Origin of the sequence: Paenibacillus nicotianae (assembly GCF_042681745.1) — a bacterium.
In the GTDB taxonomy this organism is placed as follows: Bacteria; Bacillota; Bacilli; order Paenibacillales; family Paenibacillaceae; genus Saccharibacillus; species Saccharibacillus nicotianae.
In genome coordinates this window covers 2,664,614-2,722,284 of the sequence record NZ_JBHUGF010000010.1, presented here as the reverse complement: position 1 = coordinate 2,722,284, position 57,671 = coordinate 2,664,614, and the positions used below count along the sequence as shown (strand labels likewise).

53 protein-coding genes, 6 tRNA genes and 2 pseudogenes (2 of these 61 running past the window's edge) are annotated in these 57,671 nt (G+C 37.7%); 38 read left to right on the top strand and 23 right to left on the bottom strand.

Features of this window, described 5'->3' with window-relative positions; genetic code table 11:
• On the top strand, nucleotides 1-375 hold the 3' portion of the coding sequence (gene groL / locus ACFSGI_RS16230; RefSeq protein WP_204825240.1) for a chaperonin GroEL. It extends 1,266 nt beyond the left edge of the window; only the last 375 of its 1,641 coding nucleotides appear in the window; the start codon falls outside the window, past its left edge; its stop codon occupies nucleotides 373-375.
• A 160-nt stretch (nucleotides 376-535) separates the two neighbouring features.
• On the opposite strand, the gene nagA is transcribed toward groL, so the two are convergent.
• Both nagA and ACFSGI_RS16220 read right to left on the bottom strand, forming a co-directional pair.
• Complete coding sequence (gene nagA, locus ACFSGI_RS16225) at nucleotides 536-1,678, bottom strand: N-acetylglucosamine-6-phosphate deacetylase (RefSeq protein ID WP_204825239.1); 1,143 nt, start codon at nucleotides 1,676-1,678, stop codon at nucleotides 536-538.
• Nucleotides 1,679-1,704: 26 nt separating this feature from the next.
• Entirely contained in the window at nucleotides 1,705-2,490 is a 786-nt protein-coding gene (locus tag ACFSGI_RS16220) for a DeoR/GlpR family DNA-binding transcription regulator (protein ID WP_204825238.1), read from the bottom strand.
• 323 nt (nucleotides 2,491-2,813) lie between these two features.
• On the opposite strand from ACFSGI_RS16220, the gene cls reads away from it, so the two are divergent.
• Nucleotides 2,814-4,268, top strand: coding sequence for a cardiolipin synthase (gene cls, locus ACFSGI_RS16215; protein ID WP_204825237.1), 1,455 nt, complete (start codon nucleotides 2,814-2,816; stop codon nucleotides 4,266-4,268).
• A gap of 153 nt (nucleotides 4,269-4,421) precedes the next feature.
• Here the strand turns inward: cls and ACFSGI_RS16210 are convergent, their stop codons facing one another.
• From ACFSGI_RS16210 to ACFSGI_RS16200, 3 genes are all read right to left on the bottom strand, one after another.
• Nucleotides 4,422-5,087: a PsbP-related protein gene (locus tag ACFSGI_RS16210; protein ID WP_204825236.1), complete on the bottom strand. Its 666-nt coding sequence runs from the start codon at nucleotides 5,085-5,087 to the stop codon at nucleotides 4,422-4,424.
• A 206-nt stretch (nucleotides 5,088-5,293) separates the two neighbouring features.
• Nucleotides 5,294-5,614, bottom strand: coding sequence for a hypothetical protein (locus tag ACFSGI_RS16205; RefSeq protein WP_204825235.1), 321 nt, complete (start codon nucleotides 5,612-5,614; stop codon nucleotides 5,294-5,296).
• 71 nt (nucleotides 5,615-5,685) lie between these two features.
• A complete protein-coding gene (locus ACFSGI_RS16200) occupies nucleotides 5,686-6,096 on the bottom strand; it encodes an Lrp/AsnC family transcriptional regulator (RefSeq protein ID WP_204825234.1) in 411 nt (136 codons plus the stop codon).
• A gap of 117 nt (nucleotides 6,097-6,213) precedes the next feature.
• On the opposite strand from ACFSGI_RS16200, the gene ACFSGI_RS16195 reads away from it, so the two are divergent.
• Nucleotides 6,214-6,975: an MBL fold metallo-hydrolase gene (locus tag ACFSGI_RS16195; protein ID WP_204825233.1), complete on the top strand. Its 762-nt coding sequence runs from the start codon at nucleotides 6,214-6,216 to the stop codon at nucleotides 6,973-6,975.
• 219 nt (nucleotides 6,976-7,194) lie between these two features.
• Here ACFSGI_RS16195 and ACFSGI_RS16190 read toward each other — a convergent pair whose 3' ends face one another.
• Nucleotides 7,195-7,971, bottom strand: a complete 777-nt coding sequence (locus tag ACFSGI_RS16190) for a sporulation protein (protein ID WP_204825232.1) — start codon at nucleotides 7,969-7,971, stop codon at nucleotides 7,195-7,197.
• A 431-nt stretch (nucleotides 7,972-8,402) separates the two neighbouring features.
• Here ACFSGI_RS16190 and ACFSGI_RS16185 point away from each other — a divergent pair, with 431 nt between their 5' ends.
• The 3 genes from ACFSGI_RS16185 (at nucleotide 8,403) to ACFSGI_RS16175 (ending at nucleotide 10,943) form a co-directional block, all read left to right on the top strand.
• A complete protein-coding gene (locus tag ACFSGI_RS16185; protein ID WP_204825231.1) occupies nucleotides 8,403-10,091 on the top strand; it encodes a methyl-accepting chemotaxis protein in 1,689 nt (562 codons plus the stop codon).
• 192 nt (nucleotides 10,092-10,283) lie between these two features.
• A complete protein-coding gene (locus ACFSGI_RS16180) occupies nucleotides 10,284-10,730 on the top strand; it encodes a NucA/NucB deoxyribonuclease domain-containing protein (protein ID WP_204825230.1) in 447 nt (148 codons plus the stop codon).
• A gap of 54 nt (nucleotides 10,731-10,784) precedes the next feature.
• Nucleotides 10,785-10,943 carry a hypothetical protein gene (locus tag ACFSGI_RS16175; RefSeq protein WP_161594229.1) on the top strand — a complete coding sequence of 53 codons (159 nt, stop codon included), beginning with the start codon at nucleotides 10,785-10,787 and terminating at the stop codon, nucleotides 10,941-10,943.
• A 103-nt stretch (nucleotides 10,944-11,046) separates the two neighbouring features.
• Here ACFSGI_RS16175 and ACFSGI_RS16170 read toward each other — a convergent pair.
• The 3 genes and pseudogenes from ACFSGI_RS16170 to ACFSGI_RS16160 form a co-directional block, all read right to left on the bottom strand.
• Nucleotides 11,047-11,847: pseudogene (locus ACFSGI_RS16170) on the bottom strand (glycine betaine ABC transporter substrate-binding protein); the annotation flags it as partial.
• Between the two features lie 216 nt (nucleotides 11,848-12,063).
• A pseudogene (locus ACFSGI_RS16165) lies at nucleotides 12,064-12,879 on the bottom strand (ABC transporter permease); the annotation flags it as partial.
• Nucleotides 12,872-14,074 (bottom strand): quaternary amine ABC transporter ATP-binding protein, encoded by a 1,203-nt coding sequence (locus tag ACFSGI_RS16160; RefSeq protein ID WP_204825228.1) that lies wholly within the window; start codon nucleotides 14,072-14,074, stop codon nucleotides 12,872-12,874. The gene ACFSGI_RS16160 and the pseudogene ACFSGI_RS16165, both read right to left, overlap by 8 nt.
• Before the next feature lie 333 nt (nucleotides 14,075-14,407).
• On the opposite strand from ACFSGI_RS16160, the gene ACFSGI_RS16155 reads away from it, so the two are divergent.
• From ACFSGI_RS16155 to ACFSGI_RS16145, 3 genes are all read left to right on the top strand, one after another.
• Nucleotides 14,408-14,962, top strand: a complete 555-nt coding sequence (locus tag ACFSGI_RS16155; protein ID WP_204825227.1) for a GbsR/MarR family transcriptional regulator — start codon at nucleotides 14,408-14,410, stop codon at nucleotides 14,960-14,962.
• Nucleotides 14,963-15,315: 353 nt separating this feature from the next.
• Nucleotides 15,316-18,546, top strand: coding sequence for a S8 family serine peptidase (locus tag ACFSGI_RS16150; RefSeq protein WP_379283666.1), 3,231 nt, complete (start codon nucleotides 15,316-15,318; stop codon nucleotides 18,544-18,546).
• Nucleotides 18,547-18,935: 389 nt separating this feature from the next.
• Nucleotides 18,936-22,211, top strand: a complete 3,276-nt coding sequence (locus ACFSGI_RS16145) for a S8 family serine peptidase (protein WP_379283664.1) — start codon at nucleotides 18,936-18,938, stop codon at nucleotides 22,209-22,211.
• A 119-nt stretch (nucleotides 22,212-22,330) separates the two neighbouring features.
• Here ACFSGI_RS16145 and ACFSGI_RS16140 read toward each other — a convergent pair whose 3' ends face one another.
• The 3 genes from ACFSGI_RS16140 to ACFSGI_RS16130 all read right to left on the bottom strand — a co-directional run bounded on the left by ACFSGI_RS16140 (nucleotide 22,331) and on the right by ACFSGI_RS16130 (nucleotide 24,729).
• Complete coding sequence (locus ACFSGI_RS16140; protein ID WP_204825226.1) at nucleotides 22,331-22,861, bottom strand: hypothetical protein; 531 nt, start codon at nucleotides 22,859-22,861, stop codon at nucleotides 22,331-22,333.
• A gap of 79 nt (nucleotides 22,862-22,940) precedes the next feature.
• Entirely contained in the window at nucleotides 22,941-23,228 is a 288-nt protein-coding gene (locus tag ACFSGI_RS16135) for a hypothetical protein (protein ID WP_204825225.1), read from the bottom strand.
• Nucleotides 23,229-23,247: 19 nt separating this feature from the next.
• Nucleotides 23,248-24,729 (bottom strand): alpha-N-arabinofuranosidase, encoded by a 1,482-nt coding sequence (locus ACFSGI_RS16130; RefSeq protein ID WP_204825224.1) that lies wholly within the window; start codon nucleotides 24,727-24,729, stop codon nucleotides 23,248-23,250.
• A gap of 174 nt (nucleotides 24,730-24,903) precedes the next feature.
• Here ACFSGI_RS16130 and ACFSGI_RS16125 point away from each other — a divergent pair, with 174 nt between their 5' ends.
• On the top strand, nucleotides 24,904-25,857 hold the full coding sequence (locus ACFSGI_RS16125) for an ArsR/SmtB family transcription factor (RefSeq protein ID WP_204825223.1): 954 nt from the start codon (nucleotides 24,904-24,906) through the stop codon (nucleotides 25,855-25,857).
• Between the two features lie 100 nt (nucleotides 25,858-25,957).
• On the opposite strand, the gene ACFSGI_RS16120 is transcribed toward ACFSGI_RS16125, so the two are convergent.
• From ACFSGI_RS16120 to arfA, 4 genes are all read right to left on the bottom strand, one after another.
• Complete coding sequence (locus ACFSGI_RS16120; RefSeq protein ID WP_204825222.1) at nucleotides 25,958-26,800, bottom strand: carbohydrate ABC transporter permease; 843 nt, start codon at nucleotides 26,798-26,800, stop codon at nucleotides 25,958-25,960.
• A gap of 28 nt (nucleotides 26,801-26,828) precedes the next feature.
• Nucleotides 26,829-27,719, bottom strand: coding sequence for a carbohydrate ABC transporter permease (locus ACFSGI_RS16115; RefSeq protein ID WP_204825221.1), 891 nt, complete (start codon nucleotides 27,717-27,719; stop codon nucleotides 26,829-26,831).
• A gap of 117 nt (nucleotides 27,720-27,836) precedes the next feature.
• Nucleotides 27,837-29,180: an ABC transporter substrate-binding protein gene (locus ACFSGI_RS16110; RefSeq protein ID WP_204825220.1), complete on the bottom strand. Its 1,344-nt coding sequence runs from the start codon at nucleotides 29,178-29,180 to the stop codon at nucleotides 27,837-27,839.
• A 96-nt stretch (nucleotides 29,181-29,276) separates the two neighbouring features.
• The gene (gene arfA, locus ACFSGI_RS16105; protein WP_204825691.1) at nucleotides 29,277-30,764 is read right to left on the bottom strand and encodes an arabinosylfuranosidase ArfA; all 1,488 of its coding nucleotides are present in this window, start codon (nucleotides 30,762-30,764) and stop codon (nucleotides 29,277-29,279) included.
• Nucleotides 30,765-31,013: 249 nt separating this feature from the next.
• Here arfA and ACFSGI_RS16100 point away from each other — a divergent pair, with 249 nt between their 5' ends.
• The 9 genes from ACFSGI_RS16100 to ACFSGI_RS16060 all read left to right on the top strand — a co-directional run bounded on the left by ACFSGI_RS16100 (nucleotide 31,014) and on the right by ACFSGI_RS16060 (nucleotide 40,307).
• Nucleotides 31,014-31,595 (top strand): TetR/AcrR family transcriptional regulator, encoded by a 582-nt coding sequence (locus ACFSGI_RS16100; RefSeq protein WP_379283660.1) that lies wholly within the window; start codon nucleotides 31,014-31,016, stop codon nucleotides 31,593-31,595.
• Nucleotides 31,596-32,173: 578 nt separating this feature from the next.
• On the top strand, nucleotides 32,174-32,665 hold the full coding sequence (gene fur, locus ACFSGI_RS16095) for a ferric iron uptake transcriptional regulator (RefSeq protein ID WP_379283658.1): 492 nt from the start codon (nucleotides 32,174-32,176) through the stop codon (nucleotides 32,663-32,665).
• A gap of 182 nt (nucleotides 32,666-32,847) precedes the next feature.
• Nucleotides 32,848-34,104, top strand: coding sequence for an SPFH domain-containing protein (locus ACFSGI_RS16090; protein ID WP_204825219.1), 1,257 nt, complete (start codon nucleotides 32,848-32,850; stop codon nucleotides 34,102-34,104).
• Nucleotide 34,105: 1 nt separating this feature from the next.
• Nucleotides 34,106-34,861 (top strand): hypothetical protein, encoded by a 756-nt coding sequence (locus ACFSGI_RS16085; protein WP_204825218.1) that lies wholly within the window; start codon nucleotides 34,106-34,108, stop codon nucleotides 34,859-34,861.
• Nucleotides 34,862-34,928: 67 nt separating this feature from the next.
• Nucleotides 34,929-35,594: a hypothetical protein gene (locus tag ACFSGI_RS16080; RefSeq protein WP_204825217.1), complete on the top strand. Its 666-nt coding sequence runs from the start codon at nucleotides 34,929-34,931 to the stop codon at nucleotides 35,592-35,594.
• 247 nt (nucleotides 35,595-35,841) lie between these two features.
• Complete coding sequence (gene alr, locus ACFSGI_RS16075; RefSeq protein ID WP_379283655.1) at nucleotides 35,842-37,029, top strand: alanine racemase; 1,188 nt, start codon at nucleotides 35,842-35,844, stop codon at nucleotides 37,027-37,029.
• Between the two features lie 222 nt (nucleotides 37,030-37,251).
• Nucleotides 37,252-37,533 carry a CopG family ribbon-helix-helix protein gene (locus tag ACFSGI_RS16070; protein ID WP_069326107.1) on the top strand — a complete coding sequence of 94 codons (282 nt, stop codon included), beginning with the start codon at nucleotides 37,252-37,254 and terminating at the stop codon, nucleotides 37,531-37,533.
• A gap of 3 nt (nucleotides 37,534-37,536) precedes the next feature.
• A complete protein-coding gene (locus ACFSGI_RS16065) occupies nucleotides 37,537-37,887 on the top strand; it encodes a type II toxin-antitoxin system PemK/MazF family toxin (RefSeq protein ID WP_069326106.1) in 351 nt (116 codons plus the stop codon).
• A 194-nt stretch (nucleotides 37,888-38,081) separates the two neighbouring features.
• Nucleotides 38,082-40,307, top strand: coding sequence for a Tex family protein (locus ACFSGI_RS16060; RefSeq protein ID WP_204825216.1), 2,226 nt, complete (start codon nucleotides 38,082-38,084; stop codon nucleotides 40,305-40,307).
• Between the two features lie 247 nt (nucleotides 40,308-40,554).
• Here the strand turns inward: ACFSGI_RS16060 and ACFSGI_RS16055 are convergent, their stop codons facing one another.
• Nucleotides 40,555-40,920, bottom strand: a complete 366-nt coding sequence (locus ACFSGI_RS16055; RefSeq protein WP_204825215.1) for a hydrolase/acyltransferase — start codon at nucleotides 40,918-40,920, stop codon at nucleotides 40,555-40,557.
• 187 nt (nucleotides 40,921-41,107) lie between these two features.
• Between ACFSGI_RS16055 and ACFSGI_RS16050 the strand changes: the two genes are divergently transcribed.
• The 4 genes from ACFSGI_RS16050 to ACFSGI_RS16035 all read left to right on the top strand — a co-directional run bounded on the left by ACFSGI_RS16050 (nucleotide 41,108) and on the right by ACFSGI_RS16035 (nucleotide 41,964).
• Entirely contained in the window at nucleotides 41,108-41,593 is a 486-nt protein-coding gene (locus ACFSGI_RS16050; RefSeq protein WP_204825214.1) for a SprT family protein, read from the top strand.
• Between the two features lie 39 nt (nucleotides 41,594-41,632).
• Nucleotides 41,633-41,708 (top strand) — tRNA-Asn (locus ACFSGI_RS16045).
• Between the two features lies 1 nt (nucleotide 41,709).
• A tRNA-Ser gene (locus tag ACFSGI_RS16040) sits at nucleotides 41,710-41,801 on the top strand.
• Between the two features lie 7 nt (nucleotides 41,802-41,808).
• Nucleotides 41,809-41,964 (top strand): hypothetical protein, encoded by a 156-nt coding sequence (locus tag ACFSGI_RS16035; RefSeq protein WP_379283651.1) that lies wholly within the window; start codon nucleotides 41,809-41,811, stop codon nucleotides 41,962-41,964.
• Between the two features lie 56 nt (nucleotides 41,965-42,020).
• Here the strand turns inward: ACFSGI_RS16035 and ACFSGI_RS16030 are convergent, their stop codons facing one another.
• The 3 genes from ACFSGI_RS16030 to ACFSGI_RS16020 all read right to left on the bottom strand — a co-directional run bounded on the left by ACFSGI_RS16030 (nucleotide 42,021) and on the right by ACFSGI_RS16020 (nucleotide 45,476).
• Nucleotides 42,021-43,517: a cohesin domain-containing protein gene (locus ACFSGI_RS16030; RefSeq protein WP_204825213.1), complete on the bottom strand. Its 1,497-nt coding sequence runs from the start codon at nucleotides 43,515-43,517 to the stop codon at nucleotides 42,021-42,023.
• 301 nt (nucleotides 43,518-43,818) lie between these two features.
• Entirely contained in the window at nucleotides 43,819-44,694 is an 876-nt protein-coding gene (locus ACFSGI_RS16025; protein WP_204825212.1) for an HAD family hydrolase, read from the bottom strand.
• A complete protein-coding gene (locus tag ACFSGI_RS16020; protein WP_204825211.1) occupies nucleotides 44,691-45,476 on the bottom strand; it encodes a DeoR/GlpR family DNA-binding transcription regulator in 786 nt (261 codons plus the stop codon). The genes ACFSGI_RS16025 and ACFSGI_RS16020 overlap by 4 nt, the downstream gene beginning before the upstream one ends.
• Before the next feature lie 160 nt (nucleotides 45,477-45,636).
• On the opposite strand from ACFSGI_RS16020, the gene ACFSGI_RS16015 reads away from it, so the two are divergent.
• The 3 genes from ACFSGI_RS16015 (at nucleotide 45,637) to ACFSGI_RS16005 (ending at nucleotide 45,923) form a co-directional block, all read left to right on the top strand.
• Nucleotides 45,637-45,711 (top strand) — tRNA-Glu (locus ACFSGI_RS16015).
• Between the two features lie 16 nt (nucleotides 45,712-45,727).
• Nucleotides 45,728-45,803: transfer RNA gene (locus tag ACFSGI_RS16010), tRNA-Lys, on the top strand.
• A gap of 37 nt (nucleotides 45,804-45,840) precedes the next feature.
• Nucleotides 45,841-45,923: transfer RNA gene (locus tag ACFSGI_RS16005), tRNA-Leu, on the top strand.
• 218 nt (nucleotides 45,924-46,141) lie between these two features.
• On the opposite strand, the gene ACFSGI_RS16000 is transcribed toward ACFSGI_RS16005, so the two are convergent.
• The gene (locus ACFSGI_RS16000; protein ID WP_204825210.1) at nucleotides 46,142-46,348 is read right to left on the bottom strand and encodes a helix-turn-helix transcriptional regulator; all 207 of its coding nucleotides are present in this window, start codon (nucleotides 46,346-46,348) and stop codon (nucleotides 46,142-46,144) included.
• 215 nt (nucleotides 46,349-46,563) lie between these two features.
• Between ACFSGI_RS16000 and ACFSGI_RS15995 the strand changes: the two genes are divergently transcribed.
• Entirely contained in the window at nucleotides 46,564-46,926 is a 363-nt protein-coding gene (locus ACFSGI_RS15995; protein ID WP_204825209.1) for a helix-turn-helix domain-containing protein, read from the top strand.
• A 188-nt stretch (nucleotides 46,927-47,114) separates the two neighbouring features.
• Nucleotides 47,115-47,197, top strand: a tRNA-Leu gene (locus ACFSGI_RS15990).
• Between the two features lie 130 nt (nucleotides 47,198-47,327).
• Here the strand turns inward: ACFSGI_RS15990 and ACFSGI_RS15985 are convergent.
• Nucleotides 47,328-47,837: a glutathione peroxidase gene (locus tag ACFSGI_RS15985; RefSeq protein WP_204825208.1), complete on the bottom strand. Its 510-nt coding sequence runs from the start codon at nucleotides 47,835-47,837 to the stop codon at nucleotides 47,328-47,330.
• A 162-nt stretch (nucleotides 47,838-47,999) separates the two neighbouring features.
• On the opposite strand from ACFSGI_RS15985, the gene ACFSGI_RS15980 reads away from it, so the two are divergent.
• The 3 genes from ACFSGI_RS15980 (at nucleotide 48,000) to ACFSGI_RS15970 (ending at nucleotide 49,628) form a co-directional block, all read left to right on the top strand.
• Nucleotides 48,000-48,413: an organic hydroperoxide resistance protein gene (locus ACFSGI_RS15980; protein WP_204825207.1), complete on the top strand. Its 414-nt coding sequence runs from the start codon at nucleotides 48,000-48,002 to the stop codon at nucleotides 48,411-48,413.
• A gap of 344 nt (nucleotides 48,414-48,757) precedes the next feature.
• A complete protein-coding gene (locus ACFSGI_RS15975) occupies nucleotides 48,758-49,033 on the top strand; it encodes a hypothetical protein (protein ID WP_204825206.1) in 276 nt (91 codons plus the stop codon).
• Between the two features lie 97 nt (nucleotides 49,034-49,130).
• Nucleotides 49,131-49,628, top strand: a complete 498-nt coding sequence (locus ACFSGI_RS15970; RefSeq protein ID WP_204825205.1) for a thiol-disulfide oxidoreductase DCC family protein — start codon at nucleotides 49,131-49,133, stop codon at nucleotides 49,626-49,628.
• A 90-nt stretch (nucleotides 49,629-49,718) separates the two neighbouring features.
• Here ACFSGI_RS15970 and ACFSGI_RS15965 read toward each other — a convergent pair whose 3' ends face one another.
• Nucleotides 49,719-50,966 carry an outer membrane protein assembly factor BamB family protein gene (locus ACFSGI_RS15965; protein ID WP_204825204.1) on the bottom strand — a complete coding sequence of 416 codons (1,248 nt, stop codon included), beginning with the start codon at nucleotides 50,964-50,966 and terminating at the stop codon, nucleotides 49,719-49,721.
• A gap of 420 nt (nucleotides 50,967-51,386) precedes the next feature.
• On the opposite strand from ACFSGI_RS15965, the gene ACFSGI_RS15960 reads away from it, so the two are divergent.
• The 7 genes in view from ACFSGI_RS15960 to ACFSGI_RS15930 are tightly spaced (at most 47 nt apart) and all read left to right on the top strand, a layout consistent with a single transcriptional unit that may run on beyond the window.
• The gene (locus ACFSGI_RS15960) at nucleotides 51,387-52,526 is read left to right on the top strand and encodes a P-loop NTPase family protein (RefSeq protein WP_204825203.1); all 1,140 of its coding nucleotides are present in this window, start codon (nucleotides 51,387-51,389) and stop codon (nucleotides 52,524-52,526) included.
• Nucleotides 52,523-53,791 carry a CpaF family protein gene (locus ACFSGI_RS15955; RefSeq protein WP_204825202.1) on the top strand — a complete coding sequence of 423 codons (1,269 nt, stop codon included), beginning with the start codon at nucleotides 52,523-52,525 and terminating at the stop codon, nucleotides 53,789-53,791. Before ACFSGI_RS15960 ends, ACFSGI_RS15955 begins: the two co-directional genes overlap by 4 nt.
• A 47-nt stretch (nucleotides 53,792-53,838) precedes the next feature.
• Nucleotides 53,839-54,711: a type II secretion system F family protein gene (locus tag ACFSGI_RS15950; protein WP_204825201.1), complete on the top strand. Its 873-nt coding sequence runs from the start codon at nucleotides 53,839-53,841 to the stop codon at nucleotides 54,709-54,711.
• A 46-nt stretch (nucleotides 54,712-54,757) separates the two neighbouring features.
• Complete coding sequence (locus tag ACFSGI_RS15945; RefSeq protein WP_379283988.1) at nucleotides 54,758-55,633, top strand: type II secretion system F family protein; 876 nt, start codon at nucleotides 54,758-54,760, stop codon at nucleotides 55,631-55,633.
• A 12-nt stretch (nucleotides 55,634-55,645) separates the two neighbouring features.
• A complete protein-coding gene (locus ACFSGI_RS15940) occupies nucleotides 55,646-55,843 on the top strand; it encodes a Flp1 family type IVb pilin (RefSeq protein ID WP_083243428.1) in 198 nt (65 codons plus the stop codon).
• 1 nt (nucleotide 55,844) lies between these two features.
• Nucleotides 55,845-56,516, top strand: a complete 672-nt coding sequence (locus tag ACFSGI_RS15935; RefSeq protein ID WP_204825199.1) for a TadE/TadG family type IV pilus assembly protein — start codon at nucleotides 55,845-55,847, stop codon at nucleotides 56,514-56,516.
• 19 nt (nucleotides 56,517-56,535) lie between these two features.
• Nucleotides 56,536-57,671: the beginning of a TadE/TadG family type IV pilus assembly protein gene (locus tag ACFSGI_RS15930; RefSeq protein ID WP_204825198.1), read on the top strand. The gene runs 1,147 nt beyond the window's last position; 1,136 of the gene's 2,283 nt are visible here — the first part of the coding sequence; it begins with the start codon at nucleotides 56,536-56,538; its stop codon lies off the right edge, out of view.

Here is a 57,671-nt window from a genome sequence, read left to right as displayed (position 1 = left end):
GCAGTATCTGCTGTACAAGTTACAGGTGATGAGCAAACAGGCGTAAACATCGTACTACGTGCTCTTGAAGAGCCTATCCGCACAATCGCTGCGAACGCTGGACAAGAAGGTTCTGTTATCGTTGAGCGTCTGAAAAAAGAAGTAGTGGGTATTGGTTACAATGCAGCTACAGGCGAATGGGTAAACATGTTCGAAGCGGGTATCGTTGACCCTGCTAAAGTAACTCGTTCTGCACTACAAAATGCAGCTTCTGTAGCAGCTATGTTCTTAACAACAGAAGCAGTTATCGCTGACAAACCAGAACCTGCGGGTGCTGGTGGCGCTCCTGATATGAGTGGCATGGGCGGTATGGGAGGAATGGGTGGTATGATGTAATAAGATTCTTTTGAATCTTTTACATGATCCAACTATTTTTTCAAAAAAAGAGGTTGTCCACAGGTTCTAACACCTGGGGGCAACCTCTTTTGCTATTTTTAAATATACTTCTAGTGGATTATCATACGTTCTGTAGGACTTATAGTAAAGAAGTGTAATACTATTCTAATATTTGACCATCTATCATAGTCCATTGCACTTGAAAAGCATCATCCACTAGCACTAAGTCTGCATCCATGCCTACTGCAATTGCTCCTTTTTGCTGTAGATCCAGAATACGTGCTGGCGTAGTCGAAGCCATTTGCACAGCATCTGTTAAAGAAATCCCTGTTTCAACAGTATATTGGAGAGCTTCATTCATTGTAACTGTACTTGAGGCTAGTGTTCCATCATGTAATCTAGCCACACCATTGGTTACCGTTACATGGTGACCTCCAAAAATATAATTTCCGTCTCCCATACCCATAGCCTGCAAAGCATCTGTAATCAAAACCATACCTTCAGCACCTTTTGAACGATGCATTAATCGAATAATAGCAGGATGCAAATGAATATGGTCTACAATAGCTTGAAGGCTGACATGCTCTTCTTCAAAAGCTGCAACAACAATTCCTGGATCACGATGATGGATCGGTCGCATCCCGTTAAAGCAGTGTGTGACATGACTTGCGCCAGCTTCAAAGGCTTTTTTGGCTTCTTCATAAGTCGCATCCGAATGAGCAATAGATATAATAACACCTTGTTCTTTGAGAAATGAAATTAATTCCATCCCTCCTGGTAACTCTGGAGCAATCGTCACCATTTTAATAAGAGAACCGGCTTCTTTAAAGATCATCTTCATTTCTTCTATATCAGGATGACGTAAATACTTCTCATTTTGCATACCTTTACGTATTGGATTCAAATAAGGTCCTTCTAAGTGAATCCCGGCGATTTTGGCACCTACTTCATGACCGACGACACGTTTCACACTGTCGATCATCGCTAAAAGATCTTCAATCGTAGAACTGACAGAAGTAGCTAGAAAAGAGGTACACCCTGTAGAAGCACACGTACGAGACACTTCTTGTATACTTTCTTCACGACCATCCATCATATCAAAACCATTTGCTCCATGAATATGAACATCAATCATGCCAGGTATTAAACGATGTCCTTTACAATCGATTTGTTGATATTGTTTATGTGTAGAAATAGGGATTGTATCCATCTTTATGATTTTTCCATTTTCGATCCCTACATGAACAAAGGGTAGAATTTTATTTGGTAGTACCAGTTCTACATTTTGCAAAATAGTATACATAGATATCCTCATCCTCATGATATGACTTAGTCGTTATAGTTCGTCCCATGTTCATCATCTTGGTAAGTAATGACCGTAATATTGTTCTGACTAAGTATTTCTTTTAATGGATTAGGAACAGGCTGATTAGTAACTAAAATATCTACATAATCAAAATCCAATCGATAAAAAGATTTACTTGTAAATTTAGTATGATCTGCTACCACAATCACTTGATCTGACCTTCTAGCCATTTCTTGCTTCACCCGGGCATCTTCTTCATAAGAGTAATAGATACCGTCTGAACCGATAGCTACAGCTCCAATAAAGGCTTTATCTGCACGAATCTGACTCAGTTTATCGAGAATAGAAGGACCAAACAAAGATCGGTTTTTTACATTCAAATAGCCGCCAAGCAAATAAATTTGCATATCTTCTCTGTCTGATAAAATACCTACATTATCAATAGAATGGGTAATCACTGTAAGACGTTGAGCTTTAATTTGTTCTGCGACAAATTGTACAGTAGTAGATACATCCAAAATAACAGTCTCATGATCTTGAATAAGTTGAGCACCAAGCATTCCAATTGTTCTTTTAGGTTCGGCTTCATCAATAAGACGATCTTGATAAGACAGTATTTCTTTTTTTAATTGAGGTAACGAGACTCCGCCATGAGTACGGATAACGACTCCTTCTTGTACTAACCTAACAATATCTCTACGGGCTGTATCTTTGGATATTTCAAATTCACTACATATGTCAGCTACGCTCATAGATTGATGCTGTTTTAAATATTCTAATATTTTCAATAATCGCTCTTCTTGATACATATAAATCACCTCTTGTAAGTAATATTATGATTTTATATAATTATATTCAAGTAATATTTTTATTTTTTTAATGATTTATGAGTTTTTTTGAATTGGAAAGTAAAATAAAAGCATTTTGTAAAGTAATATAAAATGCAAAAAGTATGGGGAAAATGAAATATCCATTGGTGATTCATAACTTGAAGCTTTAAACTAACGATATTAGCACTTCGTATTAATAAAAATACGTGTCATTTAGTTAATAGATGAAGTAAAATGTATATTTTAAATCATCAAATATTTGTGAGAGTGCTCATAATCACTTCAATAGAAAGGATGTACATATGGAATATGGGAATATAGTGACACTGATCGTTTCAATCGTTACCGTTATTAATATTGCGTTGTCGATCGGATTTCTGTTTTTTGAAAAAAGGGATGCAGGCTATACCTGGGCATGGTTGATGATTCTCTTTTTTATTCCGATTGTTGGTTTTCTGGTGTATATCTTTCTCGGGCGTAATCTTAAAAAGAAAAATTTCTACGGGCTTTCTGCGGAAGAACGAGGATTTGTACAAGCAGAAGTCGATAAGCAGTTACTTACACTACAAGATAAGCAGTCTCAGGAATTTCCGATATCCCCTAAATATGATGAATTAGTCACACTGAATCTTAGATCAACCAATGCTTTATTATCGAATGATAATGAAATTGTTATTTTTGACGATGGGCATGCGAAGTTCGATGCTTTACTCCAAGATATTCAAGAAGCTACACGAGAAATCAATATTCAGTATTATATTATTCAACCCGATGTACTTGGCAAAAGATTAAGAGACGTTTTAACTCAAAAAGCCAGAGAAGGCGTGACAGTAAGATTACTTTATGATGAGGTAGGTTCTAAAAAAATCTCAGGTTCTTTTTTTAAAGAGTTACGACTTGCTGGTGGAGAAGTAGAAGTGTTTTTCCCGTCCTTTTTCAAATTAATTAACTTCCGCATTAACAACAGAAATCATCGCAAACTTTGTATTATTGATGGAAACATTGCTTATATTGGTGGGTTTAATGTCGGCGATGAATATCTTGGATTAAATCAAAAGTTTGGTTATTGGAGAGATACTCATTTTAGAATAGAAGGCGATTCGGTCAATCATATTCAAGGCAGATTTATTCTGGATTGGCATCAAGCTCGCAAAGAACAAAAAGAAGATTATCATGAATTTGAGTACCATTCTGAAAAGCATTATGGTAACAGTATGATCCAGATCGTGTCCAGTGGCCCTAACTCGGAGACAGAGCATCTCAAAAATATGTATATTAAGATGATTTTATCGGCTAAAAAGAATGTCTATATTCAGACCCCTTATTTTATACCGGATGCTAGCTTTATGGATGCGTGTAAGATTGCTCTTATTTCAGGAATTGATCTGCAAATTATGATCCCCAATAAACCAGATCATCCGTTTGTCTATTGGGCAACTTGGGCACATGTAGGGACATTACTGGATTATGGAGCCAAAGTTCTTTTGTATGAAAAAGGATTTTTGCATGCAAAAACGATTGTGGTGGATGAAGAAGTAGCTTCTGTAGGAACGATGAATATAGATTCGCGAAGCTTTAGACTGAACTTTGAGATTAATGCAATTGTGTACGATGAGCAGATTGCCAAGCAACTGCATGATCTATTTGATCAAGACAGTCTAGTCAGCAGTGAGCTAACACCTGAACGCTATAATAATCGATCATGGATCATTAAGTTTAAAGAAGGCATTTCCAGATTGCTTTCACCTATTCTTTGATCTCAGAAGAGTATGTTTTTAAAATGAGAGATTTAATATGTATTTACAAAGATGATATGTATCATTTTTTAATCTGTATTAGATTGTATCCAAAATAAAAACAAAAAGACGATCTGCACAATGTATGCAAATCGTCTTTTTGTTATATTTGTCTTAAGAGTTATCAGCAATTTTAAATGCTTTGATCATTTGTTCTGCTTGTTCTTTACCACCATTTTTATACGTATCTTTAGACATAGAGATAGATAACGTATACAGCGTTCCTTGATCTGCAACGATAGCTTGAACAAGAGCAATATCAACTTTTGCTTGAGCTTGTGTGTATTGACCTACAATCACAGCTTGATTTTGAGATGCATCTTGGTCATTACTAAGTAATTTAAAGTTAGCCATATTGGTTGTATCTTGCTCATAATAAGCTAATGTAGTGTCAACAACTTGTTTGATCGTTGCATTAGGATCAACTGCATTAACAGTCACATTCACATTATCTGCAAATTGAACTTTAGGTGCTGGATCATTGAAAGCGACTTTGATAGAAGGTTGGTTGAATGCTGTCGTATCATATTCTACCCATGAAGCAGGATAATCGATACTGAAGTTTTCACCTTCATAGGTTTTCATTTCAACAGCATCAGCTGTTTGTACATCTGTGTTCTCTGTAACTGTTTCTTCTGTTGCTGTAGTAGGTGCAGTTGTTGTAGATTCATTTGTTGCTACTGTTTTACTTTCGGCTGCTGGAGTAGCTTCTTTGTTAGCAGAACCACAAGCTGTTAAAGCTACAGATAGTAAAATGACTGGTACGATTTTTTTGTACATTTGAATAATAACCCCTTGTATGTGTATTGTCTCATCGGCTGAGAATATGACTTGTGCCTTATGTCGGAAAACAAATATAAGTATGTATCTATAAAATATACATAACTATATCTTTATCGGTAAATTAAGGAATAATATGAAGAGTCATTCTATTTTTATTAGATATGACAAAAAAAGCGCACTCCGGTTAATGGAGTGCACTTGTATCATACAGAACGTATTGTTTCTATCAATTTAGAACAGTTAGATGGAAGGGCAATCTCAGGAATCGTTGCAACATACGTAAGAGCAATATTATTGAGTTCAAAAAGTAATCGAGCCGTCTCATTTAAATAATAGATATATTTATAAGGCCAATCGTCATTTTCATCGTCATTGGTCGAGCAGTATAGCAAGATTTTGTCTTGCGTAGTCGCTAGATGACCTGTTTCTAACAACTCAAGTTGTTCTTTTTGGATCAACTGATTCAACGTCTCTTGAATATAACTAGAATATTTTTCTTCTCTAACCATATAAAATTTAGACATAATATCAGCTCCTTTCATATCTATAAACATTCTAACATAGGTCTATAGATTGTTTTACATACGAGAGCTCTTTATTTATTGATAATAATAGATAATTTATAATTTACATGCTCATTTAATTTGACAAGAAATTCATCCAGCTTCTCATTAGAAGGGAATTTACATTCAAGAATATAGCAACTATCTCCACTGATTTTATAGTTGTGAATCACGTAAGGTTCCTGTGTTTTTAGAAAAGAAAGGTAAGGCTGATGATGGGTATTTTTCGTAAAGATATTGATCAATGCGTGAACAAAATACCCCATCTTGATTTGGTTAATATTGATCGTATATCCTTCAATAATTCCACTGGCTTCCAGTTTTTCTACTCGTGCTGAAGCGGCAGGCCCAGTTAAATGTATTTTTTCTCCTAACTCTTTCATAGAGATCCTGCTGTTCTTAGAAAGCTCTTCTAAGATTTGCTGATCTGTATTATCCAACATTCTTTCAAATCCTTTCATTAATAAAGTTAAACGGTCAAAACACTTTAGGTAAGCCATGTATTTGCAATGTTTCAATAGTATACACTGTATGTAAATCAAACAAAAGGAGTTACATATATGAATATACAGCAAATCCGAAACGCGACTTTGATCATCCATTATGCAGGGAAAAAGTTTTTGATCGATCCATTTTTAGCGGAAAAAGGTACGTATCCTCCTTTTGCAAATTCAGCAAGACAAGACCAAAATAATCCGTTAGAAAGCTTGCCTATTCCTATAAATGAAATCATCGAGCATATTGATGCGGTGATTGTTACACATTTGCATTTGGATCATTGGGATAAGGTAGCCAAAGAAGTCTTGCCCAAAGACGTAAAACTATTCACTCAAAACGAAAAAGATGCCAAAGAAGTACAAAGTGCTGGCTTTCAACATGTAGAAATTTTGCAGGAAGATACCGTATTTGAAGGGATTCAATTGATCAAAACAAACGGAGAGCATGGTAGAGGAAATATGGTGAACCTGATGGGACATGTATCTGGAGTAGTCTTTAAGCATCCAGATGAGAAAACGTTATATGTAGCTGGTGATACGGTGTGGTATCAAAGCGTCGAAGAGACTATTCATACTTACAACCCAGAAGTGATTGTAGTGAATGCAGGAGCTAATCAACTTCTAGAAGGGGGGCCGATCATTATGGACAAAGAAGATGTGTATAAAGTTCATCAAGCTAGACCGACTGCGACACTTATTGCTGTTCATATGGAATCAGCCAACCACTGGGGATTGTCCAAAGCAGAACTGAAAAGATTTGTAGCTGAAAAGCATTTCTCTGCTCAACTATTGATACCGGATAATGGAGAGTCATATACATTTTAAGATAAGAAAGGATAAGCAATAGAAGAATTTGTATGATGAACGAGTAGAGCCAAAATGCTAGACCAAAAAGTATATCCTTCTTTCTTAAATCAAGCTTCAAATCAACTCTGCTCCAACAAATAAAATCCATACAATCAAAAAAAGGACGATCTACATCTATTTGTGTAGACCGTCCTTTTTGAGTCTTAGTATTGGATAAATGATCTGTAATTATGTGTATTAACGACTTTGTTGAATAATCAGGTTTTCTAATTTGTCAGCAATATATTCTGCACCACGATTTAAGTCACTATTACGAAGTTCTAACCATGCATGACGCTCGTCCATATCAAAGGCTTGAGCAAATAGTCCACCCAGTCCACGTCCACGACGATCCACTTCAACCAGTACTTGTAGTCCATGAGGTTCTAAGCGCATCACTAACTCTAATTCAGTAATCCGATTGCTAAATTCACGTCCTGGTGTAAATTCAAATTCTTGTACAAAAGGCACGCCATAACGAGAACGGGATAGATACTCAACCGATGAACTATGGAAATGGAATCCTAGCAATTCTGTAGCATGGAATACAGTTTCCATATAAGGATGGAGATGAACCGTAATATAATCGTGATCGGTCGGATCAAGGCTCATACCAATATCCAGTCCGGTGTGTAACCATACTTTTTGACGGTCAAACGTAATCGGAGTCTGAGACGGTAAAATAAAGGAGAATGGAATTTCTAACTTCTGTCCTTTTTTCACAACCATTTCATCAGAAACTTTGTATTGAGCCATAGCATATTGAACATGTTCTTTTTTCTCATCATGTTCACGAATATACTCGGTCATCACTTTGATATAGATATTACCGACTTCTTGATCGACATTACCGCCCTGAATATGAACCACTCCGTTAATATCTTCATTAGGATAATACTCTGTACGCTCTAAAATAGTATCGATTTTGGCTGCGCCTACTCCTACACGAGCAAGCATTTTGTTAAAGAATGACATTGGACATTTCCCCTTTTGAATAATAAGTTGCTAATTCAGATATGAACATATACGGCAGATGGATCTATACGTTTCTTATTTTTTTATAAAATGTCAGGATCTTTCCATTTTATAAAGTAATGTTCGACAAATATAAATAAGCTGTAGTGTTTCATACATGATGAATATAGGTATTAAGATGTAGGAATAAAGTTTAATAATCAAATAAAAAAAGGAGGAAAAGTTGTATATATTATTTTTAAATGCTTACAAATGTAATATCATATGAATATTATTTTATATAAATAAAATAAATGTCGATTTTTATCGAAAATAGGTCTAAGTGCTTATGTTACATATGGTAATTAAACCGATAATAATATTATTAAGATTTCCTGAATTTGTAATTTTAAATTGTGAGCAATAGATATGAGAGCAGAGGGATATAGAAAATGAATATTAAACAGAAATTATCAGGTGTTTTTGCTATTATGATACTTATCGTTTTGCTTGTAGGAACTATTGGAGGATATGAAGTTCATACAGCAAGTAAAAATTATCAAAATTTGCTGAATGGCAGAGTTCAAACAATATTAGCGATTAAAGATCTTCGCTATTTGGCAGGCGATCAGACGAAGTATTTAAGAGGATACTTACTTACAGGAGATACGAACCAACTAGACATGTTCAAGCAAAATAAAGAAAAGTTAATTGCAGATATTGCTACCTTACAACAAAAGCTAGCAGACGATTCTACAACTTTAAAAATGCTACAAGAGTTATCTGATTTACAAACTCAATACGGTGTGATTACAGATCAACTGATTATTTATAAAGAGCAAAACAATGTAGCTGCGTATACAAAAATGGTACAAGAACAATGTGTTCCGATGGCATTATCTTTGGCAGATAAAGCGCAACAAATGGAAGAATATCATGCTAATCTGTTACAACAAGCACAAGCTGAAACGAATAGTAGCGCAAATGTAACGTTATATACATTGATGATTGTAAGTGTTATTGCAGTTATTGCAGGTATTGTGATCGCATACTTTGTGATTCGTATGTTCTCTAAACCTATTGCTCTTGTAGCTGACGGGGCTAAAGAAATTGCTAAAGGTAATTTAACAATTGATGATCTTCATATTTCTAGCAAAGATGAATTGGGTCAAATGGCTAATTCATTTAATGAGATGAAAAACAATCTACGTGGTCTAATGCAAGTTATTGGCTCAAGTGCAGAGCAGATGGCTGCGGCTTCAGAAGAGTTAACAGCTACATCTGAAGAATCTGTAAAAACAGCAGATGAAGCTACAACTACTGTAACAGGAATTTCTTCTTCAGCAGGGCTACAATTACAACAAGTGATGGATAACCAACAACTTTTAGAAAAAAATACAGACAATATTTATCGTATCGCTGAATCTGTAGCATTAGTTGCTGATTCTTCTTCAAAAGCATTAAATGATGTAGAGCAAGGTGGAAGTAATGTAGAGCAGACTGTACTACAAATGAAAAATGTAGATCAGACTGTACAAGCAACAGCTACAGCACTTTACGAATTAGCAGAACAATCGAAAGAGATTGCTACGATTGTACAAGTGATTCGCGATATCGCTGGACAGACTAACTTACTTTCTCTTAATGCTTCTATCGAAGCTGCTCGTGCAGGTGAGCATGGTCTTGGATTCGCTGTTGTAGCCAGTGAAGTGAAAAAGTTATCTGAATATTCTAATGACTCGGCTAGACAGATCAATGACAAGATCGAAGATATTATTCAAAGAACTTCTCATGCTGTAAATAAAATGGAAGAAGGCGCTAAAGAAGTACAAAGTGGCACCAAAGCAGTACAACAAATGGGTACTATTTTCCAAAATGTACAAAATGCTATCCAGCTCGTTACTGAACAGGTAAAAGAAGTATCTGCGGCATCAAATCAAATTTCATCAAGTTCGTCTAAAATTCTGGATTCTGAGCGTCAAATTGCAGGTCTATCCCAACAGATCACATCAGACTCTAAAGAAGCAACTCAAGCTTCTACTATTCAATTAGAATCTATGCGTGAAATCTCAAATGCTGCTGAATCATTAAGCCATTTATCGATGGATTTGCAAAGTGAAGTTGCAAAGTTCCGCGTATAAGATTAGATTGGATAGATAAATAGAGTACACAAAATAGAACAAAATTCTTCTGTATAGAAGATGAACTAATGATAGAGAGTTCGTCTTTTGGATAGAAGAATTTTGTGCTTTTTGCTATAATGAAACGTCTGTTCTTATTTTGTAAGATAAAAGGTTATAATAAGGAGATCAGAACAACAGGAGGAACAATTCATGTCTTCTAAAAAAATATGGGGATTTGTGGTTACTGCTATTCTAGCAGGGGTTATTTATCTAGTGAATGGACATGTTGATCTAGGCGGGATATTGAATCCTAATCAAGCGTCAAATGGACAAGCTGATTATACTCTTGTCGTGCCTGCTGATCGTTATCCTAAGACTGCTGCTCATATCAAAGATGCTATAGCAGAAGGACACTCTGCGATCTGTACGATAGATCGTGGGGGTGCCAAAGCCAATCGTCAACTATCTTTGCGAGGAGTAGCCACCAAAAAAGGCTATGATCGAGATGAGTGGCCTATGGCAATGTGTCAGGAAGGTGGAGAAGGGGCAGATATTCGTTATATCAAACCTTCTGATAATCGAGGGGCAGGTTCATGGATAGGTAACCAATTAGACAATTATTCGGATGGCACAAGGGTATTATTTGAGGTAAAATAAGATAAGGATTGATTAAAAATTCGTTATTGAAAATTTATAAAGGAGGAATACCTGATGGGAACTTCTATTTTGCCGGCTGTGTTGCCTTTATTTATGGAGTTTAATGCGCACACACCTTACATTTTATTGTATGCAGTAATGATAGTAGTAGCATGTATTGCTTTTGGATTGTGGGTTAAAAAACTTAACGATACCAAAGATGATCCAGAATAAGCTTGAACAGATTATTGACTACTATAGTTATGCATAAAAAAAAGCTATCTTTGAAATCATAAACGATTTCAGAGATAGCTTTTTTTGTATAGATATTAGATGATTATTTTGCTGCTTGAGGTTGCAAATCTTCGATCGAATCGATATTCACATATTTCGGAACAACAAGACCTACTTTGACACCGGTCATGTTAGGGCCGAGATCATCCAGTTTGGTTTTGTATTTTTCCCAATAATCAGCATGTGTTAATGGTAACCATGCAGCTACAGTAGCATCTGCATCCCCATTAGCAACACCGGTGAACATAGGACCTGCTTCTACTTGTAGAGCAGTAACTTTGTAACCTAATTTATTTTCTAAAATGTATTTCATGAGATTAGTACTTGCGATTTCAGAATCCCACGCCACATAGCTTAGTGTTAATGTACTACCGTTTGCTTTTTTCAAGCCTTTCGTCCATTCATCGACACGATCAGCATGAGCTTCAACCCAATCTTTAGCAGCTACAGCAGGATCAGTACCATCTTGAATCGCTACCATCATTTCGCCCATTTCATCAGAACTCCATTCGAAACGGTCTAAAAATTCGTAAGCGGTTGGATCATCTTTTTGTAATCCTTTACGAGCTAGTGTATGAATCTCTTCAGCATCTCCGTATGATTTCTTCGGATCATCTAAATATTTAAGATCATATTTACTGAACATCCAGTGTGGTGTCCAACCTGTAATAATAATAGGCTCTTCATTTTTGATTGCTTTATCCAGTGTAGCTGTCATGGCTGCACTAGAACCTTCAACCAATGTCCAGTCTGTTAATTTGTAATCTTCAATCGCTTTGTGTGTAGCTTTCATTATGCCTGCGCCTGCATCGATACCGATAATCTGGTACCCGACTTGATCGCCAATAGCATCGGAGCTATTGGTTGTTTTGCTGCCCGGGAACGATGGAAATGGTTGACGGTTCGGGTTACAGGCAGAAATGATCATAATCAATATAATACAGGAGAAAAGCAGCAAGTTTTTATGCTTTTTCATGCGTATAATTCGCCCCTTTTAGTTATATTTTCAAATATTGCTGTTGTAGTTAGTGAGTTACTATTAAGCGCGTTGTTTGCGACCACTTTTGAATAAGCTTTGAGATAGACGGTCAAGTACGATTGCAAGTACAACAACAGCTAGACCTGCTTCAAATCCTTCACCAATTTTAAGTTGTCCAACAGCGCGGTATACAACAGCACCGATACCTTGAGCACCGATCATAGATGCAATAACAACCATCGATAGAGATAACATAATTGTTTGGTTAATACCTGCCATAATTGTTGGTAATGCTAATGGCAATTGAACTTTAAATAATTTCTGTCCACCGGTTGACCCAAATGCATCAGCGGCTTCTACTAATTCTTCTGAAACTTGTTTGATTCCCAAGTGTGTAAGACGAATCGTTGGTGGAATAGCGAAAATAACAGATGCAACAACACCAGGTACAACACCTAGACTGAAGAATGTAACAGCCGGTAGTAAGTATACGAATGCTGGCATAGTCTGCATAAAATCAAGTAAAGGTGTAATAATCTGTGCAGCTAATTTGCTAGAACCACACATAATACCAAGTGGAACACCGATAATGATTGAGATTAGAGCAGAAGTGATTACAAGACCTAATGTATTCATTGTTTCTGTCCAATATCCCAAGTTATAGATCAATAAAAATCCTAGTGCTGAGAATATAGCGAGCGACCATCTATTCGCGATATAACCGAGTATACCGACAATGATGACGAATAAGAACGGGTGTGGCAACATAAAGAAATACGTAAAAATATCGACAACATAACTAATGATGTTAGATACGCCTTTAAAAAATCCTGCCCAGTGCAGGCTCAGCCAATCCACTAACGTTTGAATCCATTGTGCTAAAGGAATCTTAGGCATACTCATTCACCTCTCCATTATCTACTTCGCCGGCAAGTGCACCCAGTAATGCTCCACGAATCAATACACCTGTTAAGCGATCACGTTCATCTACAACAGCAACAGGCAATTTCGCTGTGCTGACTAATTCAAATAATTCATTTAACATACGTTCTGGTTCGACTTGAGGCACATCGCGAATTAAGATGTCTTCAAGTTTTTGTTGAGTTTTCATAGCTGTTACAGCATCTTCTGCGGTAATAATACCGAGTAGTTTTTTAGAACGATCGATTACAAATAAGTTAGATACACCACGTTCACGCATCAATTCAAGCGCTACACGAGGGCCACGATCAAGTGTAATCGTTTCTGGTCTGCGCATAACATGAGAAGCTGTTAATACTTTAGATAAATCAACATCTTCGACAAAGCGTGCCACATACGAGTTAGCAGGCTGAATCATAATTTCTTCCGGTGTACCGATTTGAACAACTGCTCCATCTTTCATAAGAGCAATCCGATCACCGATACGAAGAGCTTCATCTAGATCATGCGTAATAAAGATGATTGTTTTTTTCATTTTATCTTGCAATTCAAGCAATTCATCTTGCATATCACGACGAATCAGTGGATCTAGTGCACTAAAGGCTTCATCCATCAAAAGAACTTCAGGATCATTAGCTAGAGCGCGTGCTAGACCTACACGTTGTTGCATACCACCACTTAGCTCATCAGGCATTTTGTTTTCCCAGCCTTTAAGTCCAACCAACTCAAGAGAAGTCTCTGCTTTGGTACGGCGTTCAGACTTAGCCACTTTTTGAATTTCAAGTCCATACTCCACATTTTCGAGAACACTACGATGAGGGAATAAAGCGAATTTTTGAAATACCATACTGATTGTTTTGCGACGTACATTGCGAAGTTGTTCTTTATTCATTTTGCGAAGGTCTTTACCATTCACAAGAATTTCACCGGATGTTGGTTCGATTAGACGATTGAACATACGAACCAATGTAGATTTACCACTACCGGACAATCCCATGATTACGAAAATCTCGCCTTCTTCGATTTCCATATTTACGCGATTGACACCAACAGTAATCTGTTTTTCTTTCGCCATTTTTTCTTTCGTCCAGCCTTGATCTAATAATTTAGCGTTTTGTTCTGCATTAGGACCGAACAATTTACTTACATTTTTGATTTCTAAAATAGACACTATTTGTCACCCCTTTTATATAGTAGAAAGATAAAGATGAAAAACATTATATTTACAGAAAATAAATGATTATTTTCATCATTTGCAAACCAACGAGCTTAATTGTAACAAATATAAGTTTGCAAATCAACCGTAAAACCCGTATATTTAGTATGTACAGAAAAAACTGTACAGAAAGTTTATAAGGAATACTTTAATATTCTCTTATATACTCACCGATGCTATTCATTTTGAAACTTTACTTTTAACAATAACTTTTTTAAAATGATGTAAGAAACTTAATATTCAGATCATAAAGAACAAACTGTATATATAGAATAGGAGTGTGCAAGCATGAGCTTGGACCAATTAGATGAGTCACAACAAGAAGCAGTAGAGAAAGTAAGAAAGCGAGTAATTGAAGTAATAGGACGCAATATGGATTTATATGGAGTTACATTATCTACAGGACATTTATATGGCATGCTCTTTTTTGCAGACAAGCCTATGACTCTAGATGATATGGGAAAAGAAATGGCAATGAGCAAAACAAGTATGAGTACAGGTATCCGTAATTTGTTAGATTTGCGTATGGTCAATAAAGTATGGGAAAAAGGATCGCGCAAAGACTTATATGAAGTAGAATATGATTGGTACCAGACATTTACTGATTTTTTCGCTATCAAATGGCGTCAATCAGTTGAAAGTAATATTTTAGTATTACGCAAATCGATCAAAGAAATCGATAAATTGATAGTAGATCTGGATAGTGAGTCACCTGCTACACAAGTATTGATCAAAGATAAAGAAAAAATGGAAGAAGCCGTACGCTATTATATGTGGTTAGATCGCTTAATCGATCTTATGGAAGAAGGACAGATTTTCGATTTTGTACCTAAAGAAGAATAGAATAATACATGATAACAACAATAGAATAGCACTCTATAAAAAAACCACTTTCACCTATAGGTCAGGTAAAGGTGGTTTTTGGTTTCAATACAAGGAATAACTATAGTATTTCTCCACAATATAATGATTAAAAAACATCAAAACTATCCTTGGCAAAACATCATCATTATTTATATATTAGGTCTGGTCGAGTATTGCTTCAAATGGTAATATAGCTTTGTATTACAAAATTGGCATAATCAACAGCCGATTCATCTCTATTTTTTAAGTTATTATTGGGTATTGTTTATTTATGTCAAACGATTGTAAGACCAAATTATGTGAACGTTAGTCACTGAAAAGAGGGATATCATTTGAATAAAGTCAAAGCTATGCGTACCTGTTCTATGATTACAATAACAGCATTACTTACGGTAAGTACTTTGCTATCACCAACTCGTTCCTTTGCGGCTGAACTAGGCACGATCAATTCTCCGTATCAGTTAACATCAACAGCGAATACAACCTTATTACATTCATCTGCTAATACGGCTCCAATTATTTCATCCCATATCAATGTGAAATCCAGTCAAATGATTAGAGTGATTGTACAGCTGAATAATGAACCTGTTGCTGTAGATCAGTATGAAGCTGATAAAGGAGTACAAAGTTTAACCACACAATCGGTAGAAGATACACAAGTCATAGCATCTACCGCTACAACGATAGATTCACAGCAGTCTCATTTTACATCTGCTGCTCAAGCTAAAGGAATAAAGATGACTGTCAATTATCGCTATAACACTGTACTGAACGGGATGGAGATTTCTATACCTGCCAATCAGATTCCAACGTTGGCTACAATTCCGGGTATCAAATCGATTTACGAAAATAATAATTATTATACAATTCCTGTGCAGGAACCAGCTACACTCACTGCAACAAGTGCTACATATGATGCTTCACCACTCAATCTAATCGGCGCTCCGATAGCCTGGCAAAAAGGGTTAACCGGCAAAGGAGTCAAAGTCGGTGTAATCGATACAGGTATAGATTATGAACATCCTGATTTGAAAGGCGCTTATAAGGGAGGATACGATTCTGTACATCATGATAATGATCCTTATGAAGATCCTCCATTATCTGTGAAAGATGATCCTCAAGGATTAGGATTTGCCGGCACATCGCATGGTACACATGTATCCGGGACAATCGTAGGTCAAGCAGCGAACCAGACAAGCGAAATTACGCAAAAAGGAGTCGCTTATGATGCAGAACTTCATGTCTATAAAGTATTAGGACGTGATTCGCAGACAGGACGTTCTACAGGGACAACAGCGCAAATTATTGATGGGATTGAACATGCTGTCAAAGATGGTATGGATGTTATTAATTTATCGTTAGGTACAGATGCAGACAAAGATGTTAACTCGCCAGATGTGATTGCGATTAATAATGCGGTATTAAGCGGTGTCGTGGTTGTGGTTGCTAACGGGAATGCGGCCGCTCCAGGTTCGTATTATTATTCGTTAGGTTCTCCAGCTAGTTCACCACTAGCGATTTCTGTAGGAGCTTCAACTGTTCCTGGCACTCAATATCAAGCGACTGTCACAGCTTCCGTCTATAGTGCTGATACAGTTAGTAAAGATACGTATGCTCAAAGTTATCCGTTAAATGCTATCGCATGGCGCACCAAACAAGACAATTTTGCTCAATATTTAGGAGATACTTTGTATCAAGGGGTATATGTTGGCTTAGGATTGGATAATGATTATAAAGGTAAAGATGTACAAAATAAAGTGGTATTGATCTCGCGTGGAGGTTCTAAATTTACAAACAAAATCACACTTGCCAAATCTAAAGGAGCCAAAGCAGTTATTATTTTTAACGGAGATGCGCAAGCCAATGATTCAACTGTAGCTGACTTATCCGAACATATTGCAGGGCGAGATGGAAATGTCGGAAGCGCAGCTTATATTGGCGATGGTTATCCGTATATTCCAAGTTTTGATATGGCGGGTGAAGCGGGGCGTGCATTAGCAAGAAAAGTTGTACAATCTCCTGCTACACCATTAACATTTACATTCGGCAATCAGTATCCCAAAACATCTTCGATAGGAGATACGATAGCTGATTTTAGTTCTCGTGGACCCAATCAGGATGGATCACTTGGAATTAAGCCCGATTTGGTGGCACCCGGTACCAATATTGAATCAACATTTCCAGCGTATGGCAAATGGATTAAAGATGCTTCGTACAAAGAAGCTTATTTACGACAAAATGGAACCAGTATGGCGAGTCCTCATGTAGCGGGGTTAGCTGTTTTGCTAAAACAAGAGCATCCTGACTGGACTCCTTTTGATATTCGAGCAGTGTTAGCTAATACCGCGAAGCCGCTCAAAGATGAAAAAGGTACATTATATGATGTCTATTCTCAAGGAAGTGGACGTGTTGATGTAGTAGATGCTGTCTATTCTCCTGCTGTTCTGGAAACGGTAGAACCGATTACTATTTTGGATAAACAATTGAAAAAGAAAACAGTGACTAACTACGGTTCGTCTGCTGCTTTTGGCGTGATCGCGGCAGGTGGAGTAGAACAATCCAAAACATTACAGCTCAAAAACACATCGACAACGAGTGTTCAATATCAAGCTAGTGTACACATGAATCCAAGTGTTACTTCAGATCCTTATCAGCCTGTAGCAACACCAGATGTAAGTCATATTGCAGCAAGGTTAAAAGGAGTCAATCCAGACGGTACTATTTTAGTCAGCGGCAAATCGACCAAAGAGTTTGCTTTGGCAGTTCAACCGGATACTACTGCTGTAACAGGAGATTACGAAGGAGAAGTGGTGTTAACTGCTAACGAGTATCCTACACTACATTTACCATTTGTACTGCATGTAGGAGCTAGTCTTCCAGATGCTGGATTAGGGATACAAGAAGTGACGCTAAGTGATCGCAATATTCGTTTAAATGGCAAGCAAGACAGTATCGATATCGGTTATCATTTGACAGCTACAGATTCCAATGTGATGGAATTGAATGTATACGATATGAACGATGTAGCTCAAGGAACACTAGCGCAGGTCGTTCAACCTGTGACAGAGGAAGGATATCCATTATTCAAGCCAGGGTATTATAACTTTAATCATATCGATAATGTAGTCATGGTCGCTGATAATAATGGAACTTCTTTAAAAACACTTTCACCCGGACAGTACAAATTACAATTAGCGGTATATCATGTAAGTCCACAAGGCGTTACAGATCCTAACTCTGTTTATCCTGCATACTCATCGTATATCATTACAGGTACAGAAAAAGATCGGATTCATACTGCTGAAAAGCCGTTCCATTATATTTTGGATGGACAACAGGTTATAGGTAAGCCTGTGATTGCACTGAATGATACAGATCGGCTCACATACAAAATATTATCTACAAGCGATGCCAAATACGTAGACAACAACGGAATACTTTTAAAATATCCAACGTCTGGTTCACGTATCGTCAAATTGAATATCCAGATTCGTTCAGTAGCCGATCCTACAATTCAAACAACAGTCAAAGCGTTAGTCAAAATCAAAGCAGCTAAAAAATAATTCAAAAATAGCATAATGCTAAATATAAAAAGAACCTTTTCTAATAGACACACCAAACCTGCGGGTAAAATTGTGTTATTGGAAAGGTTCTTTTTTATTCCATTTAATGTAATATATATTAAAAAATTGGTTAAAGATTGATAAAAAATCATTATTTCATTATAACTAACGCAAATTTTGTCTATAGATGGATAAAATATCTAGCCACTGGTTAATTCAGGTGGTAATATAACTTTATGTTACAAAATATTCCTCACATTCTTCGTAAAGGAGGTTATTATAGCTTACACATAAAGTCATATATTAACGATTTAATTCTGGGGCTACGTTTTAGTTCGGTAACAAATCATTACACAGACTATCTAACTTAACGAAATGAGGGAAATCATTTGACGAAGTTACACGTTATCCGTAAATTTTCTGTTGTCTCCATGGCAGCAGTTCTTGCTGTAGGTACTTTATTATCGCCGACTGCTTCTTTCGCAGCTGAAGCAGGCACAGGTACAGCATCCTCTCCTTATGAAATAGGACGTAATCTACCAAGTGTTTTACTAAATCAGACTTCTAACGAAGCACCGATTATTTCTCCTAAATTAAATGTAACTTCTAGCAAAGTAGTTCGCGTGATTGTGCAATTATCGAATCAGCCAGTGGCTGTAGGTCAATATGCTGCTGAAGCAGGCGTACGTAGCTTTGCAACTGAATCAACAGAAAAAGCGATTGATTCTCAACAAGCGACTATCGTGAATGCAGCTAAAGAAAAAGGCATTTTGTTAAAAGTAAACTATCGTTACAATACGGTTCTTAACGGTATGGAAGTTTCTATCCCGGCGAATCAAATTCCCAAATTAGCGGAATTGCCAGGTGTGAAATCTATTTATGAGAATAGTGTGTACTACACCATTCCCGTACAAGACCCTCCTTCGCTTACAGCAACAACTGCTACATATGATGCTTCACCTTTGAACTTAATTGGTGCACCTGTAGCTTGGCAAAAAGGTTTGACAGGTAAAGGTGTTAAAGTGGGTGTAATTGATACAGGTGTCGATTATGAGCATCCAGACTTAAAAGGCGCTTATAAAGGCGGATACGATTCTTTTGAAAAAGATAACGATCCTTATGAAGAGCCACCGATCGCTATTGAGGACGATCCATATGGTACAGGATTTGCCGGTACATCGCATGGTACTCACGTATCGGGAACAATTGTAGGTCGTGCCGCTAACAAAACAAGCGATATTGTACAAAAAGGGATCGCTTATGATGCAGACCTTTATGTCTACAAAGTATTAGGACGTAATGCAGAAACAGGACGTTCTTCTGGTTCTTCGGCACAGGTTATTGATGGGATCGAACGTGCAGTCAAAGACGGTATGGACGTTATCAACTTGTCTCTAGGTTCTGATGCTGAAAAAGATGTCAACTCACCTGACGTTATCGCAATCAACAATGCTGTACTTAGCGGTGTAGTTGCTGTTATTGCGAATGGTAATGCAGCCAAACAAGGATATTACTACTATTCTATGGGTTCACCTGCATCGTCTCAGTTGGCAATTTCTGTAGGAGCTTCTACTATCCCGACCAAACAGTTTACTTCGACAGTAACAGCTTCTGTATACAAAAATGAAGCTGAAGATACAGCAGAAGCAGTCAGTGCTGCGGCAGTTAATTATCACAATGCAGATGACATCACAACAGTAACCGCAGATGCTTACGGTCAATCATATGGATTGAACTTGATGGCTTGGCGTACAGGAAATGAAGATTTCCAAAGAGTACTGGGTACTTCTCCATTAGACGGTGTCTATGTAGGATTAGGTCTTGTTGGTGATTATGTAGGTAAAGATGTAAAAGATAAAGTGGTTTTGATCTCGCGTGGTAGTGCTACATTCGTAGACAAAATCAAAGTAGCTAAAGAAAATGGAGCCAAAGCCGCGATCATTTTCAACGGTAATGTCAAAGCATCTAATCCATTGCAAGCAGATTTGTCTGAAAGTGTAAGTGGACGTGACGGACAAATCGGTTCTAGTGCTTTCTTGGGTGATGGTTTTGAATACATCCCGACATTTGATATGGCTGGTAAAGAAGGACGTGCTCTTGCAAGAGAAGCATTGAAATCTTCTGCTGATGCACTAACATTCAAATTCGGAAGTAGTTATCCGAAAACAGAAAAACGTGGCGATACAATGGCTGACTTCAGTTCACGCGGCCCGAACCAAGATGGATTGTTAGGGATCAAGCCAGATCTTGTAGCTCCAGGTGTAAGTATTGAATCAACAATTCCTGCGTATGGTAAATTTATCAAAGATGCTTCGTATGCAGAAGCGTATACGCGTCAAAACGGAACAAGTATGGCAAGCCCGCATATCGCAGGTCTAGCTGTATTGCTCAAACAAGAACATCCTGATTGGACACCATTTGATATTCGCGCAGCATTGGTGAATACAGCAGATGTGATCAAAGATGAAAATGATCAACAATATGATGTCTATTCTCAAGGTGCTGGACGTGCAAATGTAGCTTCAGCAGTCTACTCTCCAGCTTTGTTGGAAACTGTAGAACCTATCGTGATTCTAGATAAAAACTTGAATAAGAAAACAGTCACTAACTATGGTTCTTCTGCTGCATTTGGCGTATTAAAACCAGGTAGTGCAGAACAAACGAAAAAACTGCAATTGAAAAACACTTCTTCATTATCAGTGTCTTACAAAGCAAGTATCAAATTGCATCCTGATGTAACTTCTGATCCTTACAACCCGACTTCAACACCGGATGTAAGTAATATCAGTGCTACACTTAAAGGATTGGATGCTAATGGTTCTATCTTGCTAGGCGGCAATTCAACAAAAGAATTCTCATTAGCTGTGAAACCTAATGCTTCTGCGGCAACAGGTGCTTATGAAGGCGAAGTGGTGTTAACAGCGAACGGATATCCGACATTGCATTTACCATTTGTACTTCATGTAGGTACTGAATTACCGGATACAGGCTTGGGTATTCAAGAAGTAACAGTAAGCAATACTAATATTCGTTTGGATGGCAAGCAGGATGTAGCAGATGTTGGTTTCCATTTAACATCTAAAGATTCTAATGTTATCGAGTTGAACGTATATGGTCTGGATGATGAGCTTAGAGGAACAGCAGCTCAATATGTTCAGTCTCCAACCGAAGAAGGTTATCCTTTATTTACTCCAGGATACTACCAGTTCAATGATATCGATAATGTAATTATGGCTTCTGAAAATGGTAAAGTATCTCTTAAAGCACTAGAGCCAGGCACATACAAATTGCAATTGGCTGCTTACAATGTATCTCCAACAGGTGCAGTAGATGACAGTTCTATTCATACTTCTTCTGCTCAATACCGTATTGTAGGTACAGAGAAAACGCGTATTGCAACAGCGAAAAAACCGTTTAACTATATCATTGATGGTAACAATGTCCTTGGACAATCTGTATTTACATTACCAACAGATAATCGTTTAGATTACAAAGTATTGTCTAGCGATGATCCGAAATATGTAAATAACAATGGTGTATTAATCAAATATCCAGCTTCTGGATCACGTATGGTGAAATTGAAAGTTCAAATCACTTCAGTGACTGATCCAACAGCAACAGTAACTGTAAATGCATTGGTTAAAATTACTGCTCCTAAAAAGTAATATAGAAGTAGTGTATGCACGCTAATAAGTATGATGTAACAAAAAGACGCTCTAGCTAATAGCTGAGCGTCTTTTTTTGATCTGAAATGGATAGTAAGCAAGTATTCAGCATAGTCGCTCTATGATGAAGCAGATACACCTAGCTGACGGTACAATGATTGTTGTTGCTGTAAAGCTTCTTGATATTTAGGATGATCTTCTTGTTCAAGCATAAATAATAGATCATCATGGAAATCTTGAATCATATATCCTTCTGGCAAATCTTCGAACAAACTATGGAAATCAACGACAGGCAGATTCAATTGTCCTTGAGCTGCTTGTTCCATCCAGTGAATCCAATCTCCCAATCTCAGAACATTAGTCATCCACAGGTCTTCCTGTAAGCTGATACAGTCTTGCAATACTTCATATACATCGGGTTCTGCAAACCGGCGAGAAGCTTGCACAGATAGCTCATATAATGATTGAGCAGCCGCATAAGCTTCTACACCTAAAGAATGTTCTAGATGATTGAAATAATCTTCAACTTTGATCTCATGACCATCATCATACAGTAAAGGCACAACTGCCCATTGGTGCAAAATATCTGTTAGTGTATCGTCATTGATAATACCTTCAACATATAATTGTTCAATTTGGTGTGTTGTCATATCCAGACCTCCAAGAATTCAGTACGGGTTATGATTTGATTATGTAATCATTCCCGTTTGCATTATACCTTAGAATGTCTTACAACACATCTTCTTTTTCCCATTGTGATCCATAAGGAGAAGGGCAATAGGAGGCAGCTAATCGTGTACGGATATGAATAAGACAGCCACAATGTTTGCAGGTGGTTCCGTATTGTAAAGAAGTGCAAGACAGGCAAGCATTCATACGTGCTTGTTGTACAGGCTCAGGTGTTAACTCATGTGGCTGTTTGTGTTGGATCGCGATAGCGACTAAGCGTTCAATCTTTTCGTCAGACAGTTGAGGGCTACGGTTACAACCTTTGCATCCATGAGTGATTGCTGGCATCAGCAGACCGTCCTCTCTGTTAGATCAATGTAATCGCTGCGACAGAAGCCGCTGGAAGTTCAAAAGTTAACGTGCCGTCTTTGGCAAAAGAAACATCCAAAGCTACCGGTACGATCTGTTCTGGCTGTTCAAATGTATTATGTGTATTGAGAGCAGAAGCTGTTAATACTTTGCCTTGAATATCAGCAGGGGTAAAGCCTTCAATGTTGCAAGAGAACGATTCGCTTTCATTATGGCTCAAGTTACAGATTGTCAGATGAACCCGATTCAGATAGTCTTTTGAAGCCGCTGCACTGATTTTATCAATCGATTGAGCACCCATTGTATATTTAGGGCTAGTATATTGTAAGTCTATTCTTTCACTATCCTGATGTACCTGATACATATTGAATACATGGTATGTTGGCGTTAGTATCAATTGATCGCCTTCTGTCAAAATCATCGCTTGTAGCACATTGACCATTTGCGCAATATTTGCCATTTTGATACGATCTGCGTATTTATAAAAAAGATTTAAGTTCACTCCAGCTATGATCGCATCACGCAATGTATTTTGCTGATATAAAAATCCTGGATTGGTTCCTGGTTCTACATCTGTCCAGATTCCCCATTCATCGATAATCATACCGACTTTTTTCTCAGGATCGTATTTATCCATAATTTTGGAATGTTTAATAATCAATTCTTCCATATACAATGTATTTTTGAATGTCGTAAACCATTCTTCTTCTGTAAAATCAGTTGCTGAACCTTTACTTGATGTCCAATCACCGGAAGGAAGCGTGTAATAGTGCAGACTTAATCCGTTCATCAAATGCCCAGCTTCGCGCATCAGCACTTCTGTCCAATGGTAATCATCACTATTTGCTCCGCAAGCGATTTTGTAAATCTGATTGTCGCCATAGTTGCGCACATAGGTAGAATAGTGTCTATAGAGATCAGCATAATATTCAGGGCGCATATTACCACCACAACCCCAGTTTTCATTGCCTACACCAAAATAAGTTAATGTCCACGGTTCTTCCTGACCGTTCTGCTTGCGCCAGTCTGCCATCGGAGATTGTCCATTCAAGGTCATATATTCAACCCATTGTTGCATTTCATGAACAGTACCACTACCGACATTGCCACTGATATAAGGTTCTGTCTCAAGCAACTCACATAATCGTAGAAATTCATGGGTACCAAAATGGTTATTTTCTTCTACGCCACCCCAGTTGTTATTGACCATACGAGCACGTTGTTCTACAGGCCCGACTCCATCTTTCCAATGGTATTCATCTGCAAAACAACCTCCTGGCCAGCGCAGAACCGGAATATGAAGTTTGCGTAACGCTTCTATGACATCGATACGCATACCTTCGATATTAGGAATAGGTGAATCTTTGCCTACCCAGATGCCTTCGTAAATACAACGTCCTAGATGTTCAGCAAATTGTCCGTGGATATGCCGATTGATTTTCCCTGTGATATCTTGAATATTCATATTCATGTTAATCATATATATATACCTCCTTGATATCGCTTACATCACGATGATAACACGTTTTTTAAGAATATATAATATAATTTTACGACATAAATTAGAATAACGTTTGTATTTTTATTAACATAACGATATAGTGGAAAGGTATTCGTTTACGTTACACACATTTGGTATTGGAGGAGCCTGAATATGAATCTGGATATTTCGGATAAATCATTGCCTGTGTATGAAGCACTCGCAAGCAGTGTAAGGCACAAAATCATTCAATTACTTGCTATACGACCTATGAATATTCGTGAACTAGCGGAAGCAGTAAGTTTAACCAGTGCCATTGTATCTATGCATGTCAAAAAGCTAGAAAAAGCAGGAATCATTTCAACCAGTATGCAACCGGGTAAAGGCGGGGTACAAAAGATATGTTCTCTTCAAGTAGAGGAAGCGCAGATCAACTTCCCGAACAAAGTAGAACATTTACGTCAATACCATGAAAGTGAAATTTCGATTGGACATTATACAGACCTTAAAGTGGAACCGACTTGTGGGTTGGCTTCAGCCGAGAAATTTATCGGGCAAGTAGATGATACTCGTTATTTTTTTGATGCTGAACGTTTTCAAGCCAAAATTCTATGGTTTAGCGAAGGGTTTATTGAGTATAAAATTCCTAACTTTTTGTTGTCTACCGAAAATCCATTAGAATTATTAGTTTCACTTGAGATTTCTTCAGAAGCTCCTTTGACCGATAACCGTTTTCCTTCGGACATTACATTTTATTTGAATGAAGTGAAGTTAGGAACATGGACAAGTCCAGGCGATTATGGAGATAAGCGTGGTAAATACAATCCACAATGGTGGCCAGATATTGTGAATCAATATGGACTACTCAAGCATCTGACTGTATCCAGAGATGGTACATATATGGATGGACAGAAGCTATCTGATGTGAATCTAGATCAGGTCAATGTACGTGATCGTCAATGGACATTACGTATTGCAGTCGATCCTTCGTCTGAGCATGTCGGCGGGTTAACACTGTTCGGTAGAGGATTTGGTAACTATAATCAGGATATCGTTTTCCGATTGTATTATGACAAATTAATTCATTCTGCTAATGCTAGCGCACGTGAAGCAGAATCACAATCTTGATAAAACAACACAAAAAAACGGCTATAGAGCATATACTCTGTAGCCGTTTTTTTGTATGTGTATAACAATGAGTTCAATCAGACTGAAAAGGAAGTAACACTTATCCTTTTACCCCTGAGATTGCGACAGATTCGATAATTTGACGTTGGAAAATCAAGAAAATGATTAAGATAGGTAGCAACGATACTACAGATGCCGCCATAATTAGCGGGTAATCACTTTGGATTGCATAGTTAGCGTTAAAGTTAGCAATAACGATCTGTAGTGTCTGAATTTCAGGAGAGTTCAGATAGAGAATAGGCGGTAAGTAATCATTCCAGATTCCCATAAACCATAAGATTAATTGTGCTGCTATTGCTGGCTTAATCAACGGGAAAATGATACGGGCATAAATACCGAAGTATGATGTTCCATCGATTTTGGCGGCTTCTATAATAGCATTCGGAATACTATACAGATACTGTCTCAAAAAGAAGATCATAATAATATTACCGAACAATCCAGGAACAATCAGTGGTAATAATGTATCTACCCAACCCCATTCAGAGAACATAATAAATTGAGAGATCATAACTGCTGGATATGGAATCATCATCGAAGAGAGTAATAGTAAAAAGATTTGATTTTTGTAAGGAAAACGAAGTTTAGCAAAAGCGAATGCTGCCAAACTTGATGTAATCGTTCCAATAATCGTTACAGTTAACGCTACGATAAGGCTGTTAATAATACCGCTTAATAGAGGACCTGCTGTCCAAATTTCTTGATATTTATTAAAATGAAACACAGCCGGAATCCAATTAGGTGGAAGAGCAAATACATCTTGTCTGTCTTTAAAAGAAGTAGATACCATCCAAAGTAGTGGAGCGATCATTACTACAGCTCCAATGCAGAGTAAAACAAAAATGAACGCATTGCTTATCTTTTGTTGCTTCGTATGAACCATTCTGTACTCACTCCTTTACAGCTAATAATCAATCGACATCAAAGCTTGAACGCTCATTCATTTTGAACTGAATTAAGGTAACGATAAAGATAAATAGTCCTAAAATAACAGCCATTGCTGAAGCATAACCCATTTGTAAGTTATCAAAAGCTTTTTGCCAGATATAGAATACGATTGTAGCTGAAGAGTACTCAGGTCCACCTGTAGGTGTCATAATATTGATCTCGGTAAAGATCTGTGATCCTCCGATAATATTCGTAACTACAAGGAAGAATGTAACTGGCTTCACCATCGGCCATGTAATATGACGGAACATTTTGAATCCACTTGCGCCATCCAATTCAGCCGCTTCATAGTAACTACGAGATACACTTTGCAGAGCAGCAAGATACAGAAGCATCGAGTATCCGAGACCTTTCCAGATCGTCATGATAATCAAGGCTGGTTTGACTGTCGTGGTATTTGCTAACCAGTTAGGGCCTTTGATGCCAAATAAATCAAGGAACTGATTGACCAGTCCATAATCTCCGTTATAAGCCCACTGCCATAGGATAGAAATCGCAGCAAGTGAAGAGATAACCGGTACATAGTAGATTACACGAAATGTAGTAGTACCCGGGATTTTACGATTAAGCCCAAGCGCTAATAACAAAGAAATAACCAATCCAATCGGAATACCGATCATTAAGAATAAGGTATTGAACATTGATTTGTAGAAGAAATCATCTGTCAAAATATCTTTAAAGTTATCCAACCCGATAAAGTTCATCTGTCCAAGTCCATTCCAATCGGTAAATGATCCGTATACCGAATACAGAGCCGGATAGAGTGTGAACAGTAAAAAACCGACAACGGGTGGCAAAATAAACAAATAACCAAAATATTTTTCTTTACGATACAGATTAGATTTGGTTTTCATAATTCACCCCTAATTCATCTGGAATGAAAATGATGTTAGTCCCGTTGGAATCTAGGGAAAGCTAACATCATTTTCACCATATTCAAAATGGCTTTGATTGATTACAACAGGTAAAACTTACTTTTTAGATTTTTGATCTTGTTCAACTGCACGATCAAGTAATTTTTGCATTTTAGGTTGTTCTTGTTTGACATAATCGGCAGCAGACATTTTACCATCAATAACAGGTTGGATATCTGTGAAGAACAGATCATACCATTCGGCATTGTACGTATATTGACCTGGTAGTGGTCTGCCATACTCGGTTACAATTTTAAGGAATTCTTCTTTGTTAGCTGGTTTGGTTGAAGTATCCGCAGCCCATGTTTTCGCCATATCTTGCAAGTTAGGAATCTGTACGCCCGATTTCACTAACGCTTCTTGACCTTCTTTTGAAGCAGACAAGTAGGTTACTAATTTAGCTGCAAGTTCTGGATTCGCTGTTTTGCTAGATACACCAATACCTAGACTTCCAATCCATGTTGCTGTTTTTCCTGTAGAACCAGCAGGGTAAGGGATTAGATCATAATCGAATTTCAATTCACGATCATACGTGCTTAGATCCCAAGGGCCAACAGGGAAAAATGCAAGTTCGCCTCTCATCCAACGTTGGTACGTATCCAGTGTCTGTGCTTGCTCAATCGCAGGAGTGATTTTGTATTTGTTCTGCATATCTGCAAAGAATTGTAGAGCTTCGATAAATTTAGGTTCATCGATTGTCACTTTAGTATGTGTACTATCAATCCAATCAGCGCCATTACTCCATACGAACGCTTGAAGCGCCCATTGTACGTTCAGTCCAGTACCGAATTGATCTAATTTGCCATCACCATCGGTATCTTTGGTTAGCTCTTGATTGACTTTGATAAATTCATCCCATGTATAAGGTTTGTTTTTGTCCGGCAGAGGGATGCCTGCTTTTTCAAACATGGTTTTGTTATAGCCGAGGGAGAAAGGTCCCAAATCTTTAGGTAGTCCGTATAGTGCGCCTTTGCCCACTTCTTTACCATCGTAGCGATAGAAATTCACGCCATCAGCCCACATGTTTTTCAGGTCAACTTCTTTGTTGTTTTCGATATACTTACTAATGTCTAATAGGATATTGCTATTTACATATGCTTTGAGGTCAGCAGGATTGTAGAAGAATACATCAGGAATACTGTTTCCCGTAATCGCTGCTTGTAATTTAGTAGCATATTGATCACCGGTCGTCTGAATGATTTTGACCGTCACACCTGGATTATCTTTTTTAAATTCTTCAACAACTGCGTTATATGCTTTTTGCTCATCCGGTCCACCGCGGAACATAAATGTTAATTGATTTGGATCTGAATTCTTTTTAGAACCTCCACAGCCTGCAAGCACCAAAGACAACATCAACACACTCGCCAAGACAATCAGCCAACTTTTTTGACGCAACATAGTTTAAACCTCCCCTTAAATTTCAAAAAAGTAATTCATAGACCACTGTACATATTTCTATCATGACCTTGTTGATTGGATACAATAAGGCGAAGCTTAGGCTTTACGTAGACGAATAACATTCCACGAAGCTTTAGCAAGACGAGCGGTTAAGATGCCATTATCTAGTTGGGATTGACCTCCGCGATGTGGAGCGACTTTTTCTTCATCTGCTGTATTTACAGCTTTGAGATCATCATTTTCAAGAACGATATGTTCTTCAATCTGGTAACCTTCGAATGAACGTACATCACAGTTCAAATCTAACGATTCGCTCAAATGACGGTTCAATGCAAAGATCGTTAAGTATTCATTTTCTTCGTCATAAACAACAGCGCTATCTAAGTAAGGAACATCTGTATAATCACTTGCATCATATTTAGGAGAATCAACCACAGGCTTGAGGGATACCCCACGTCCGAAAGTAGAAGTGTGCATATATGGATAGAAAATCGTCTGCTTCCATACACGTCCGCCATCTTCTGTCATAATCGGAGCAATAACATTGACCAATTGAGCCAGACAAGCCATTTTGACACGATCAGCATGACGTAAGAAGGTAAGTAACATACTGCCAACTAACAAAGCATCTTCAAAGTTATATACATCTTCGAGTTGTGGAGGAGCGATACTCCAAGGATCCATTTTGCTATCTGCTTCATTAGAGTGATACCATACGTTCCATTCGTCAAAGCTCAAGTTCATTGTTTTTTTGCTGCGTTTTTTGGCTTTGATGTAATCGCATGTGGAGATAACGGTATGAATAAAATGATCCATATCCATCGAGCGAGCAAGATAATCTGCTGTATTATTTGTAGGATTACCATAATACTGATGAAGAGAAATATAATCGACAGCTTCATAAGTATGATCCAATGTCGTTGCTTCCCATTCAGGGAATGTAGGCATACCTGTATTGGAACTTCCACAAGCAACCAGTTCAATACTGGAATCAACCTGACGCATAGCTTTAGCTGTTTCTAACGCTAATCGACCGTATTCATCTGCTGTTTTGTGACCGATTTGCCACGGGCCATCCATTTCATTACCAAGACACCATGTTTTGATATTGTAAGGATCGTTAGCGCCATGTTGCTTACGCAGATCGCTATAATAGGAGTTGCCTGGATGATTGCAATATTCGATAAGATTACGAGCAGCATCAATACCGCGTGTTCCCAGATTGACAGCCATCATCACTTCCGAACCTGCTTCTTTTGCCCATTTCATAAATTCATTCGTACCGACTTCATTAGGTTCTACTGTTTTCCATGCTAATTCCAGACGCTTCGGTCTAGAAGCAACAGGGCCAACACCATCTTCCCAGTTGTAACCGGATACAAAATTACCACCAGGATAACGAATAATAGGGACTTGCAACTCTTGTATCAATTGTTTGACATCGTTTCGGAAACCGCTTTCATCTGCGGACGCGTGAGAAGGATCATATATACCACCATATACGGCACGACCTAAGTGCTCGATAAAGGAACCATAAATGCGTTTATCAACTTCAGCGATACGAAAAGCTTTGTCCACGATCATCTTAGCTTTGAGGTTAGACTGTGACAATAATATTCATCCTTTCTATACTCCATCATCAATAATGATAACGCTTCATTTGGATACTTCTTGCATAATTTAACAAAGCAAATGTAGCATATATTTTTTATACAGTCAATAATAATATTAATAATTAACATAAACATTAACTAAAATAAATATATAAATGATAGGACGATACAAAGCAACATCAATTGACAAAATAAATATTAGTACCATAGAGTACTAATTATGATAAAAAAAAATAAAACCTCAAATCGTGATCTTATTTTACAGTTGGCGACAAAATTGTTTTTACAAAAAGGATATTTAGCAACAGGCATGGATGAAATTGTAGCCATTAGCAAAGTCTCAAAGACTAATATTTATTACCATTTTGCAAGTAAAGAAGAACTATTAGATGCTATTATTCATCAATTAATTACAGAGTATAGTGAAAAGATTACACATATTGCTAACCAGCACGATCAACCGGTATGGGAACGTCTGCAACGATTTACTGAACTTCTAATTATGCAAGACGTTGACTGCCTAGCAGGAGGGCCATTTTTAACATTGTATACACAGACTCCTATAGAAGCAGAACATATTCGCAATAAGATCAAGTATTTTTTTGCACAACAATTGATAGTGGTAGAGCAATTGATCGTTGAAGGAATACAGCGTAAAGAATTTCATGATTCTTTGCAACCACCGGCTGTTGCTTCATTAATAGTATCTACTATAGAAGGAGCACTATTTTTAGGTCATGTTCATCAAAACCCACAAATGATTCGATCTTCCCTTTTTGCTTTGGCAACGATGCTAAAGTAATTTTTTTGGATATATTCAGTACAAATCAGTACTACATTAACAATAACAATCGCTCTACCTATTAGGTACATCTATTACACAAAAGGCAAATGCCAGAGGGTTTTATCTATTTTATTGTGAAGCAAGACTTTTTGTTAAAATCAGCACGCCAGATCGAAACGGTATATAAGTATTCGCTTAACCATTACTATAAATACATGACAAAACATTATACATGATCTGGATGATCATTTTCAGCTTCAGACTCATTATGTAACGTATAGCAATACAAATAAAATCGTGCTTTATGATAACGTCAAAAAAAGATAAAAATCGTATTTAGATTGTATCTTTTTTCTATGACGTTTTTTTGTGTGGAAAATTTACTTTTTTATCCAATATGCTTTACAAGACCTCTACATTTTAGTTATTATAGAATTATAATTATTCTAAGTATAAATACTATATATTCTTATCGTATTCTAATAATTGCATAACAAGTTGTGCTAGAACATATAGATTTATTGTGAAAATCAGATTATGCTCATCTTAGAATCTGTGGATATCTTGCAAATTTAACCGGAAGGTGTGAACACATAATGATACTGACAGAACAATTGAACCGGATTAAAGAGCGCTTAAAATCAAAAGGTTATAAATTAACCCCTCAACGTGAAACGACAATTCGTGTATTACTGCAACATGAAAAAGATCATTTAAGTGCGGAAGAAGTATTTTTATTAGTAAAAGAGCAATTTCCTGAGATCGGTATGGCGACAGTGTATCGTGTACTTGATCTTTTGACTGAACTTCATGTTGTGCAGAAAGTGAATTTTGGCGATGGAGCAGCCCGATTTGATCTTCGTCAAGCGAACAGCCCTCATTTGCATCATCATCTGATCTGTACAGAATGTGGAAATGTAGAAGAAATTATGGATGATTGGTTATTACCACTTGAGAAGCGTATAGAACGTGAGTATGGCTTTACTGTCACCGATCATCGACTTGATTTTCATGGCATCTGCACAGAGTGTCGGGTCAAAGAGCGTGACAAAAATAAATCCAACAACAAATGCAAAGCAGTCTCCTGATCCCGAAAAGAGCCATTTATGGCTCTTTTTTTGTGTTCATCTTTATTTTCATAAATACGCAACCGAAATAAAGTGTAGATCGAAATAACATACTGTCCTTAATTTGCCAAAATTGAGACTTATCTCATAGGTTGTACGTATGTAATAATACGAATATAAAGATAGAGAAAAGGGGAAGAAAGATGGCATTAGTAGAAGTAATTAAGTACGATGGAACACCAGATGTATATGCTTGGAAGCATCCTAATGAAGAGTTAGGCACATGGACACAATTAATTGTTAACGAATCACAAGAAGCGATATTGTACAAAGGCGGTAAAGCGTTTGATACCTTCGGGCCAGGCAGACATACATTAAGTACGTTAAATATTCCATTACTTAATAATATCGTTAATATTCCGTTTGGCGGACATTCTCCATTTGCAGCCGAAATATGGTATGTCAACCGAATTAGCAATTTAGACATGAAATGGGGCACAACGGCACCGATTCAACTACAAGACCCCAAATATAAAATTATTATTCCAGTACGTGCTTTTGGACAGATGGGGATTCGTATTGAAGATTCACGTAAATTTTTGGTGAAATTAGTCGGGACTTTATCTCAATTTGATCAAGCAGACATTTCACGTTATTTTCGCGGATTGTTATTAATGAATATCAATGAAAGTATTTCATCTTATCTAGTACACAAGCAGATTAGTATACTGGAAATTAATGCTTACATAAGCGAGATTTCCAATCATGTGAAAGAAAAAATGATGCCTGTTTTCGCAGAATTTGGAATTGAAATTGTCAATTTTTATATGGATTCGGTCAATACGCCGGATGATGATCCATCGGTCAAAAGATTACAAGAAGCTCTAGCACGCAAAGCTGAAATGGATATTGTCGGTTATACCTATCAGCAAGAACGTAGCTTTGATACATTAGAAGGTGCCGCCAAAAATGAAGGAAGTACACAAGCAGGTCTGATGGGTGCTGGACTGGGCATGGGCATGGGATTTGGTCTGGGTGGTGCGTTTGGACAGGGAATGGCAGGTCTTGGGCGAGTGATGGATGTAACGGGTGGAACAGGGAATGTTCAATTTAATCATTCGACATCGTCTCATTCCAATACTCAACATACCTGTGATAAATGCAGTCAACCACTAACACCGGGTTCCAAATTTTGCGCGCATTGTGGAGATAAATATAATTCTTGCGATCAATGTGGAGCAGACAATCCAGAAGGTGCAACACAATGTAAAAGTTGTGGTAAAGCATTTGCTAAGCCTTGTCGCAGTTGTGGTGCTGCACTTCAAGCAGGCGTGAAATTCTGTCCTGAATGTGGAGCTTCGGCTGTGATGACATGCAGTAGCTGTGGACATGCTGTTCAGCCGGGTCAAAAGTTCTGTCCTGAATGTGGTCAACGTGTTACTCCAGAAGGAGAACAATAATATGACGGATCATCGCTTAGGAATCAAAATGATTACATTACTATATGGTGTTATTTTGACGATTACTGTGATTGGATTTGTGTTATTAGCATCTTTTCATATATTAGATGTTCGCTTCTGGGTTTCTTTAGCTACGATTGTATTGGCAGAAACGATCGTCTGGTCTTTAGCAGGTTGGGGCGCACTACGAGCAGATGAATTTAAAAAGACAGTACCTGCATTTATGGGATTAGCTGTTGTAGCTGTTGCGTATCAAGCATTAACAATTATGTATGCGGTATTGCTCTGGTTAGTGATTGCAGTTCCTACGAGCTTATATATCTGGATTCAATTGATTACGTTTGGTGCTGTATTTGTGATTGGCGGATTGTTGATCTGGTTTATGCAGACGGAACGTGGTATTGATAAAGAAGAACGATTGCAGATGCTTGGTATTCAAGAAATTCGTTCTATCCTCAGCGAATCGAATCTGCATTTAAAAGGTTGGCAAGAACCTTATCGGACTGAGCTAAAACAATTACTCACTACCCTTGAAGAAAATGTTCGCTTTAGTGACCCTGTGACTCATCCTGATATTTGGGCAGAAGAAGAGCAGTTAATGCATGAAGTAAGACGTTTACAAGAACAAATGATGCAAAGCCAAATGCAAGACGAACACAAAGCTACTCAGCAAGTGCAGAATGTAAAAGCAGTATTCGGATCTGTACAAGATATACTGCAACAACGTAACCGCAAGCTTATCACTGCAAAGTCTTGATACACATAAATAGTAAGAGAGTAATTTGAATCAAAAGAAAAAAGAAACATATAAAGGGGTTTATTATATGGCACTAGGTATCATTATGATTATAATTGGTATTCCTTTTTTATTAGTATGGGGAATAACGTCTATTGGGATTTTTATTCCAGATCCTTCAGGAGCTTCTATTCCTATGGGTAGTCTTTGGGGAAGTTGGATTATAGTATCCTTATTTACATTTTTACCAGGTTTTTTACTTGTTTATTTTGGTGTCAAACGAATCAAACTGCATAATCGAAAAATTCAAGCACAAAAAGATTGGTATGCTCGCCAAAATGAAATTCATAATGAGCGTCAACAGCAGCACCAAAATCATTCATCAGGTTCTATTCATACAATTGATCGCGAAGATATGCAACATATTCCACATCGTCAGCCGAATCCTAATCGTTATAGTAGTACGACAACATCATACTCATCTACCACAACGATAACAAGCAATATCAATGGTAATAGTACAACAACAACCGATTACAAAATTTTCAATCCATTAGATCCTAAAACAGCACCTTATACGTCATGGCAACAACAGCAACGTAATCAGCAAATGAATCCTTCGCCAACCCCACCGCCGGCTCCTAACCTTCAACCTAAAAAGGTAGATTGTTCCGGTTGTGGAGCGATTTATACGATTGCACCGCATGAAAGCAAAGATTGTGAGTACTGTGGAAACACAGTTGTGTATGAATAAAAAACAATTGTTATAATTTTAAATGTAAATTTGCAAAATCCTCAAAATCCCGCTTCTATCGACCATGAAGCGGGTAAATACTACGATATAAGACGCAACCGCAAGGCATCAGTGCACTACGGAACATCGTCTTTTTTAATATTTACCTTGTTAATGTATCCAAGTGTAATTGACAGTTATCTTACTTCCGCATTAACATATATTTATTGCCCTTTATCGGCAAAAACGGATTAGAAGGTGACTGCAAGTGCAACAGTATCGAGCAACAAGAGCAGACATTAACTTGGATGCATTACGTGCCAACTACGAAGCTTTTCGTGGAGCATTATCTCCACAAACTCAATTGTTATGCTGTGTCAAAGGTAATGCATACGGACATGGAGCAGTTGAAATTTCACGAGAATTGGAACGATTAGGTACGGATTATTTGAGTGTGGCATTTTTGGATGAAGCGATTGAGCTGCGTCAGCAAGGTATACGTATGCCTATTCTTGTTCTGGGCTATACCGGACCGGCAGGTATATCTGCTGCTTATGAATATGATATTACTCTTAATGTATTCACGGAGGATGTACTTGAAGCGATAGCTGGACTTGTGCTTGATTCTTCCGAACGCAAGCTTAAAGCTCATATCAAGATCGACAGTGGAATGGGTAGAATTGGTCTTTTAACAAATGTGGCAGTTGATTTTATTACAAGAGCTTTCCAAGTGCCACAACTTGAGATCCAAGGAATGTTTACCCATTTTGCCAAAGCTGATGAGTTAGACAAAAGTTATACATTGGAACAATATGAACGTTTTCAACAGGTGAACATGCAATTACGTGAACTGGGTTACTCTATCCCTATCATACATACGGGGAACAGTGCTACCGCTATTGATACTCCTGAACTATCTCCTCAGATGGTTCGGATAGGTATTGCATTGTATGGGCTGTATCCTTCAGCTGAAGTGAACGAACAGGCGATAGAATTAACTCCAGTACTGACGCTCAAAACAGAAGTAACATATGTCAAACAACTTCCTGATCATTCCAAAGTAAGTTATGGCGGTAAATATGTTACCGAAAGTGATGAATACATTGCAACACTTCCTATTGGCTATGCTGATGGTTATTCTCGAATGTTAACGGGAGTAGCGGAAGTATTGATTCGTGGTCGTCGTGTCCCTGTAGTAGGAACGATTTGTATGGACCAATGCATGGTATCACTTAAATCTTTTGCTGAAGAAGCAGAAGAAATCCAAATCGGCGAAGAGGTTGTCTTAATTGGCAGACAGCAAGATGCTGTTATTACTGCTGATGAGCTTGCATCTAAGCTAGGTACGATTCACTACGAAGTCGTTTGTATGATTGCCGCTAGAGTTCCGCGTGCTTATTACCGGAATAATGCCATTGTCACCCTCTGGAATCCCCTTACACATTTTACAAATTAATTGTGTAAATGTAGAAGGAAACCAACTATTTACGGCGAATCTTACATAAGTATCAAGAAAGGTCTGTACGCACACGTATGATCTGGTTTATAATGATGGCAGCAAACTTGCCTCATATGTCGTATGTGTCGCAAAGACCAGGAAGTTAGATTCGTGCACGAAAGATGCCAATACAGCCGCTATAGGGGTAGAGCTGGAAAAGGTTTTGGGGGTGCTTGACAGTTGGACAACATGCAAAATGCGCAGAGCATTATGATCCGTTTGCCGGATCAACTTCTGCAAGAAGTGGATGGTATCGCAGCTTTAGAAGATTCCGATCGCAGTGAACTAATCAGAAAAGCCACAAAAATTTATCTCACTGAACGCAAAAAGCGGTATATCCGTGAAGCGATGCAGCGTGGATATATGGAAATGGCGAAAATTAATCTGAGAATTGCTTGCGAAGCTTTTCATGCGGAGGAAGAGGCGGACATCACTCTGGACCGTTTAGTTAGCGGGGTGTAGACATTGATCGTAAAACGTGGCGATGTATTTTTTGCAGATTTATCGCCCGTCGTCGGCTCCGAACAGGGCGGCGTGAGGCCGGTTCTGGTTATCCAGAATGATATCGGCAACCGTTTCAGTCCAACGGTTATTGTGGCGGCAATTACGGCACAGATTCAAAAAGCCAAATTGCCAACACATGTGGAGATTGACGCGAAATCTCATGGGTTTGATAGAGATTCCGTCATTTTGCTGGAACAGATTCGAACTATTGATAAACAGCGTCTGACTGACAAAATCACACATCTGGATGAAGAAACTATGCGTCGTGTACACGATGCGCTCCAGATCAGTTTAGGCTTAGTTGAATTTTAAGCCTAACCACAATTCCGACCCGGTGAATAACACCGGGTTTTTTTGTATGGATTATAGATAACAAGATCAGGTGTCTGAAGCATCATCAAGAGATAAGTTATGCAATCAGGTGGAAATCAAAAGCGTTGTCTGAGATAATAAAAGTATCATGCGAGGAATCTCCATTGTAGGGAGACAAGAAAGAGGGATAGGATTTGTCTGAACAAAAAGTAATTACAGAAGCTGAAGCTAAAGTCACCGAACAGCAAGTTCGTGAACAAATTATTAAACAAATCGCAAGCGAATTACAAATTTCATTAAAACAGATTCGTACAACGATCGATTTACTAGCCGAAGGGAATACAATTCCATTTATTGCTCGTTACCGTAAAGAAATGACTGGCGAACTCGATGAAAATGAATTGCGAGATATTGAAGAACGTCATCAATATTTGCGTAACTTACAAGATCGCAAAGATGAAGTACTACGGATCATCAGTGAACAAGATAAATTAACCGAAGAATTAGCAACAGCGATACAAAATGCAGCCAAATTGCAGGTTGTAGAAGATTTGTACCGCCCGTATCGTCAAAAACGTAAAACACGTGCTAGTGTAGCCAAAGAAAAAGGGCTAGAGCCACTTTCCAACTGGATCATGGAGCAACATACAAGCCCAGCACCACTCGTGGAAGCAGAACGTTATGTAGACGCTGATAAAGGTGTAGAAGATGCGAACCAGGCTCTACAAGGGGCTATGGATATTATTGCAGAAAGTATATCCGATGATGCGAATATACGTGCATGGATCAGAAGATATACGCTCGATCAAGGGATGTTGGTGACAGAAGCCAAAGCACCAACCGAAGAGTCTGTATACGAAATGTATTATAACTATCGTGAATTAGCCAAAAAAATGCCTCCTCACCGCATTTTAGCGATCAATCGTGGAGAGCGTGAAAATATTTTAAAAGTACAACTAGAAGTTCAATCAGAATCGATTCACCGTTATATGGAAAAACAATTGGTGAAAGGTTCTTCAGCAGTGCGTGATATTTTGCTTACAGTGATTGAAGATGCATACAAACGTCTGATTGCGCCATCGATTGAACGCGAAGTGCGCGCTGAATTAACCGAAAAAGGCGATCAACAAGCAATCTCTATTTTTGCAGGAAATCTTCGTAATCTATTGCTACAAGCACCGATCAAAGAAAAACGTGTGCTTGGTGTCGATCCGGCTTATCGTACAGGTTGTAAATTAGCGGCTGTCGATGGTACAGGCAAATTGCTTGAAGTAGAAGTAACGTATCCAACTCCACCGCATAACAAAAAGCGCGAAGCGGCTGACATTTTCCGTCGTATGATCAAACAGTATGATATTGAGTTAATCGTGATCGGTAACGGAACAGCTTCGCGCGAATCAGAGCAGTTCGTAGCAGAACTGATTCAAGAAATTACAGATCAAGAACTGTCTTATTTGATCGTTAGTGAAGCAGGAGCAAGTGTATACTCCGCTTCCAAATTAGCACAAGAAGAATTCCCAGATCTCGATGTAGCTCAGCGCAGTGCGGCTTCGATCGCTCGTCGTGTTCAAGATCCACTGGCGGAATTGGTTAAAATCGATCCGAAAGCGATCGGTGTAGGGCAATACCAGCATGATGTGTCTCAGAAACATCTGGAGAGCAGTCTAAAAGCCGTTGTAGAGTCCGCAGTTAACCATGTTGGAGTAGATGTGAATACAGCTTCTCCATCGCTGTTATCGTATGTAGCAGGCGTTAATGCAACGATTGCCAAAAACATCGTAAAATACCGCGAAGAAAACGGTAAATTTACAAGTCGTAAACAACTGCAAAAAGTGCCTCGTCTTGGTGCAAAATCGTTACAACAATGTGTAGGATTTTTACGAATCAATGGTGGCGAAAATCCACTTGATTACACATCGATTCACCCAGAGTCTTATGCAGCAACAACCAAATTGCTCAAATCATTAAAGATTACACCGGAACAATTAGGTACACCTGAAGCTGTAACAGCGTTATCGAATGTAGATGTAGAGCAAGCTTCTGAATCATTAGATATCGGTGTTCCTACATTACGTGATATTTTGGATAGCTTACAACGTCCAGGACGTGATCCTCGTGATGAACTGCCATTGCCAATTTTCCGCACAGATGTGTTGAAAATAGAAGATTTATCACCAGGTATGGAATTGCAAGGTACTGTTCGTAACGTGATCGATTTTGGTGCGTTTGTCGATATTGGTATCAAAAACGATGGATTGGTGCATATCTCCCAATTGAGCAATAGCTTTGTAAAGCATCCGATGGATGTCGTGTCTGTTGGAGATAATGTAACAGTATGGGTGCTGAATGTAGATCACAAAAAAGGTCGTGTTGGCTTAACGATGCGCAAATCTTCTGCTGATGAAGTTGCTCAAGCGTAAAGGTAATGAGTCTATCATGTTCTAAGATTGGCTTTTTATGTAGAAAAGGTTGAATTACGGAAGTAGTAAGATAGGAAGTAAATCAATTAATAATCCAAAAAGCGTACATTCTTCGAATAGTTGTTCGAAAGATGTACGCTTTTTGTTGTAGCTCAAGATAAGGTGAGTATACATTTTCTTTTTCGGATGAACTATTTTAAATAAACATATTTTTATGATCAAAAGATAATGAATAGAAAAGAGAGATTTATACTTGCGACTCCTCATATTCTTCATACCATTGTTCCAATTGTGCTTGCAAAGCTCTAATTTCTGTTAATAAGGAGATCAATGGATAATGATTTTCTTTGAGCACTGCAAAAGAACGTTCTAATTCATTGATATAATCCAATCCACCTATAATCGAAGCATGCTCATCTAACAGTTCTAAATCATTACATTCTGCAATAGCACGAGGCAGAGAAGGAATATCTGCGGCTGTTAATTTGCTGATTTCTTTATGTAATCTAAGGTTAAGTGCACTTAATTGGTAAGCATAATCAGCAGGCATTTCTATATAAGAAAGCTGTGAATCTTGTTGCAATAGCACGTAACGCATGTTTGTAGCAGTCATGATTGAATTCTCCTTTGGATATCGAATAGGTTATATAATTTATACTTGAAGTGTAGCTTAGAATAAAGTTAAAATTCAAGAGAAGAGATTAGATTTATAAGAAATACAGCTCAACAGCAATCATAATGATAAAGTAAAATGATATCTATACAGAGTAAAACCGATACAAAGGAGAGCCATAGTATCTATGACTAACGAAGAATTACAAACGTGGGTGGAACAACTTTCGCTGGAACATTTTGAATGGCCTTTTCGTCATTGTGCTGTATTCAATGCTAGATTACGGACTACAGGTGGACGTTATTTTTTGAGAAGTCATCATATAGAGATCAATCCACATCAACTAGAAGCATTTGGCATCGAAGAAGTAGAACGGATTATCAAACACGAATTGTGTCATTATCATTTACATATTCATGGGATGGGTTATCGTCACAGGGATGCTGAATTTAAGTACTGGCTCAAGCGTGTTGGCGGAAGCCGTTACTGTCAGGCTCCACCATCTATAGAACAACAAAAACGAAAAGAACTATATCGTTACAAATTATTATGTACCTCTTGCCAGACTCAATATTTGCGCAAACGAAAAATGAATCCAGACAAATATCGGTGTGGTAAGTGCAGTGGCAAATTAACATTGGAACAGCTTGACTTGCCTCAGGAATCATGGTAAATTATTTCTTGTACTACCTATATTGTTCTTGTTAGATATTCCCTGATAGCTCAGTTGGTAGAGCACTCGACTGTTAATCGAGTTGTCACAGGTTCGAGTCCTGTTCGGGGAGCCATGGAGAGATACCCAAGTGGCTATAAGGGGACCCTCTGCTAAGGGGTTAGACTGCGTTAGCGGTGCGAGGGTTCGAATCCCTCTCTCTCCGCCATATAAGAATGAATACAATAAGTAATATCATAGGTACATACAACAAAAGGATCAGCATCTGCTGGTTCTTTTTTATTTTTGCAGATAGATGGGCAATAATATTTGTAGAAGTAGAAGTAGAAGTAGAAGTAGAAGTAGAAGTAGAAGTAGAAACGAAAAAATAGGCATGAGATGCTTTCTGTGATAGAAAGTGTCTCATGCCTATTTATCTAAAATCGAATTATTTGTTAGGTGTATAGTCAGGGTTAGTCAACATTTGACCAACAATATAGACTAGATCATCGTCACCAACTTGATCATCTTCTGTTTGATCTGCATCATGCAACGTTTTATCTGTATCTGCTGCATTTTGACCAAAGTAGAATGCATCAATAGATAGATCTAGAAGCGTATAAGAACCAGATCTATTCACGTCCAAAAAAGCTGGTTTTTCGATCAAGATTGTATCTTCTAAAGCATTAGCAGGAGCGATATCATATTCGTTATCCGTATCTGCGATACGACCAGACAATGAATCGACTTTACCTGTACCTACAGCAATAGCTTTAAATTTCAATTTCAAAAATACAGTATCTGCGGAAATACCATAGTTTTTACCTTGACTCGCTACGATAAAGCGAAGAGTTCCTTTTTTATCGTTTGTTTCATTGTAGACTTTGTAACCAGGAACTTCAGTAGCACCCAAGTATTCCATTAATGTAGCATCATAGTTCACAACAAAATCTTCTGCATAAATATTTGTTGCTTTTTTCAAAGACAAATCAGCGATAAAACCTTCGCCAACTTTAACTTTTTCTTTGTCGATCGTAACATCAAGTGTTGCTTGCTCGTTTGGTTTCACTGCTGCGATCGGTGTAGCTGTCACTTCGTTAGACACAGCACCTTCTGTAGTACCGTTTACGCCTGTTACAACGTAGAAGTAAGGAGTGCCATTAACAGGAGTTGTATCTGTGTAATACGTATTACCTGTTACGTTAGTCGCTACATTCGTATAAGGACCACCTGTAGTTGTAGCACGTTTTACATTATAGCTAGTTGCATTCGTTGCTGTTGACCAAGTGAGATCAACTTTAGCATTACCAGCAGTCGCTTTTAAAGTGGATTTACCAATCAAAATTTCGTCTTCACTGTAAGGAGAATATCCATTAGGAATAGCATATTTAAAAGGAGTTAAGCCAAAATTACCTGTCAATTGAGGACTGCTATTTACTGCCATTATTTCTGCATAAATAGGAGTAGTTATTTCTTTTGAAGAATATTGAACTGGAGTTTGAGAAACACCATTTTTATACCATGTAATAGTGCTGTTATCTATATCTAATGCAACAGAAATAATATCTCCTTTTTTATAAGTAGATCCGTAAACATATCCACGATTTTCTGCATTAGTTATTGCAAAATTATCAAGGCGGTGACCGTCATTACCATAATAATTAGTAGTGTATGTTTTATTGGCATTAGAAATACCGATTCCTGCATACATACCTTCTGTATTATCTACTGTTACTTCCCAATACCATTTACCTGACGTTTTTCCTATATTAGTAAGTGAGGTTCTAGTTGTTGAAGAGCTTACTTGCATAGTAGTAGAACGGTTTTCCCATGTTATTGATTTTGTAGCTGCTTGTGTTGCTGTTGGCAAAGCTGTAAGTACGGATACTGCTACAAATAGAACTGATAAAAATAAACTTAAATGACTAAAAATTCTCTTTTTCATAACTTCCCCCTGAAAATCTTATTATTAACAAAAAGTATCATATAGGAATAAAGAACCTAGTGTCAAAACACTTATTACTAAATATGGAATAATGTACTTTTAATGTTTGATTGTATGTTTTCCTAATATGTATATGGTTGGATTAATTCAGACTAAATATCTAGTTTCTATCAATAATCCTGATGCTTTTGACTTAGTATCATTCTATAAAAAATAAAAAAAGTGAATCTGAATATCTTCAGAGTTCACTTTTATTTGAAATATATTAATAAGTAGATGTTCAAAATAAAAATAGAAATGTTTAAGCAGAAGGGATTGTCATACCCATTGCTTTATAAATCGCATGAGCTACGCCATCTTCTTCATTATTTTTGGTGACTTCATCGGCATAGGATTGAACTTCTAGATCAGCATTGCCCATCGCTACGCCTTTACCTGCGATTTGGAGCATGGAGACATCGTTGTAGTTGTCTCCAATAGCCATAGTATCTTCGATAGCAATATTGAAATGTTGTGCAAGACGTTTTAGAGCATATCCTTTAGAAGCTTGTTTGTGTTCCATTTCAAAATTGTGCATACCCGAAATTACCATAGTCATATCATCACGATTGGAGAATTTGTCGCGTCCTACTTGTAACTTTTCTGGATCTAAAGATAATGCCATAACATTATACAAATCCGCTTGATCTGGAATTTCTGTAAAGGAAGAAATACGTAAAAATCCTGTGTTTTCATGATGGAACTGCATTGCTTCTAGCATTTTAAGTAAGCTAGGGTCAGGATCAGTACTTAGCAAACGATCTACTTCCATCGCTAATAGTTGATGACTATTGTTGACAGTATAAATACCGCGGTCGCTATGCACCTGGTAATAGTATTCATTAGCTTCTAACCACTGTAAGACTTCATTAGCTGCTTGACGCTCTAACGGTAAAGTAAATAATTGCTGTTCATGCTCATCATGGATTACAGAACCATTTGAAGAAATAACAGGAGTTTGAAGACCGGATGATTGAAGAATCTCACGCACGTTACCATGTTCGCGTCCGGTAGCAATTGTAACCAGAATCCCTTCTTGTTGCGCAGTACGAATAGCTTGAATATTGGTTTCACTTACATGAGTATGGGCGCTTAATAACGTTCCATCCAAATCGATAGCAATTAATTTAACAGTCATAGACTCATCTCCTTTAAAATAGGTTGATTGGCGATATGCACTTCAATTTCATATTGCTCCAATAACTCCGTCATTTCTGGTGTAGGAGCACGATCTGTAATAATCAGATCAATTTCAGACAAATCTGCAAATTTATAAAACAGTTCTCTACCAAATTTGGATTGATCCGCTAACACAATCACGATATCAGCTTGTTGCATCATTTTATGCTTAATCATACCTTCTTCATCAGACACCGAAGTAAGCCCTTTAGCCGAAATGCCACCGATACCAATAAAAGCACGTTGAACAAAATAATGCGAAAGTCGTTCAATTGCTGCTGAACCATACACATAACGATGCTGAGTATGTAATTGTCCGCCTAATAGATGAATCGTAATATCTTCTTTTTCAGATAAAATATCCGCTTGATTGATAGAGTTGGTAATAATCGTACAACCAGTCGCATCTAGAAATTCCGCACATGCTTGTACAGTTGTTGAAGAATCAAGAATAATCCGATCGCGATCACTTATTAGTGAAGCAGCAACTTTGCCAATACTTTTCTTTTCAGAAGAAACTGTATTGAGTCTATCTTGGTAACTAGGGATCACCATTTCAGAAGAAGGAAGCAGTGCACCACCACGTGTACGAATAATCGAATTTTGCTCTTCCATACGTACAAGATCACGCCGCGCTGTATCTCTAGATACATCAAACAATCGGCAAATGTCTTCAATATTAATACGTTGATGGTTCTTCAAATAATCCAAAATATGAAGCATTCGTTCCTCTTGATACATAAGAATACTCCTTTTGATTAAGTATATATAAGTAATTATAAGTAATATTAAGTCATTTAACAAGTGCATTTCTGTAAATTGTAAGTAAAATAATTTCACTATGAAATGCTTGCTATCTATATCGATTCTTGTTATACTCATGTCTGTTGTTAAAAGGCATGGCCCGTTGGTCAAGTGGTTAAGACACCTCCCTTTCACGGAGGTAACAGGGGTTCGAGTCCCCTACGGGTCACCATTTATGTCTACAATAAGAGCCATTAGCTCAGTCGGTAGAGCACCTGACTTTTAATCAGGGTGTCGAAGGTTCGAGCCCTTCATGGCTCACCATTTTGCAAAAAAAATAGTCCTCAGTTATATTCATTGAGCGGTCGTGGTGGAATGGCAGACACGCTACCTTGAGGGGGTAGTGGGTGTATACCCGTGGAGGTTCGAGTCCTCTCGACCGCATTATAAAGTAAAAAAAGTCCTGGCTGTTATAGCACGGACTTTTTTTCTAATGTTATAAATATAGGATAGAATAGAATGCTTATTTTTGGTAGAATATAACGAGTGATTCATTTATATTCGCCATATCCATAGTAACGCTTGAATACATAAAAATAGGATGCGAATCAATCTTAAGCTGCTGTGTATTGCAAGAGCTATAGGTTACTTATGTACGCATATCAGTGGTTAGAGTAATTCTGAATATCAAGCAGGTCAGCGACTTGTTTGCGGTATCTTGTTGCTTTGCGTGTCCCGTTAATAAGATTAGATAAGCGGGAAGGAGGAATCCCGTAACGCGTACAAAATGTTTTCTGATCCATCTGTAATTCTGCTAGACGTTGCTTGATAGCCCAACCGAAGGGGGTAACGGGCTGCTTACGATTCAATAGATATCACCCCTTAATGTAACATGAAATGGTGTATGATTAGGTTGTGAATAAAGAGTCTCAAATTCATTATTGAACAACCTGTGATATAATTATTTAGGGAAAGTAGTAAAAAAATGTCGGTAAAGTAAGTATATACTTTTTTAAGTTGTTAATCAACAAAAATAACTTAATTGAGTATCTAAAGATAATAAGGTCGGGAGTGGAGGTACAATATGCAATCTATCTATGATCGAATCGAAATATTGATTAAGAATAAAGGAATTACTAAGAAATCATTTTGCGAACAATTAAAAATCAGTACAGGTAATTTTGGTGATTGGAAAAGAGGCAAATCTACACCCGGTACACATAAGCTTATAGAAATTGCCGCTTATTTTAACACAAGTCTGGATTGGTTGCTTACAGGGCAAGAACGTCTTCCTGAATTAATTAAAGAGCAGACTGATCCTTATTTTTTTGAACTAATGGGGCAATTGAATTGCCAAGATGAAATACTGTCCGAACAAGAAAAAGGTTTTATCAAAGAATATATTGAATTTACAGTGTATCGCAAAAATAAAAAGCAAGATCAATAATATAATGTCCTCAAAAGTCCGTCTTCCAATGACGGGCTTTTTATATGATATAACTTGTCGTATAGATAACGAAAAGGATAAGACGGTGTGTATTTGATTGATAGTAAGTATAGATAGTAGAATTAGGTTTACAAGTGACGTTCAGAATAGTATAATATGGAGGTTCGCTATAAGAACGTGATATATGCGCGGTCGTGGTGGAATGGCAGACACGCTACCTTGAGGGGGTAGTGGGTGTATACCCGTGGAGGTTCGAGTCCTCTCGACCGCATTACAAGCTTTATCGGATAAGAGATTACATATTCCTCAACACAGAAAGCCTTTTAAACCGTAAGAGAGAGTTCATTATCTCTAGGTTTAAAAGGCTTTTTTGTATAACAACTTATAATGCAGTAAATATTTTATGATTCTGTGGATGACGAAGGATTATCATTTTTTAACAATTCAAGGATATCTGCTTGTATTTTGTCTGGAGTAGTCTGAGGTGAATATCGTTTAACAGGTTTGCCATTCTGATCAATTAAAAATTTGGTGAAATTCCATTTAATCGCTTTGGAACCTAGTATGCCGGGAGCTTCTTTACTTAAATATTGAAAAAGTGGGTGTGCAGAAGAACCTTTTACTTCTAGCTTTTCAAACATAGGAAAAGTAACGCCATAATTCAACTGGCAAAATTCAGAGATTTCTTCGTTAGAACCAGGATCTTGTTGACCGAATTGATTACTTGGAAATCCTAAAATTTCGAAATCATGATCTTTAAACTCATCATATAAGTCTTGAAGACCTGCAAATTGAGGAGTGAATCCGCACTTACTTGCTGTATTGACGATTAACATCGGTTTTCCTTTGTAATTCTCTAACGGTACTTTTTCTCCACGAATATTATCAACAGCATAATCATAAACGCTCATACAGATATTCCACCGCCTTTTTGTTTGGTAACCTATTATAACATGATACAATTTAATTTCAAAAAATAGAGTTCATTGTGTGTGTTACGTTTCATTTTGCTAGAAATGCTTTACAAATATAGTGTTGGTCTAAAATAGCCTATTACAAGGAGCTGAAACGAAATGGCAGTATATACAGCAAAAGTAACCGTTCATGGTGGACGTCAAGGTAAAGTGGAATCAACTACAGGTGGACTCGATGTAGACTTGGTTATGCCTAAAGAATTAGGTGGTGGCGGAGGTACAGGTACAAATCCTGAAGAATTATTTGCAGCAGGATATGGTGCTTGTTATCAAAGTGCACTAGCAAATGTAGCACGCCAAGCTAAACTGGATGTCAAAGATACTACAATTGTAAATAACGTTATGCTTGATAAAGATACAGATGGTGGATTCAAATTGTCCGTACGAATGGATATTAATATTCCTGGACTATCCAAAGAAGAAGCGACAGACATTGCTAAAAAAGCACATGAATTCTGTCCTTATTCTAAAGCGATTCGTGGCAATATTGATGTGCAGTTGAATATTGTATAATTTCTGATTTTGTTTTGAATAAACCATTACAAGATATCAAAGAACCTGATGATCATCAGGTTCTTTTTTTATTTTATCTATACTATTTATATTGAACACGATCATTATCTTGAGATAAAAAGATTAAAAATGATAGAGAAGGGTAAGTGTAGATAACAGCGTGTTTTAAATTAAATTGGTACAAGTAAAAATGATCAAATCAATTGCTATCATTGCCTTTCTAACGATATTGTTGCTCCCCCGCAATCAAAATGAGTTGACAGGCAAAGCAAAATTCTTTAAGATGACATAGGTGAATTTCTATTGTTTTAGACCGAAATTTAAAGGATAATGGGTGATCATTAATGGCATATAGACCGAATATTACGGAATTAAAAAAAGCTGGTATCAATGAAAAAGATGGTTTGTACGAATTTGTTTTGACACTTGCTGATGGAACAGAATGCCGTGTGTTTTACAATCGTTTCCCAGAGTGGAAAATGACAAACATCAATCGTTTGTTAACGACGCCTTGCCCAGTATGCCGTAAAGACTTTATTTGTAAATGTATGGATGCATTTGCAGGCGAAATCAATCAACAGATTCAAGATCGTCAATTGATTGATAAAGCACTTTCTTAATATTTAAATAGTTTGAATTACATTGAAGACGCGGGGGTCTTATACCCTTGCGTCTTTTTTCTATATTCTGTTACGAATATAAAGGAGGAATACTGTAATGGTAACTGCTAACGTACCAACAACAAGTCAAGCACCTGTGTCCAAACCAGGTGATCCAACAGATAAAACATTTACAGAAGTGGAACAATTAATTCATGGGGATCATTCAATTGTTTTAGTCGATGGAGTCTGTCACTTTTGTCAGGGTTTAACTAAAATTATTATCGCTCGTGATCCCAAAGGAACTTTCCATTTTGCCTCTATTCAATCAGAGATAGGACAAGAACTGCTCAAACGTGGAGGAATCCGCACAGATACAATGGATACTTTTGTATTGATCGAAAATGGTAAATATTATACTCGTTCTACAGGAGCTTTGCGTATTGCCCGTAAATTACGTTTTCCCTGGCCTATTATGTTTGCATTGATACTTGTACCCAAGCCTTTGCGCGATGCAGTCTATAATTATGTAGCTCAAAACCGTTATCGTTGGTTTGGTAAATCTGATCAGTGTATGTTGCCTAGTCCAGAGATTCGTGGACGATTTATAGATTAATTTATATTCATATTAAAAAGCACCTTTCTCCTATTACGGATGAAGGTGCTTTTTGCATAGCATTTTAAATATAAAAGAAGTCAGAGTCTATTATTTTAATACTATTTTGGTAAGCATATCTTGATCTAATGAATAAATAGTATGGTTTACATAGTCATTAGGTGCACTTAAAGCATTATTTTTGAATACATGTACAGTTGAAAGATTGGTTGGATATAAAATATACGTGCGATCATCCAAGTTAACTGCTAGATTACCATCGCTTGTTTTTTGTACCCAAGTGTAATCAGCAGAAGGTTCACCTTCTAATTCACGAGAAGCAATCACTTTACTAGAAGTGGTGTTATACAATTTCATCATTTGTTTATCATAGACAACATATCCAGTGCCTGTAGATTGGGTAAGAGAGCCGCCTGGAATATTGCGTCCCCACATTAATTTACCTTTGGCATTGAATGCAAACATTTTGTTTTTGGTGCGGTCGATATTAGTACGAATTAAGACGGTACTGTCTTTTAGGACAAACATAGAGTCACTACCGTCACCATAGATATTTATATTTGCAGGGAATTGGTAAGAATACAATTTGGTTAGCGCTAGACCGTATACATCAACTTTAGGATTCGGAACAGCTTCCCAGCCATTTTGATTTTTAAGAAGATTGCTAGCTGTTACAATAATACGATCGCCTTCTGCTTTGAGCACTGTTCCTTGAATATTTTTGGTATTTAACAGTGTGCCCATAGAATCGTAACGACTGATTGTAGATTTTACAACACCTTTTGTATTAACAGTTCCTTGAGACGCTACTAATAAAGAGCTGTCTTTCAGCATCGTAATACTGCTTGCCCCTGTTAACGTTTTGACCCAGTTGAGCTTACCTGCTGAATTAATCGAGTGAAGTTTGTATGTTCCATCAGAATATGCTGCATATACATAGACTGTTCCATAACTTGAATAGATCATATCTGTATTTAATGTATAAGGCCCAGCAGACTCATGTAGCGTGTACTGCCATTTCAGCTTGCCTGTTTGGATATCAAAAGCTTTGACTGTATCCAGATACCAGTTGTTTTTGGTCTGACCAGTTGTATTAGGGATATCTTGTTGCGTATGTACATACACCAGATTTTTGGATGGAAGTGCGTGTACATCGGTTGCACGAGTCGCGATAGCATTATCCATCTTATCGGTGAATAGGGAAGTTGACGTCCAAGAAGGGTTAGTTAATGGCGTAACGGTATCCGCTGCATACATAAATGAAGGGGAAGCCATACAGATTGCTCCTGTCAGAAGCAACACTGCCCACGGCTTAGTATTAATAGGGCGTTGAAACATAAATTTTCCACCTCTCCTGATTAGAATAGACTGAGTTGATTACTCTGTATCCATTTAACCTTATCTTAATTAAATGCAACAGATGTAACTATAATGTAATATCTCTATATTAAACACTTGTAGCGTACAAATGGTTAATAACTCTCACATACAGAAAGTAGTCATTTAGACTACTTCATAGGTATATATACTTTAGATAACTAGACAAACACTAACTAAAAGTGAGACTATATATTCATATTGTTTGATATTTTTTTAATTTTTTTATTGAAATAGTATTGCAGACCTATAAAATGTATGATATTCTATCGTTAATTGGATAACATATGCAACGGAAGCACCGTTTAAGCATCGCACAATTTACTTTGTGTGGTATTTAAACGGTGCTTTTTTTGTTGCATTTTTTGAGGGGGAACGTCTATGGCTCCAGTACAAATCGTTCTGGGCGTTGAAGATAGCCAGTATATTGAGTTATTACTGCGTTATGTAAGAGACAGTGAATATGGATCTAAAGTAAGAATCAGAGCATTTTCGAATATAGCTACATTTCGCACCTATATGAATAGTGGGGAACATTCAGGGTTGGTAGCAGCAGAAGATTCTTTTCTCAAAAGCTGGTTAGATAGTGAAAATATTCAGAAACATCGCTGGGTCTGTCTAAATGAATATGGAGAAAAGACTTTTGAAGGTCCTTCGATAGCTAAATATCAACCTTTACAAAGTTTGCTAGAACAATTGTGTGCGATGACCAAGCCTGCGAGTACAGATATAGTACGGCGCGATAATCGTACTGTTGTGACGATGGTTCATTCTGCTGTTCCGGGTAGTGGAAAATCTATCACAGCGATCAATATGGTCAAGCAACTGAGTATGAGTGGACATCATGTATTTTATCTAAATCTAGAATCAGCAAGTAGTACATGGTTGCTGCAATGGGATCAACAACGTGAACAAGGTAACGGATTATCGCGTTTATTATATGATCTACAAGCATTTGCTGAAAAAAAAGAAACGCCGACTCATCTTCCTTCTTCATATGCAGTGTATGCCGAAGAAATGAAAGCTGATACGTTTGAACCGCCTGAGAATTTAAATGAATTATTGCGAATGACTGAAGAAGAAACGCAAATGTTAATTCGTTATCTTGTCAATAGCGGTGAATATGATCATATCGTTATTGATGGGGAATCTAGCTGGCATGAACGGATACAAGTTGCATTAAGAGAAAGTGACCGAGTGTTATGTCTTTTAACGGATGATCTACCTTGTATGAACAAAACAGCAATCTGGATGTCGTATTGGCAAAATCATTATAGTGATTTCTATCAAGAGTTGCGAGCTAAAACATCATTTATTATGAATAAATTTAACGGCAGTATTGTGAATGTATTACCGCTAGAAGATATGCAATTAGAAGGTACCCTGGCGTATGTTCCTTCATGGAAGCAAGTGACTAACAGCGAATTACTATGGTGCTCTCCTATTTTTCAACGAGATATTCTGAAATTATGCCAGTCTGGTACATATGATCTTCGCAGTACTAATGGGGTGGAAATGTGAACGAAGACTTATTTATAACATTACGGGATGAAGTACGATCTGGTCTGGATGTAACATTTACTATAGATGACGATGAGCTGATGCAACGTATCGAGCAGAAAGTATTAGATCAACAACGTTATCCTAACTTAACAGCCGGTGAAAAAAGGCGGTTAGTACGGCAAGTATTCGATTCTTTTCGTGGATTAGATATTTTGCAACCACTTGTAGACGATAAAAGTGTGACCGAGATTATGATTAATAGCCATACTGATATTTTTATAGAACGTAATGGACAAGTGATGCGTAATGCTACAGTTTTTGAATCTAGAGATCGGTTAGAAGATATTATTCAGACGATTGTATCGGGTGTTAACCGGGTGGTCAATGAATCTTCACCTATAGTCGATGCAAGACTCAAAGATGGCTCACGTGTCAATATTGTGTTGCCACCTGTTGCGCTTAAAGGTCCAACGATGACAATTCGTAAATTTCCAGAGCAACCGATGACGATGAATGATCTGGTTCGTATGGGTGCAATTGCTCCGGTTGCGTCTAACTTGCTACAAACGCTTGTTCAAAGTAAATTCAATATTTTTATTAGTGGTGGTACAGGTTCTGGGAAAACAACTTTTCTTAACGCTTTATCTCAATACATTCCTGAAGATGAACGTGTAATTACGATCGAAGACTCTGCCGAATTGCAGATCAAAACGATTCCTAATCTAGTCTCTATGGAGACACGTAATTCCAATACCGAAGGAAAAGGGGAAATTTCCATACGTGATCTGATTCGTTCTTCTCTACGGATGCGTCCTAACCGGATTGTAGTCGGTGAAGTAAGGGGATCAGAAGCGCTGGATATGCTACAAGCGATGAATACAGGGCATGATGGCTCACTATCTACAGGTCATGCTAACAGTGCTGTAGACATGATCAGTCGTCTGGAAACGATGGTGCTTAGCGGAGCAGATTTACCTATGCAAGTCGTACGTAAGCAGATTAGTTCAGCTATTGATATCTTTGTTCATTTAGCTCGCTTGCGTGATCGTTCACGTCGCATTGTCGAAATTTCAGAAGTGCGAGGAATGGTAGACGGTGAAGTGGTATTGAATCCTTTATTTGTATTTAAAGAGTCTGGCGAAAAAGAAGGACGAATTGTAGGCGATCTTGTTCCTACAGGAAATCTATTGATTCACACCGATAAATTGCGAGCAGCCGGAATTGAAGAATGGCGTAAATTAGCTTCAATGTATACGCCTACTGCGGAACATAGCAGAGTATAACGTACTCATTTAGCAATTGTTCAAATCTATAACGAAAGGAGAACAATATGTTCAAAGCTAATCAAGCAGGAAAAAGGCAAACAGCTACACCTGTAGCGCAAGTCAATCCTACTGTACCTAATTCATCTTCGTCGTCACTGCCACCGCTTGCACGCTCTGAACAACCCCGCGCAGAGTTAGCAGATTATACAGTGTATCATCTATCTGCTTTACAGCGAATCAGCTGTATTATATTGTGTGCTGTGTTGTTTATGATGATCGGTTATTTGTTTTATCATCAGTGGATTATTGCTAGTGTATTGGCTATAGGAGCATGGTTTATGCCTAAGTTGCTTCGCAAACATTTATTAGAGCGCAAACGAGCTGCTTTGAGCGCACATTTCAAACAAGCATTATATTCATTATCATCTTCGTTAGCTGTAGGGCGTTCAGTTGAAAATGGATTTCGCGAAGCAGCGCAGGACTTGCGGATGTTATATCCAGATGGTGATAACGATATGATTCGAGAACTGAATATTATTACTACACGCTTAGAGTATGGACAACCCATAGAAGAAGCATTACAAGATTTTAGCGATCGAGCCATGAATGAAGATATTACCAACTTTGCAGATGTATTTGTTACTTGTAAACGTACCGGTGGCGATCTGGTAGAAGTGGTACGTAAAACGTCTGCAACGATCGGTGAAAAGTTAGATATTCAGCAAGAAATATCGGTTATGATTTCGCAGAAAAAGTTTGAATCAAATGCACTCGTTGCTACTCCATTTTTCTTTTTGATCTTTTTGAATGTGACGGCAGCCGATTTTATGAAGCCATTGTACGGTAATCCGATTGGTATTGTGATTTCTACGATTTGTTTGGCGGCATTGGGTTTCTGTTACTGGTTAATTCGGAAGTTTATGAATATCAAAGTGTAAACCAGTATCACAATAAGCTGGAAGGGAGGTGAACAAACTGCTTTTGATATGGTTGGAAGGGTTGTTGGCGACAGCATTAGTGATCGGATGGGTCGTACTGAATCAAAGTGCCAGTGCGTTACATAAAGAGCTTGCCAAGCTACCATTAGAAGTGATTAAGCTAAGACCACTTTTACCAGCTATGTTGGTATTGCTCGAAAAAATTCGCTTTGTATCACGATTCTCAGGGGTGTTTTACCGGATTCAAAGCTCGATTCAAAAAGGTTTTGGGGTACATCGTAGCGGCGAAATGACACTATTGTATATTGCAGAAATGGCGGGTTATATCTGGTTATTACTGACAGGTGGATTGGTAATGGCTGCGATCTCCGGTGGTAGTATGACATGGTTAGTCATGGGAGTGGGATTAGCGATAATGCTTCCTGTTGGATTATTCCGCGATCTGCAAAAGAAAGTTCATGAACGTGAACAAGATATTTTACTAGAGTTACCTGAATTTCTGAATAAAATTGTACTTCTTGTAGGTGCAGGCGAAACAGTTCAAAAAGCGATTGTACGTTGTGTACAGCGCAAGCAAGGTGAAGCCGCAGATCATCCATTGTACAAAGAATTATTTCGTATGGTACGTGAAATGGAAAATGGATACTCTTTTCAGCAAGGATTAGAGTCATTCAGCAAACGATGTGGAGTTCAGGAAGTTTCGGTGTTTACAACAACAGTCTTGCTGAATTTCCGTCGTGGTGGAGGAGAGTTTGGATTAGCATTACGCGATCTTTCACGTACATTATGGGATAAGCGTAAAGCAGTCAGCCGTACAAGAGGAGAACAAGCTTCTTCTAAAATGGTATTTCCGATGGTTTTGATTTTTGTAGTAGTTATGATTCTTGTCGGTACGCCAGCATTTATGATGATGAATATGTAGGAGGAAAATATAATGACAAATTTGATTAAAGGTTCATGGGGCGCAGTTCAAAACTTTTGGAGTAATGAAGAAGGTATTGGGACATTGGAAATGATTTTGATCGTAGCTGTAATTGTAACGTTAGCTCTGTTATTTAAGACTTCAATCACAAAAATTGTAGAGAATACTATTAAATATATGGAAACTAAAAGTGCAGAATTTACTAAATAATATGAATATTAAACGTTTTTGGAAAAATACTAAAGGGAGCTTCACACTTGAAGCTTCCATCGTTTTTCCTATCATTCTGTTCACCACGTTGCTGATTCTGTTTATGTGTATGTACCAATATCAAAATACAATGCTCAAACAAGCAGCATCCAAAACTTCAGAACGTGCGGCTTACACTTGGGATAACAGTCACAAAGATATCAATACCGGTGCTTTTCCACAAGGTCAAGATGATGGTCTGTACTGGCGCATTACAGATGATAGTATGATTAGTGCACTTTTTGGATGGGCAGGAGCTACCAATACAGCGAATGTCGCTATTCCGGGTGGAGGTGGCGGATCGTTACCAGCAACTAAATTATCAGCGGCTGCTTCATGGATACCAGGTAAAATGAGTGGGAATACAACGTATAACAACTATTTGATGATGCGAAATGTAAATACAACATTGAGTGAACCTATTTCTTTGGGGGCATTGGAACGTGAATTAGGTCATCCGCTACGAAGTGAAGTGAGTGCAAGTTCGGTTGTTGTAGAACCGGTAGAATTTATTCGTACGATTGAATTAATGCGTTATTACGGAGCCAAATTTACAGGGAAATATGGTACGGCTATGAATATGGGACGTGCTGGAACCGTACTGCAATGGTTTTCTACAGCAGCAGGTAGTTAAAGCAGGAGTGTGAATCATTTTGAGAAAAGCACGTAAATTACAAATAAGACCCAAAATCACATATTGGAAAAAATCATTACTACGCAAGTTAGCAGATACACAAGGCGCTGTTTCTATTTTTATGATTGTTGTACTTGCAGGTGTTTTTTTATTTACAGCGGTTTTTATCGATTATTCACGTATAGCAGCGATGGAAGTACAATCCGAGCGATTAGCACATGCTGCTGTTCGTTCAGCAATGTCAGCATTTGATACCGATCTTCAACAACAATACGGATTGTTTGCTGCGGGAGAATCTGATCCTACACAACTATTAGATACAGCGTTAAATGAGAATTTTAATTATACCGAGAGTACAGATAGTTTTAAATTGATCCCGATGAAAGCAGATACGACTTCGATTCAATTAAGCCGACCTTTAGGAAGCTATGACGTATTCAATCACCAGATTCAAGAAGAAATGAAATATAAAGCACCAATCGATTTTACAATAGAAATTGTAGATAAATTTAAAGGCATGTCTGGTGTACTGAAAGAAGCCAGTCAAACGGTTAATGTCCTAGAAGATGTACGCGAGCCTTACGATAAGCGTGAAAAAGAAATAGATAAATTAATAGCTTTACAGAAAAAAACAGCGGGCGAAGTTAAAGAATTAACCACTAAAATTATGAATCCTGTCAAAAGTTCTATTGCTAACAAAAATGTAGGATCGATCACGTCAGTCGCTGATATTGCAGCTCAGTTCAATAATTATACAGCTTTGATAGCAGAAGATAAAAAGCGTAAGAAAAAAGATAAAAGTCCGATCAATACAGCCAAAATCTCTGCTTATAAAAGCAAATCCAAAACATTCCTATCCAATTTATCACGAGATTACAAAGATCTAATTAATACTCACGAAGATACGTACACAGAAGCTAACAAAATTATGGTTGAAATAAAAAAATATAATCAAGAAATTGCGCGCATTATAGAAGAAGCCAAAACACGTACACAAAACGAAGCATATGAGCGAGTCAGAAATACAAATATACCAGGTGGATCTAATGCGGGGGATGCAGAATCTGAAGCCAAATTAGCAGAACTTCGCAAAAATTTAGAACAACTTGTATTATCGGATGATCTTTTGGGGAAAATGGAAAGTTCGATTAAAAC

Excerpts from the sequence above, each read along its gene's own strand:
- nagA (WP_204825239.1), bottom strand. The coding sequence starts at position 1,678 with ATGTATACTATTTTGCAAAATGTAGAACTGGTACTACCAAATAAAATT.
- ACFSGI_RS16220 (WP_204825238.1), bottom strand. The coding sequence starts at position 2,490 with ATGTATCAAGAAGAGCGATTATTGAAAATATTAGAATATTTAAAACAG.
- cls (WP_204825237.1), top strand. The coding sequence starts at position 2,814 with ATGGAATATGGGAATATAGTGACACTGATCGTTTCAATCGTTACCGTT.
- ACFSGI_RS16210 (WP_204825236.1), bottom strand. The coding sequence starts at position 5,087 with ATGTACAAAAAAATCGTACCAGTCATTTTACTATCTGTAGCTTTAACA.
- ACFSGI_RS16205 (WP_204825235.1), bottom strand. The coding sequence starts at position 5,614 with ATGTCTAAATTTTATATGGTTAGAGAAGAAAAATATTCTAGTTATATT.
- ACFSGI_RS16200 (WP_204825234.1), bottom strand. The coding sequence starts at position 6,096 with ATGTTGGATAATACAGATCAGCAAATCTTAGAAGAGCTTTCTAAGAAC.
- ACFSGI_RS16195 (WP_204825233.1), top strand. The coding sequence starts at position 6,214 with ATGAATATACAGCAAATCCGAAACGCGACTTTGATCATCCATTATGCA.
- ACFSGI_RS16190 (WP_204825232.1), bottom strand. The coding sequence starts at position 7,971 with ATGTCATTCTTTAACAAAATGCTTGCTCGTGTAGGAGTAGGCGCAGCC.
- ACFSGI_RS16185 (WP_204825231.1), top strand. The coding sequence starts at position 8,403 with ATGAATATTAAACAGAAATTATCAGGTGTTTTTGCTATTATGATACTT.
- ACFSGI_RS16180 (WP_204825230.1), top strand. The coding sequence starts at position 10,284 with ATGTCTTCTAAAAAAATATGGGGATTTGTGGTTACTGCTATTCTAGCA.
- ACFSGI_RS16175 (WP_161594229.1), top strand. The coding sequence starts at position 10,785 with ATGGGAACTTCTATTTTGCCGGCTGTGTTGCCTTTATTTATGGAGTTT.
- ACFSGI_RS16155 (WP_204825227.1), top strand. The coding sequence starts at position 14,408 with ATGAGCTTGGACCAATTAGATGAGTCACAACAAGAAGCAGTAGAGAAA.
- ACFSGI_RS16140 (WP_204825226.1), bottom strand. The coding sequence starts at position 22,861 with ATGACAACACACCAAATTGAACAATTATATGTTGAAGGTATTATCAAT.
- ACFSGI_RS16135 (WP_204825225.1), bottom strand. The coding sequence starts at position 23,228 with ATGCCAGCAATCACTCATGGATGCAAAGGTTGTAACCGTAGCCCTCAA.
- ACFSGI_RS16130 (WP_204825224.1), bottom strand. The coding sequence starts at position 24,729 with ATGATTAACATGAATATGAATATTCAAGATATCACAGGGAAAATCAAT.
- ACFSGI_RS16125 (WP_204825223.1), top strand. The coding sequence starts at position 24,904 with ATGAATCTGGATATTTCGGATAAATCATTGCCTGTGTATGAAGCACTC.
- ACFSGI_RS16120 (WP_204825222.1), bottom strand. The coding sequence starts at position 26,800 with ATGGTTCATACGAAGCAACAAAAGATAAGCAATGCGTTCATTTTTGTT.
- ACFSGI_RS16115 (WP_204825221.1), bottom strand. The coding sequence starts at position 27,719 with ATGAAAACCAAATCTAATCTGTATCGTAAAGAAAAATATTTTGGTTAT.
- ACFSGI_RS16110 (WP_204825220.1), bottom strand. The coding sequence starts at position 29,180 with ATGTTGCGTCAAAAAAGTTGGCTGATTGTCTTGGCGAGTGTGTTGATG.
- arfA (WP_204825691.1), bottom strand. The coding sequence starts at position 30,764 with ATGATCGTGGACAAAGCTTTTCGTATCGCTGAAGTTGATAAACGCATT.
- ACFSGI_RS16100 (WP_379283660.1), top strand. The coding sequence starts at position 31,014 with ATGATAAAAAAAAATAAAACCTCAAATCGTGATCTTATTTTACAGTTG.
- fur (WP_379283658.1), top strand. The coding sequence starts at position 32,174 with ATGATACTGACAGAACAATTGAACCGGATTAAAGAGCGCTTAAAATCA.
- ACFSGI_RS16090 (WP_204825219.1), top strand. The coding sequence starts at position 32,848 with ATGGCATTAGTAGAAGTAATTAAGTACGATGGAACACCAGATGTATAT.
- ACFSGI_RS16085 (WP_204825218.1), top strand. The coding sequence starts at position 34,106 with ATGACGGATCATCGCTTAGGAATCAAAATGATTACATTACTATATGGT.
- ACFSGI_RS16080 (WP_204825217.1), top strand. The coding sequence starts at position 34,929 with ATGGCACTAGGTATCATTATGATTATAATTGGTATTCCTTTTTTATTA.
- ACFSGI_RS16055 (WP_204825215.1), bottom strand. The coding sequence starts at position 40,920 with ATGACTGCTACAAACATGCGTTACGTGCTATTGCAACAAGATTCACAG.
- ACFSGI_RS16050 (WP_204825214.1), top strand. The coding sequence starts at position 41,108 with ATGACTAACGAAGAATTACAAACGTGGGTGGAACAACTTTCGCTGGAA.
- ACFSGI_RS16035 (WP_379283651.1), top strand. The coding sequence starts at position 41,809 with ATGAATACAATAAGTAATATCATAGGTACATACAACAAAAGGATCAGC.
- ACFSGI_RS16030 (WP_204825213.1), bottom strand. The coding sequence starts at position 43,517 with ATGAAAAAGAGAATTTTTAGTCATTTAAGTTTATTTTTATCAGTTCTA.
- ACFSGI_RS16025 (WP_204825212.1), bottom strand. The coding sequence starts at position 44,694 with ATGACTGTTAAATTAATTGCTATCGATTTGGATGGAACGTTATTAAGC.
- ACFSGI_RS16020 (WP_204825211.1), bottom strand. The coding sequence starts at position 45,476 with ATGTATCAAGAGGAACGAATGCTTCATATTTTGGATTATTTGAAGAAC.
- ACFSGI_RS15995 (WP_204825209.1), top strand. The coding sequence starts at position 46,564 with ATGCAATCTATCTATGATCGAATCGAAATATTGATTAAGAATAAAGGA.
- ACFSGI_RS15985 (WP_204825208.1), bottom strand. The coding sequence starts at position 47,837 with ATGAGCGTTTATGATTATGCTGTTGATAATATTCGTGGAGAAAAAGTA.
- ACFSGI_RS15980 (WP_204825207.1), top strand. The coding sequence starts at position 48,000 with ATGGCAGTATATACAGCAAAAGTAACCGTTCATGGTGGACGTCAAGGT.
- ACFSGI_RS15975 (WP_204825206.1), top strand. The coding sequence starts at position 48,758 with ATGGCATATAGACCGAATATTACGGAATTAAAAAAAGCTGGTATCAAT.
- ACFSGI_RS15970 (WP_204825205.1), top strand. The coding sequence starts at position 49,131 with ATGGTAACTGCTAACGTACCAACAACAAGTCAAGCACCTGTGTCCAAA.
- ACFSGI_RS15965 (WP_204825204.1), bottom strand. The coding sequence starts at position 50,966 with ATGTTTCAACGCCCTATTAATACTAAGCCGTGGGCAGTGTTGCTTCTG.
- ACFSGI_RS15960 (WP_204825203.1), top strand. The coding sequence starts at position 51,387 with ATGGCTCCAGTACAAATCGTTCTGGGCGTTGAAGATAGCCAGTATATT.
- ACFSGI_RS15950 (WP_204825201.1), top strand. The coding sequence starts at position 53,839 with ATGTTCAAAGCTAATCAAGCAGGAAAAAGGCAAACAGCTACACCTGTA.
- ACFSGI_RS15940 (WP_083243428.1), top strand. The coding sequence starts at position 55,646 with ATGACAAATTTGATTAAAGGTTCATGGGGCGCAGTTCAAAACTTTTGG.
- ACFSGI_RS15935 (WP_204825199.1), top strand. The coding sequence starts at position 55,845 with ATGAATATTAAACGTTTTTGGAAAAATACTAAAGGGAGCTTCACACTT.